General features: G+C 72.3%; 43 protein-coding genes and 1 pseudogene (2 of these 44 only partly in view). 17 read left to right on the forward strand and 27 right to left on the reverse strand.

The genetic code is table 11. From position 1 onward, the window contains the following. On the reverse strand, positions 1 to 949 hold the 5' portion of the coding sequence (locus BJ982_RS22480) for a LacI family DNA-binding transcriptional regulator (RefSeq protein ID WP_184883115.1). 41 nt of this gene lie to the left of the window's left edge; 949 of the gene's 990 nt are visible here — the first part of the coding sequence; the start codon lies at positions 947 to 949; the stop codon falls past the left edge of the window. Between the two features lie 172 nt (positions 950 to 1,121). Between BJ982_RS22480 and BJ982_RS22485 the strand changes: the two genes are divergently transcribed. The 4 genes from BJ982_RS22485 (at position 1,122) to BJ982_RS22500 (ending at position 5,828) form a co-directional block, all read left to right on the forward strand. Continuing rightward, positions 1,122 to 2,339: an ABC transporter ATP-binding protein gene (locus BJ982_RS22485; protein WP_184883117.1), complete on the forward strand. Its 1,218-nt coding sequence runs from the start codon at positions 1,122 to 1,124 to the stop codon at positions 2,337 to 2,339. Positions 2,340 to 2,607: 268 nt separating this feature from the next. Further along, positions 2,608 to 3,438: a fibronectin type III domain-containing protein gene (locus BJ982_RS22490; protein ID WP_184883119.1), complete on the forward strand. Its 831-nt coding sequence runs from the start codon at positions 2,608 to 2,610 to the stop codon at positions 3,436 to 3,438. Further along, positions 3,428 to 5,185, forward strand: coding sequence for a DUF4012 domain-containing protein (locus BJ982_RS22495; RefSeq protein WP_184883120.1), 1,758 nt, complete (start codon positions 3,428 to 3,430; stop codon positions 5,183 to 5,185). Before BJ982_RS22490 ends, BJ982_RS22495 begins: the two co-directional genes overlap by 11 nt. Further along, positions 5,169 to 5,828 (forward strand): arsenate reductase/protein-tyrosine-phosphatase family protein, encoded by a 660-nt coding sequence (locus tag BJ982_RS22500; RefSeq protein WP_184883122.1) that lies wholly within the window; start codon positions 5,169 to 5,171, stop codon positions 5,826 to 5,828. The genes BJ982_RS22495 and BJ982_RS22500 overlap by 17 nt, the downstream gene beginning before the upstream one ends. Here the strand turns inward: BJ982_RS22500 and BJ982_RS40555 are convergent. Genes BJ982_RS40555 through BJ982_RS22525 form a run of 5 tightly spaced genes read right to left on the reverse strand, consistent with a single transcriptional unit; the run spans position 5,714 to position 11,413 of the window. After that, positions 5,714 to 7,156, reverse strand: coding sequence for a tyrosine-protein kinase domain-containing protein (locus BJ982_RS40555; RefSeq protein ID WP_184883124.1), 1,443 nt, complete (start codon positions 7,154 to 7,156; stop codon positions 5,714 to 5,716). The two genes, BJ982_RS22500 and BJ982_RS40555, sit on opposite strands and share 115 nt — an antisense overlap. 3 nt (positions 7,157 to 7,159) lie before the next feature. Continuing rightward, positions 7,160 to 8,197 carry a glycosyltransferase family 4 protein gene (locus BJ982_RS22510; RefSeq protein ID WP_184883126.1) on the reverse strand — a complete coding sequence of 346 codons (1,038 nt, stop codon included), beginning with the start codon at positions 8,195 to 8,197 and terminating at the stop codon, positions 7,160 to 7,162. After that, on the reverse strand, positions 8,194 to 9,192 hold the full coding sequence (locus BJ982_RS22515; RefSeq protein ID WP_239122784.1) for a GDP-mannose 4,6-dehydratase: 999 nt from the start codon (positions 9,190 to 9,192) through the stop codon (positions 8,194 to 8,196). The genes BJ982_RS22510 and BJ982_RS22515 overlap by 4 nt, the downstream gene beginning before the upstream one ends. A gap of 59 nt (positions 9,193 to 9,251) precedes the next feature. Beyond that, positions 9,252 to 10,214 (reverse strand): NAD-dependent epimerase/dehydratase family protein, encoded by a 963-nt coding sequence (locus BJ982_RS22520; RefSeq protein ID WP_184883129.1) that lies wholly within the window; start codon positions 10,212 to 10,214, stop codon positions 9,252 to 9,254. Then, positions 10,211 to 11,413, reverse strand: coding sequence for a glycosyltransferase (locus BJ982_RS22525; protein ID WP_184883131.1), 1,203 nt, complete (start codon positions 11,411 to 11,413; stop codon positions 10,211 to 10,213). The genes BJ982_RS22520 and BJ982_RS22525 overlap by 4 nt, the downstream gene beginning before the upstream one ends. A gap of 435 nt (positions 11,414 to 11,848) precedes the next feature. Here BJ982_RS22525 and BJ982_RS22530 point away from each other — a divergent pair, with 435 nt between their 5' ends. Continuing rightward, the gene (locus BJ982_RS22530; protein WP_184883133.1) at positions 11,849 to 13,123 is read left to right on the forward strand and encodes a hypothetical protein; all 1,275 of its coding nucleotides are present in this window, start codon (positions 11,849 to 11,851) and stop codon (positions 13,121 to 13,123) included. A 16-nt stretch (positions 13,124 to 13,139) separates the two neighbouring features. Here the strand turns inward: BJ982_RS22530 and BJ982_RS22535 are convergent, their stop codons facing one another. From BJ982_RS22535 to BJ982_RS22550, 4 genes are read right to left on the reverse strand one after another with little or no spacing between them, the layout of a single operon-like run. Next, positions 13,140 to 14,234, reverse strand: a complete 1,095-nt coding sequence (locus tag BJ982_RS22535) for a glycosyltransferase (RefSeq protein ID WP_184883135.1) — start codon at positions 14,232 to 14,234, stop codon at positions 13,140 to 13,142. Further along, positions 14,216 to 15,319: a polysaccharide deacetylase family protein gene (locus BJ982_RS22540; protein ID WP_203958903.1), complete on the reverse strand. Its 1,104-nt coding sequence runs from the start codon at positions 15,317 to 15,319 to the stop codon at positions 14,216 to 14,218. Before BJ982_RS22540 ends, BJ982_RS22535 begins: the two co-directional genes overlap by 19 nt. Beyond that, on the reverse strand, positions 15,312 to 15,941 hold the full coding sequence (locus BJ982_RS22545; protein ID WP_184883137.1) for a class I SAM-dependent methyltransferase: 630 nt from the start codon (positions 15,939 to 15,941) through the stop codon (positions 15,312 to 15,314). The genes BJ982_RS22540 and BJ982_RS22545 overlap by 8 nt, the downstream gene beginning before the upstream one ends. Before the next feature lie 33 nt (positions 15,942 to 15,974). Continuing rightward, a complete protein-coding gene (locus BJ982_RS22550; protein WP_184883139.1) occupies positions 15,975 to 16,916 on the reverse strand; it encodes a sulfotransferase family protein in 942 nt (313 codons plus the stop codon). A 525-nt stretch (positions 16,917 to 17,441) separates the two neighbouring features. Between BJ982_RS22550 and BJ982_RS22555 the strand changes: the two genes are divergently transcribed. Further along, positions 17,442 to 19,772 carry a hypothetical protein gene (locus tag BJ982_RS22555; protein WP_184883141.1) on the forward strand — a complete coding sequence of 777 codons (2,331 nt, stop codon included), beginning with the start codon at positions 17,442 to 17,444 and terminating at the stop codon, positions 19,770 to 19,772. Here BJ982_RS22555 and BJ982_RS22560 read toward each other — a convergent pair. Then, positions 19,748 to 21,100: a lipopolysaccharide biosynthesis protein gene (locus BJ982_RS22560; RefSeq protein WP_184883143.1), complete on the reverse strand. Its 1,353-nt coding sequence runs from the start codon at positions 21,098 to 21,100 to the stop codon at positions 19,748 to 19,750. The two genes, BJ982_RS22555 and BJ982_RS22560, sit on opposite strands and share 25 nt — an antisense overlap. 408 nt (positions 21,101 to 21,508) lie before the next feature. Here BJ982_RS22560 and rffA point away from each other — a divergent pair, with 408 nt between their 5' ends. Continuing rightward, a complete protein-coding gene (rffA, locus tag BJ982_RS22565) occupies positions 21,509 to 22,663 on the forward strand; it encodes a dTDP-4-amino-4,6-dideoxygalactose transaminase (RefSeq protein WP_203958901.1) in 1,155 nt (384 codons plus the stop codon). Then, the gene (locus tag BJ982_RS22570; RefSeq protein WP_184883145.1) at positions 22,663 to 23,436 is read left to right on the forward strand and encodes a GNAT family N-acetyltransferase; all 774 of its coding nucleotides are present in this window, start codon (positions 22,663 to 22,665) and stop codon (positions 23,434 to 23,436) included. The genes rffA and BJ982_RS22570 overlap by 1 nt, the downstream gene beginning before the upstream one ends. Here BJ982_RS22570 and BJ982_RS22575 read toward each other — a convergent pair. After that, positions 23,393 to 24,400, reverse strand: coding sequence for a glycosyltransferase family 2 protein (locus BJ982_RS22575; RefSeq protein ID WP_184883147.1), 1,008 nt, complete (start codon positions 24,398 to 24,400; stop codon positions 23,393 to 23,395). The genes BJ982_RS22570 and BJ982_RS22575 overlap by 44 nt on opposite strands. A gap of 89 nt (positions 24,401 to 24,489) precedes the next feature. On the opposite strand from BJ982_RS22575, the gene BJ982_RS22580 reads away from it, so the two are divergent. Together BJ982_RS22580 and BJ982_RS22585 are read left to right on the forward strand one after the other, a co-directional pair. Beyond that, a complete protein-coding gene (locus BJ982_RS22580; RefSeq protein ID WP_184883149.1) occupies positions 24,490 to 24,951 on the forward strand; it encodes a GtrA family protein in 462 nt (153 codons plus the stop codon). A gap of 62 nt (positions 24,952 to 25,013) precedes the next feature. Then, complete coding sequence (locus BJ982_RS22585; RefSeq protein WP_184883151.1) at positions 25,014 to 26,081, forward strand: glucose-1-phosphate thymidylyltransferase; 1,068 nt, start codon at positions 25,014 to 25,016, stop codon at positions 26,079 to 26,081. A gap of 69 nt (positions 26,082 to 26,150) precedes the next feature. Here BJ982_RS22585 and BJ982_RS22590 read toward each other — a convergent pair whose 3' ends face one another. Continuing rightward, the gene (locus tag BJ982_RS22590) at positions 26,151 to 27,707 is read right to left on the reverse strand and encodes a DUF4082 domain-containing protein (RefSeq protein ID WP_184883153.1); all 1,557 of its coding nucleotides are present in this window, start codon (positions 27,705 to 27,707) and stop codon (positions 26,151 to 26,153) included. A gap of 364 nt (positions 27,708 to 28,071) precedes the next feature. Between BJ982_RS22590 and BJ982_RS22595 the strand changes: the two genes are divergently transcribed. Together BJ982_RS22595 and rfbB are read left to right on the forward strand one after the other, a co-directional pair. Then, positions 28,072 to 30,993 carry a N,N-dimethylformamidase beta subunit family domain-containing protein gene (locus tag BJ982_RS22595; protein ID WP_184883155.1) on the forward strand — a complete coding sequence of 974 codons (2,922 nt, stop codon included), beginning with the start codon at positions 28,072 to 28,074 and terminating at the stop codon, positions 30,991 to 30,993. 178 nt (positions 30,994 to 31,171) lie between these two features. Then, positions 31,172 to 32,158, forward strand: a complete 987-nt coding sequence (rfbB, locus tag BJ982_RS22600) for a dTDP-glucose 4,6-dehydratase (RefSeq protein WP_184883157.1) — start codon at positions 31,172 to 31,174, stop codon at positions 32,156 to 32,158. Here the strand turns inward: rfbB and BJ982_RS22605 are convergent. The 4 genes from BJ982_RS22605 to BJ982_RS22620 form a co-directional block, all read right to left on the reverse strand. Next, entirely contained in the window at positions 32,141 to 34,531 is a 2,391-nt protein-coding gene (locus BJ982_RS22605) for a hypothetical protein (protein ID WP_184883159.1), read from the reverse strand. The two genes, rfbB and BJ982_RS22605, sit on opposite strands and share 18 nt — an antisense overlap. A gap of 141 nt (positions 34,532 to 34,672) precedes the next feature. Next, on the reverse strand, positions 34,673 to 35,932 hold the full coding sequence (locus BJ982_RS22610) for a nucleotide sugar dehydrogenase (RefSeq protein WP_203958900.1): 1,260 nt from the start codon (positions 35,930 to 35,932) through the stop codon (positions 34,673 to 34,675). Between the two features lie 118 nt (positions 35,933 to 36,050). Then, entirely contained in the window at positions 36,051 to 36,800 is a 750-nt protein-coding gene (locus BJ982_RS22615; RefSeq protein ID WP_184883163.1) for an SDR family NAD(P)-dependent oxidoreductase, read from the reverse strand. A 168-nt stretch (positions 36,801 to 36,968) separates the two neighbouring features. Next, complete coding sequence (locus BJ982_RS22620; RefSeq protein WP_184883165.1) at positions 36,969 to 37,961, reverse strand: pirin family protein; 993 nt, start codon at positions 37,959 to 37,961, stop codon at positions 36,969 to 36,971. A 1,637-nt stretch (positions 37,962 to 39,598) separates the two neighbouring features. Here BJ982_RS22620 and BJ982_RS22625 point away from each other — a divergent pair. Continuing rightward, the gene (locus BJ982_RS22625) at positions 39,599 to 41,884 is read left to right on the forward strand and encodes an AAA family ATPase (protein ID WP_184883167.1); all 2,286 of its coding nucleotides are present in this window, start codon (positions 39,599 to 39,601) and stop codon (positions 41,882 to 41,884) included. On the opposite strand, the gene BJ982_RS22630 is transcribed toward BJ982_RS22625, so the two are convergent. Then, the gene (locus BJ982_RS22630) at positions 41,874 to 43,415 is read right to left on the reverse strand and encodes an aldehyde dehydrogenase family protein (RefSeq protein ID WP_184883169.1); all 1,542 of its coding nucleotides are present in this window, start codon (positions 43,413 to 43,415) and stop codon (positions 41,874 to 41,876) included. The genes BJ982_RS22625 and BJ982_RS22630 overlap by 11 nt on opposite strands. A gap of 518 nt (positions 43,416 to 43,933) precedes the next feature. Between BJ982_RS22630 and BJ982_RS22635 the strand changes: the two genes are divergently transcribed. After that, a complete protein-coding gene (locus tag BJ982_RS22635) occupies positions 43,934 to 44,707 on the forward strand; it encodes a TNT domain-containing protein (protein WP_184883171.1) in 774 nt (257 codons plus the stop codon). Between the two features lie 67 nt (positions 44,708 to 44,774). Here the strand turns inward: BJ982_RS22635 and BJ982_RS22640 are convergent, their stop codons facing one another. The 3 genes and pseudogenes from BJ982_RS22640 to BJ982_RS40975 all read right to left on the reverse strand — a co-directional run. After that, positions 44,775 to 45,371 (reverse strand): cupin domain-containing protein, encoded by a 597-nt coding sequence (locus tag BJ982_RS22640; RefSeq protein WP_184889164.1) that lies wholly within the window; start codon positions 45,369 to 45,371, stop codon positions 44,775 to 44,777. A gap of 19 nt (positions 45,372 to 45,390) precedes the next feature. Then, positions 45,391 to 45,633 (reverse strand): hypothetical protein, encoded by a 243-nt coding sequence (locus BJ982_RS39560; RefSeq protein ID WP_239122782.1) that lies wholly within the window; start codon positions 45,631 to 45,633, stop codon positions 45,391 to 45,393. 58 nt (positions 45,634 to 45,691) lie between these two features. Next, positions 45,692 to 45,859, reverse strand: a pseudogene (locus BJ982_RS40975) (MFS transporter); the annotation flags it as partial. On the opposite strand from BJ982_RS40975, the gene BJ982_RS39565 reads away from it, so the two are divergent. Next, complete coding sequence (locus BJ982_RS39565) at positions 45,777 to 46,028, forward strand: hypothetical protein (RefSeq protein ID WP_239122781.1); 252 nt, start codon at positions 45,777 to 45,779, stop codon at positions 46,026 to 46,028. The pseudogene BJ982_RS40975 and the gene BJ982_RS39565 sit on opposite strands and share 83 nt — an antisense overlap. Positions 46,029 to 46,136: 108 nt before the next feature. Here the strand turns inward: BJ982_RS39565 and BJ982_RS22650 are convergent, their stop codons facing one another. Then, positions 46,137 to 46,334 carry a hypothetical protein gene (locus BJ982_RS22650; RefSeq protein ID WP_184883175.1) on the reverse strand — a complete coding sequence of 66 codons (198 nt, stop codon included), beginning with the start codon at positions 46,332 to 46,334 and terminating at the stop codon, positions 46,137 to 46,139. 117 nt (positions 46,335 to 46,451) lie between these two features. Here BJ982_RS22650 and BJ982_RS38590 point away from each other — a divergent pair, with 117 nt between their 5' ends. Continuing rightward, a complete protein-coding gene (locus BJ982_RS38590; protein ID WP_203958899.1) occupies positions 46,452 to 47,615 on the forward strand; it encodes a site-specific integrase in 1,164 nt (387 codons plus the stop codon). Positions 47,616 to 48,141: 526 nt separating this feature from the next. Here the strand turns inward: BJ982_RS38590 and BJ982_RS22660 are convergent. The 5 genes from BJ982_RS22660 to BJ982_RS22680 all read right to left on the reverse strand — a co-directional run bounded on the left by BJ982_RS22660 (position 48,142) and on the right by BJ982_RS22680 (position 57,122). Beyond that, entirely contained in the window at positions 48,142 to 49,320 is a 1,179-nt protein-coding gene (locus tag BJ982_RS22660) for a VWA domain-containing protein (RefSeq protein ID WP_184883177.1), read from the reverse strand. 55 nt (positions 49,321 to 49,375) lie between these two features. After that, positions 49,376 to 52,015: a DUF5682 family protein gene (locus BJ982_RS22665; protein ID WP_260413828.1), complete on the reverse strand. Its 2,640-nt coding sequence runs from the start codon at positions 52,013 to 52,015 to the stop codon at positions 49,376 to 49,378. After that, positions 52,005 to 53,069: an ATP-binding protein gene (locus tag BJ982_RS22670; protein ID WP_184883179.1), complete on the reverse strand. Its 1,065-nt coding sequence runs from the start codon at positions 53,067 to 53,069 to the stop codon at positions 52,005 to 52,007. The genes BJ982_RS22665 and BJ982_RS22670 overlap by 11 nt, the downstream gene beginning before the upstream one ends. A gap of 671 nt (positions 53,070 to 53,740) precedes the next feature. Then, positions 53,741 to 55,603, reverse strand: a complete 1,863-nt coding sequence (locus tag BJ982_RS22675) for a DUF5691 domain-containing protein (protein WP_184883181.1) — start codon at positions 55,601 to 55,603, stop codon at positions 53,741 to 53,743. 64 nt (positions 55,604 to 55,667) lie between these two features. Then, on the reverse strand, positions 55,668 to 57,122 hold the full coding sequence (locus BJ982_RS22680) for an SWIM zinc finger family protein (RefSeq protein WP_184883183.1): 1,455 nt from the start codon (positions 57,120 to 57,122) through the stop codon (positions 55,668 to 55,670). A 203-nt stretch (positions 57,123 to 57,325) separates the two neighbouring features. Here BJ982_RS22680 and BJ982_RS22685 point away from each other — a divergent pair, with 203 nt between their 5' ends. Further along, positions 57,326 to 57,671, forward strand: partial view of a VOC family protein gene (locus BJ982_RS22685; protein ID WP_184883185.1) — the 5' portion only. The gene runs 17 nt beyond the window's last position; only the first 346 of its 363 coding nucleotides appear in the window; it begins with the start codon at positions 57,326 to 57,328; its stop codon lies off the right edge, out of view.

Raw genomic sequence — 57,671 nt, forward strand, 5'->3', positions numbered from 1 at the left:
TGGGCAGCGTCACGCCCCGCGTACGGCGGCCCTCGCGCAGCACCAGCTCGGCCGCGCGGTAGCCCATGTCCTGGGCCGGCTGCGAGATCACCGTGAGCGGAGGCGAGCACAGCTCCGCCCACGGCACGTCGTCGAACATGATCAGTGAGACGTCGCGCGGCACGCGCAGGTCGAGCTCGCGCGCCGCGAGGACGGCGGCCTCGCCGAGCATGTTGCCGCCCGCCAGCACCGCCGTCAGGCCGGTGCGGTGCTGCAGGAGCCCGGCCGCCGCCGCGTACGCCGAGTCGCGGGTCGCGCGCGCCCGCACGATCAGCTCCTCCTCGACCGGCAGCCCCAGCGCGGCCATCGCCTCGCCGAAGCCGCGCACCCGCTGCTCCTGGCCGTGCCGCGCGAGGAAGGCGACGCGGCGGTGGCCGAGCCCGGCCAGGTACTCGACCGCCGTGCGCATGCCGGAGCGGTCGTCGGCCACGACGGCGGGGACGTCCTCGCGCCCCCGCACCGGCCGCTCGGCGAACACGACGCTCAGCCCGGCGCGGAAGGCCGGGCCCCACATCTCGCCGTCGCCCGAGGGCACGGCGATCACGCGCTCCACGCTCTCCTCGATGAGCGAGCCGATCAGTTCGGCCTCCCGTTCGGGGTCGTCGCCGGTGGCCCCGATCATCACCGGCTCACCCGCCGCCTGCGCGCAGGTGAGCACGCCGTCGGCCAGCCGGGCGTAGAAGGTGTCGGTGATGTCCGGCACGAGCAGGCCGATGCCGCCGGTCCGCCTGCGGCGGAGGTTGCGGCCGAGCGCGCTCGGGCGGTAGTCCAGCCGCGCCGCGGCGGCCAGGACCTTCTCGCGCGTCGCCGGGCTCGCCGACCCTCCCGACAGCACCCGCGACACGGTCGCGACGCCGACCTCCGCCGCCTCGGCCACGTCCTTGATCGTCGTCCGACGCTGCCCGCTCATCCGCATGGAAACGATTCCATCATGCTTTCCATCGCCTGGCCAAGCTCGCACCGGCATCCGAGGAGGTGAAGCGCATATTTTTCTGGAGGGCTTGACAGAGATGTCCGGTTCAGATGAGATTCATGAAAACGTATCCACATCCGGCGGCACCCCGGACGCACGAAGGACTGCCATGGCATCAATCGTTCTGCGCAACGTCGACAAGATCTACGCCGGCGGTGTGAAGGCCGTGAACGGCCTCAACCTGGAGATCAGGGACGGCGAGTTCATGGTGCTCGTGGGCCCGTCGGGATGTGGCAAGTCCACCGCGCTGCGCATGATCGCCGGACTTGAGGACATCAGCGGCGGCGAGATCTCCATCGGCGACCGGGTGGTCAACCACCTGCCGCCGAAGGACCGCGACATCGCGATGGTGTTCCAGAACTACGCCCTCTACCCGCACATGACGGTGGAGGAGAACCTGGCTTTCGGCCTCAAGCTCCGCAAGATGCCCAAGGCCGAGATCGCCAAGCGCGTTCAGGAGGCCGCCAAGATGCTCGGCCTCGACCAGTACCTCAAGCGCAAGCCCGCCGCCCTGTCCGGCGGCCAGCGCCAGCGCGTCGCGATGGGCCGCGCGATCGTCCGCGAGCCGCAGGCGTTCCTCATGGACGAGCCGCTGTCCAACCTGGACGCCAAGCTCCGCGTCTCCATGCGTGCCTCCCTCAACACCCTGCACGAGCGCCTCGGCGTCACCACCGTGTACGTCACCCACGACCAGGTCGAGGCCATGACCCTCGGCGACCGGGTCTGCGTGCTGCGCGACGGCATCCTCCAGCAGGTCGACACCCCGCAGAACCTCTTCGACAGCCCGGTCAACCTGTTCGTCGCCGGCTTCATGGGCTCCCCGTCCATGAACTTCGTCAACGCCGAGCTCGTCCGGAGCGACGGCGGCGCCGCCGTGGTGTTCGGCGGCCACCGTCTCCCGGTGCCCGACTCGACGTTCGCCGAGAAGCCGGGCCTGGACCAGTACCTGGGCAAGAAGCTGATCCTCGGCATCCGCCCCTCCGACTTCGAGGACGCCGCGGCGGCCAGCGGCGGCGCCGGCGGCTGGGCGCGCTTCCCCGCCCGCGCGGAGGTCACCGAGGAGCTGGGCAGCGAGATCAACGTGCTGTTCCTCATCGACGCCCCGCCGGTCGAGCACCGCGACACCGTGGCCGCCCAGGACGCCGAGGACGACGAGGCCGCGCTGCCCCTGGTCGGCGACAAGTCGCTGTGGACCGCCCGCGTGAACTCCCGCAGCCACGTCCGCCCCGGCCAGAACATCGAGCTCGCCGTGGACGTCCACAACCTGCACTTCTTCGACACCGACAGCGGCCTCGCCGTCGGCCACCCGGCCAACGTCGGCCGCTGAGCGCCTCAGACCACTTCTCCATCCCTGCGAAGAGCCCCCGCCGTGAACCCCTCCCACGGCGGGGGCTCTTCGCGTTCAAGGAAGGGGGCACGGGAGTGCGATGGTTGCGCAAAACCGGTGCGCCGGACGCCTGACGTCCCGCTTAGGTGCATAGAACGGTTGCGTCGACATCTCGCTCGGCTTACGGGCGATGTCTCCCACAGCCGGAAACACGCCCATCGGAGAGTGCTGAATGGCGGCGAAACGCACCATACCTATGTTTGTGGCATTGATCCTGACCGGTGTGACCGGGGCGGGACCCGCGGCGGCGGCCGTCGTGACCACGTCGGCCGCCTCGGGGCCCGTCGCGCACGTGGAGCAGCGGCCCGTGTCCCGTATCCCGGCCGTGCCTCCGAACGCACCGAGGAACCTGAGACTCATCCAGATCACCGCGACCCTCATCAGGCTGCGGTGGGACCCGCCCGCGGACGACCCGTACCCGCCGCGCCCCGGCGTGGTCGCCTATGACATCTACGCCACCGGATCGCCGTTCCGGCTGATCGCCACGGTGCGCGGCACCGTCCTGACCTACCTGGACCGGCGCCGGTTCTGCGACACGGTCTCGTACTTCGTCAGGGCGCGGAACGCGGCGGGCGAGGTGTCGGCGCCGAGCAACGTCGTCACCCGTCACCGCTCGGAATGCAAGCGGCACCATGACGAGGACGCCGTGGACAACGAGCCCGACGCCAAGATCGACGACCGCGTCGACCACGTGGACGACAAGTCCCATCACGGCTCCGGGAACGACCAGGAGGTCATCAGGGCCGACAAGCTGCTCGCCCTGGAGGACTCCTCCGACGGCGGCGGCGGAGGCCACGAGTCCGACCACGATGAGGGACACGGCGGCCCCGGCGGCGCGGGCGCGGAGGCGCACGCGGCCGGCGGACCACAGGCCGGCGGCGGCCACGAGCACGCGGGCGGGCAGCAGGCCGGCAAGCAGCTCCCCTTCACCGGCGCGCCCGTGGCCGCGCTCGCGGGAGTCGGCGGGGCCCTGCTGGTCTCCGGAGCCGCCGGTGTCCTGATCTCCGTGCGGCGCCGCCGATCCACTGGTGCGCGCTAGACGGCGCCGGCGCGTCGTCGCCGCCGCGCTCCTGCCGGTTCTCGTCCTCACGTCGTACGGGGGCTGGACGGCGTATGCCGGCCTGAGCGTGCGCGACCACCTGCAGGCGACCAGGGACGCCCTGGTGCACCTGCGCGCGGTGATGAGTGCCCGTGACCTCGCCCGGATCCGCGTGACGCTGGCCGACGCCCAGCGTCACGCGGCCGAGGCGCGGCGCATCACCTCCCGCCCCGACTGGGCGCTGCTCACCCACCTGCCCGTGATCGGTGACGGCGCCACGACCGTGCGAGGGCTCGCCGAGTCGGCCGCCGAGGTCACCGGCGTGCTGGCCGGCGTCCAAGGGGTCGGCGCCTCCCTCCTCACGGCCGGTTCCGGCGCAGACGACGTCGACCGGCTCCTGAACGGTCTCAGGACGGCCGCCCCGGTCCTGCACGGTGCCACCGCCCGGCTCACCCGGGCACGCGACCGCCTGGCGGCCACTCCCGCGCGCACCCGCGTGGCCTCCGTGGACGAGGCGCGGGGCAAGGTCCTCGACGAGCTGGACCGGCTGCGCGGCTGGGTCGGCTCCGCGGCGACCGCCGCGGAACTGCTGCCGCCCATGCTGGGCGGCGACGGCCCGCGCCGCTACTTCCTGGCCTTCCAGACCAACGCCGAATCACGGGGGACCGGCGGCCTCGTCGGCGCGTTCGGCATCCTCTCCGCCGACCACGGCCGTGTCCGCGTCACGCGCCTGGCCGCCAACAACGACCTGACCCCGAGCGCCCGCCCCGTCGTCGACCACGGCCCGGCTTTCCGCGACCGGTACGGCGAGGGTGCGGCCAAGCTGCTCTCGGTCTCCAACCTCTCCCCGCACTTCCCCTACGCCGCCAGGACCTGGACCGCGCTCTGGGAGCGCCGGACCGGCCGGCGGCTGGACGGCGCCCTCGCGATCGACCCGGTCGGCCTGTCCTACGTGCTCGCCGTGATCGGGCCGGTCACCCTGCCGGGCGGGGAGCGGGTGACCACCTCCAACGTCGTCGACCTGACCGAGCGCGCGGCCTACGAGCGCTACCCCGACCCGGTGCGGCGCAAGCGCTTCCTCATCGCGATCGCCGCGGCCGTCGGCGAGGCGCTGCCCAAGGCGTTCCCCGCGCCCTCCCACCTGCTGCCCGTGCTGAAGCCCATGGCCGAGGAGCGCAGGCTCCAGATATGGAGCCGCCACGACGCCGAGCAGCGGCGCCTGTCCGCCACCGCGCTCGGCGGCGTGCTGCCGCGGCGGCCGGGGCCGTACGCCGGTCTGGTGGTCAACAACTCGGCCGGCGGCAAGCTGGACTATTACCTGAACCGCTCAGTGGATTACACGCTGGGCCCCTGCAGGAACGGCCGGCGGCCGTCGCGCGTGCGGATCCGGCTCACCAACGACGTGCCCCGCGTGGCGCTGCCGTCCTACGTCACCGGCAGGCTCGACAGCCCCGACCGGCCGCACGTGGCCGGCTCCAACCTGCTGTGGGTGTCGCTGTACGCCGGGCTCGGCAGCGAGCTCACCGGCACGCGTGTGGACGGCCGGCCCGTCTGGGCCCGCACGGAGACCGAGAGGTCCCACCCGGTGCACTCCATCCTCCTGGAGCTGGCGCCCGGCCAGTCCAGGACCTGGGAGCTCGACCTCACCGAGCCCGGCTCCGGCGCCGTTCCCGTGGTCCCGGCGCAGCCCTTGGCCCGCCCGCAGCAGACCCGGGTCGACCAGGACCGGCGTGGCTGCCCGCCCTGACCCGTGGACCCCCGCGCCGCGTGAGGAGGGCTTCCGCCTGCTGTTCGTCTGCACCGCCAACATCTGCCGCTCCCCGATCGCCGAGCGGTACGCCCGCGCCGCGCTGGGCGCGGGCTCACCCGTCGTCGTGGAGAGCGCCGGCGTCCGCGCCGTGCCCGGACGGCCGATGGCCCCCGGGGCGGCGCGCGTGCTGGAGAAGATGGGCGCCGACCCCTCGGGGTTCGCCGCGCGCCGGCTGACCTCGCGGATGCTGGAGGAGGCCGACCTGGTGCTGACCGCCACGACCGCGCATCGCGGGTCGGTGGTTCAGGAGTGCCCGCGGATCTCCCGCAGGGTCTTCACCATCACCGAGTTCGGGGCGTTGACCGGGGCCGTGCTCACGCGGCCCCGGTCGGCGGCGGACCTCGCCCGGGAGGGGGACCCGGTACGGCGGGCCCATGTCCTGCTCGCTCAGGCGCGGGCGCTGCGCGGGCTCGTCCCGGTGGACGAACCCGACGTGCCCGATCCGTACGGCAGGTGGGCCCGCGCCTACAGGTCGGCCGCCCGGCGGATCGCCGAGGGACTGTCGGCGCCGCTGGAGACGCTGACCGCCGTGGCCGCCCCGGCCTCGGCCGGCGGGCGCGGCACCTCCTCCGGCTGGTAGGAGCCGTCGTAGCCGTAGGTGTCCTTGGTCTTTGCGGGCACGAGGTTCAGTACGCTTCCCACCACGCGGGCGTTGATGGACGACAGCAGCTCGGTCGCGCGCGCGATGTGCCCCATGCGCGTCCTGCCGTGCCGGGCGATGAGCAGCGTGCTGTCGCAGACGGCGGCCAGCGAGGCGGCGTCGGTCACCGGCAGCAGCGGGGGAGTGTCGATGATGACGATGTCGTAGGTGTCGGTGAGCGTGGCCAGCAGCTTGCGCATCCCCTGCGAGTTGAGCAGCTCGCTCGGGTTCGGCGGGATCCGCCCGCTGGTCAGCACGGTGAGGGACGGCGGCCCCCAGGTCTGGGCCACGTCCTCCAGCGAGGCCGAGCCGATCAGCACGTCGGTGAGCCCCGCCGACCCTTCGAGGCCGAACTGGGCGGCGACCCGGGGACGGCGCAGGTCGGCGTCCACGATCACCACCCGCCAGTCGGCCTGGGCGAGCACGATGGCGAGGTTGACGGCGATCGAGGTCTTCCCCTCCCCGGCGAGGCAACTGGTGACCACCAGCGAACGCGGTCGCCGGTCGACGCTGATGAACTGCAGGTTCGTGCGCATCGCCCGGAACGCCTCGGCCCGGGAGGATACGCCGCGGTCGCGGATGATCAGCGGGTGCCGCTGGGCGTCACGCTCGCGCCCGATCACCCCGATGGTCGGGCTCTTCGACACGGCCTGCAGCGTCTCGGGCGTCTTGATGGTGGTGTCCACGCGATCGCGTAGCACGAGCGCGCCGATGACGGCGGCCAGGGCGATCAGCTCCGCGACGAGCAGGTTGACCAGCGGGCGTGGGCTGACCGGCCTGACCGGGACGCTCGCCTGGTCCACCACCGTCACCCTGACCGTGGACGGGCTGGACCGGCTCGGGCGCTCCAGCTTGTCGATCACCTGCGGAAAGACCACGCCCAGCTTGTCGGCCAGCCGCGCCGCGCGGACGGGGTCGCTGTCGGTGACCGTGACGCGGATCAGCGTGGTCATGGGAATGGCCTCGGCCTTGATGCCGGCCTGGACGCGACCGACCTCGTCCGGTCCGGCGATCTGGCCGACCACCCGCCGGCTGGACACGAGGCTCGCGTACGACTGCACCCGCTGCTGGGAGAGCGCGCCCGCCTGGATGGCGGTCGCGAGACTGCCCTCCTTGTCGTATCCCGTCACCAGCATGTCGATCTGTGCCTGGTAGCGGGGCGGCGTCTTGGCGGTGACGACCATGGCCGCGGCGGCGGAGGCGATCAGCGCCAGCGCGATGAGCGCCCAGTGCGCGCGGATGAGCCGGAGGTAGTAGAGGCCTTGCACGGATCAACGCCTTTCGGTGATGCTGACGGCGGGTTCGCCGGCGGGTCCGGGAACCGGGCTGTGCGCCTTCTGCAGGAGCCCGATGAGCACGATGACCGCGGCGACCGCGGCGACCGTGGTGATGAGGGGCGGGGTGAGTCGCAAGGTCATCGCCAGGTTGAGCGCGCCTGAGAGGGCCGCGGCGCCGGCCAGGACGAGGGTCGTGCCCCCGACGCTGAGGCCGAGCGCGTTGAGGCGGTGGGACAGGTGGTCGGTGGCGCCGAGCAGAAGAGGACGGCCGGCGCGCGCCCGGGACAGCAGCACCACCCCGGTGTCGATCGTGGCGACGAACGTGGGCAGGAGCAGGGTCCCGATCACCTGGTCCGGGGCCTCGTCCCTCGCCACCGCCGTGGCGGAACAGGCCACGACGAACCCGATGAAGAGCGAGCCGGAGTCGCCCATGAACACCCTGGCGGGCGCCCAGTTGTGCAGCAGGAACCCCACGCCGGCGCAGCACAGCGCGGTCAGCATCATGCCGATCATCGGCCGGCCGGCGACGAAGGCCGTGACGGCGAGCGGGGCGGCGCCGGCCGCCGTGATGGCGCCGAGCGAGCCGTCCTGGTTGTCGAGCAGGTTGAACGAGTTCGTGATCAGGACGATCCACAGGATCGTCAGCGGGACGTCCGGCCAGCCGCCCGTCACGGGGGCGTGGAGCCCGCCCAGCACGACCCCGGCCGCCGCCACCGACTCGACGCCGAGCCGGGCGATGGGGGAGAGCGGCGCGATGTCGTCGATCAGGCCGAGCAGCGCCACGGCGACGGCGGCGCAGATCACCACGGCGAGCGTGAGGTCGTTCAGGCCGACGATGACGATCACGGGGGCGACGGTGCCCAGCATGATCGCGACTCCCCCGAGATAGGGGATCGGGCGGGCGTGCGCCTTGTACCCGCCCGGGCGGTCGGTGATGCCCCAGCGGATCGCGAGCCGGCCGAGTGGCCCCGTCGCGAGCGCGGTGAGCAGGAAACCGGCCAGCCCGGTCATGAGGATCGTGGACGCGTTCATCGCGGGGACGCCACCAGTTCGCCCTGGGCCTCGACGATGGTCTCCCGCAGGATGTCGAGGAGCGAGCGCCGCGGCGTCCACCCGGTGAGGGCGTGCAGCTTCGCCGTGTCGGGGACCCGGCGGGTCATGTCCTCGAAGCCGGTCTCGTACGCCTGCGCGTACGGGATGTTCTCGATCCCGCTCGACGTCCCGGTCAGCTCGATGATCATCTTGGCCAGCTCCAGGATGGTGACCTCGTGGGAGGCGCCGACGTTGAACGTCTCGCCGATCGCCTCCTCCCGGTCCAGCAGCTCCAGCAGCGCCACCACCACGTCGGCCACGTGGGCGAAACACCGGGTCTGGGTGCCGTCGCCGAAGACGGTGAGCGGCGTGCCGCCGAGCGCCTGCCGGATCAGGCGGGGGATGACCATCCCGTAGGCGGGGCTCTGCCGGGGGCCCACCGTGTTGAACAGCCGCACGACGACGGTCGGCAGGCCGCGTTCCTTGTGGTAGGCGTTGGCGAGGATCTCGTCCACCGCCTTGGCCGTGCTGTAGGCCCACCTGACCACCGCCGGGCTGCCGAGCACGCGGTCGGAGAGCTCCGACAGCGGGCCGCTGGAGTTCTTCCCGTAGATCTCGCTCGTGCTGGTGATCAAAATCTTCCTGCGGTAGCGGTGCGCCGCCTCGATCACGATCTCCGACCCGCGGATGTTGGTCGTCAGCGACCGCAGCGGGTGGTCGACGATCAGCTTCACCCCGACGGCGGCGGCGAGGTGCACGACGACGTCGCACCGGTGCACCAGCTCGTCGACGATGAGCTCGTCCAGCACCGAGCCCTGGACGAACCGCAGGCGCGGATGGCCGAGGACGTGTTCGATGTTGGCGATGCGCCCGGTCGACAGGTTGTCCAGGACGCACACGGAGTCGCCGCGCGCGAGCAGGGAATCGGTCAGATGGGATCCGATGAACCCGCTCCCGCCGGTTATCAGGTAGGTCTTCCCTGGCGAGTCGTTCACGGCTTCTCCTGTCAGCGTGCGAGGACGTCCTTGGTGGTCGATGCGGTCGGTGTGCTCCATCAGAGGGCGGCGTCGATCTCGTGCGGGACCGGGCGCGTGAACGTCCGGAACCAGGCCACCGTCCGGCGCAGCCCCTCCTCCAGCGAGACGGGCCGCAGGTCGGGGAACAGCTCTCCGAGCAGCCGGGGGGAGGATCGCGAGTCGTGGATGTCACCGGTCCTGGGCGGCAGGAAGGACGCCTCGACGGGGCGGTCCAGCACGGTCGCGAGCGCGTGCCTCAGCTCCAGCAGGGAGACCCGCGTGCCGAACGCGAGATTGACCGGCACGGGGCTGGTCACGCCGCGGGCCGACGCCTCGGCCAGGACGTCGGCCACGGACTCGACGTAGGTGAAGTCCCGGGCCTGGGTGCCGTCCCCGTAGATCGGGACCGGCTCGCCGCGCAGCGCCGCCGACACGAACGCCGGCACGACGGCCGCGTAGGCGTGGTCGGCCGGTTGCAGCGGCCCGTAGACGTTGAAGAACCGGAACGCCAGCACCGGCAGGCCGTAGCTGTGCCCGTAGGCCAAGGTGTAGCTCTCCGCGGCGAGCTTCCCGGCGCCGTACGGGCTGAGCGGCCGGGCGGGCAGGTCCTCGTGCTTGTACGCCTCCGGGCTGTCCCCGTACACCGAGGACGACGAGGCGACGATCACGTGCGGCCCGGTCCGCCGGCACGCCTCCAGCACGTTGACGGTGCCGGTGGCGTTGACGATGTGCGAGGTCAGCGGGTCCTTCAGCGACCGCGGCACGGACGGCACGGCCGCGAGATGGATCACCGTGGTCGCGGCGGGGACCAGCTCGGCCAGCAGTTTGCGGTCCAGGACGCTGCCCATCACGAACTCGGCGTCGATCCCGGCGAGGTTGACGAGGTCCCCGCCGGTGAGATCGTCCAGGACCGTGACCCGCTCGACGTCCGGCCGGGCGGCCAGCGTGCGGCACACGTTCGCGCCGATGAAGCCGGCCCCGCCTGTCACGAGCACTCTCATCTGTCCACCTCCGTGGTTTCTGGCCGGCGGTCGCGCGCGGCCGCCCGGTAAAGGGCCTCGGTGTCGGAGACCAGGCGTTCGACGGCGAAGGCCGTGGTGGTCCAGCGGCGGGCGGCCTCACCCATGGTCCGGGCGAGCCCGGGGTCGGTGAGCAGCCGCACGACGTGGCCCGCCAGCTCGGCGGGGTCGCGCCCGGCCAGCAGCCCGGTCCGGCCGTCCAGCACCACTTCGCCGACGCTGCCCACGCGGGTCGCCACGACCGGCGCCCCTGCCATGCCGGCCTCGATGAGCGTGAGCGGCGTCCCCTCGTTGTCCGAGGTGAGCAGGACGACGTCCGCGGCCGCGTAGACCGTCTCGGTGTCGCCGCGCCAGCCGGTGAACATGACCGGCCCGGGAAGCCGCGCCGCGGCGCGCTCGGTCTCCTCGCGCAGCTCGCCGCCGCCGCAGACGACGAACCGGCAGCCGGGGACCCACTCCAGGACGGCCTCGGCCGTGGCGAGCAGCCGGTCGGGCCGCTTCACCTGGGTCAGCCGTCCCAGGAAGGCCACCACCGGCACGTCCAGGGGCAGGTCCAGGTCCTTCCTGGCCGTCTCGCGGGACGGCAGCGCGCGCAGGCCGACGCCCGGGGGGATGACGACGTACTTGCCCGGCGTGCCGATCCCGGCGGCCAGCAGGTCCTCGCGGACGCGGTCGCCGACCGTGACCAGCCGGTGTGACACCGCGGCCAGCGCGCGCTCGGCGCGCACGTACGCCGCGCGCTTGACGCCGGTGAAGTATCCGTCGAGCAGGTGACCGTGGAAGGTGTGCACCCGCGCGGAGCCGACGCCCGACAGCGCGGAGGCGAGCCGGCCCAGGGCTCCCGCCTTGGCCGTCCGGGTGTGCACGACGTGCGGCCGGAAGCGGCGCATGGCGGCGACGAGGTGGGCGAGGGCGCGAACGTCGTCGGACGGCCTGATGGCCCGGCCGAGCCCGTGCACCCGGTGCACCCGGAGGGCCGGGCCGTCCGGGCCCGGGCGCCCGGCGAGCGCGCCGAGCCGCAGGTGTTCGGTCTCGTCCTCCTCGACGTGCCCGGTGTACAGGCGGTGGTCGAATTCACGGTGGTCCAGCCGTTCGATGAGCCCGGATATCTGGGTCGCCGGCCCTCCGACGTTCAACCGGGCGATTATCTCCATGACGCGGATGCGGCTGTCCGACTTCACGCGCGCTCCTTGGCGGTGTGCCTGGGTCACGTCGAAGAAGCTAGCCCGCCATTTATTCCATTCGCCGCACCGTCGCGGTGGCCGCAAAAGTGTTTCCTCATTCGGTACCCACTCATGGCCGGTTTGTGGGGAAGGGAGTGCGAACCGCTCGGCGACGTGTCCGGTCGCGGTGTTTTCGGATTTGTCCGCCGTATGACCCGGCGAACGCACAGTTACGGATTGAAAGGGAAATGGCCGTCCGGGCCTGCGTGACCGGCCGCAACCGGCGCGGCGTGGAAAGACTCCGCACGCTGCGGGTCATCGTCGTACCAGGCCGGGGGGATGCGGTGATCTTCCGGCGCGCCACGGCATTAGCGTCGGGCGAGTTGCCTTCGTCCAGGGCGTTCCGCGACCGCCGGCCGTGCGTGTGATCTCGCGGGAGGGGAGCCGGTTCTCATGGAACTTCTCATCGTCGTGCTGATCGTCGCGGCGCTCGTCGTGGCGGTCCGCGCCGGCCTGGACGCGCCGGTGGCGAGACGGGTGCTGCCGGTGCTGCTGGCCGCCTTCGCGGCCCGCCTGGCCGCCCACGTGATGCTGAAGGGCGGCGCCCTGTTCGACTACGGCGGCGACAACGTCCTGTACGACCTGTGGGCCCAGGAGATCGCCGACCAGTGGAAGCGGGACGGCATCTCCTACGTCACGGTCAACGGCGCGGGACGGTTGTACGGGGCCGCGCTGCACTGCAACCTCCTGGCTCTGCTCCGCTACATCTGTGACGGCCCCGTCCCGCTGGCCTCGGCGGCGCTCATGGCCCTGCTGGCCTGTCTGCTGTGTGTGGTCATGTACAGGTTCGCGAGGATGCTCGGCGCGGACGACCGGGGCGCGTTCTGGCTGCTCGTCGTGGTCGCCTTCATGCCGGGCTTCCTGCTGCACACCTCCGACAGCTACAAGGACGGCGTCAACGCCCTGCTGGTGGTGGCCTCCCTGGCCGTCGGGGTCTCGCTCACGCGGCGCTGCACCCTCGGCAAGCTGCTCACGCTCGTGCCGCTGCTGTGGGCGCTGTGGAACATCCGCCCCTACATGGCCTTCATGTGCGTGCTCCCGCTGGCCCTGGGCATCAGCGGGCTGCGGCAGGTCGTCTCGCTGCGGAGCCTGGTCGTCCTCACCGCGCTGGCGATGGTCGTCCTGTTCCGGTTCGACTTCGTGATGCAGAGCGAGCCGATCGAGGCCATGCGGGACCAGCTGGAGTACGCCCAGTCGCCGGACGTCCAGAGGTCCAACGCCGGCGTCTCGGGGTGGCGGAACGGGTCGGGCGTCGGCTTCGAGGACGACGGCAGCCCGTGGGGGGCGCTCGGCGCCAAACTGGTCTACACGCTGCTCTCGCCGTTCCCGTGGACGCCCGGCAGCCTGGCGCTGCAGCTCGGCAAGATCGACACCTGCCTGTGGTACCTGCTGCTCTGCTTCGGGTTGGCCGGCGGACGCCGGCTGTGGCGCCGCGACCGCAGGACGCTGCTCATCCTGCTGCTCTTCCTCGTTCCGAGCGCCTTGGCCTACGCGACCACCATGGCCAACATCGGGCTCATCGCCCGGCAGCGGATACCCCTGGTCATGGTCACGAGCCTGCTGTGCGCGCTCGCCTGGTCGCGGACGCCCTCCGAAAGCCAGGACACGCCGGAGGGGGGCGCCGAGAGCCCGCCGGAGCCGGAGCGGACCGCGGCGGTCCGCTCCTGAGCCCGGTCCCGGGAGGTCAGCCCCCAGAGCGCGGCGGCGCCTCGTCGTACAACCGGTCGAACCACTTCGCGGTCTCCCCGATGTCGATCGTCTCCGCGCTCGCGCGCGCGCCGTCGCGCAGCCGGGCGTGGGTGTCCGGTCGCATCGCCGCCAGGATCGCCCCGGCGAACGCCTTGGCGTCGCCCGGCGGGACCAGCAGGCCGTTGCGTCCGGACTCGACGAGGTCGGGGATCCCGCCGACGCGGGTGGACACCACCGGGACGCCCGCGGCGAGCGCCTCCATCATGACGACCGGCAGCCCTTCGTAGGTCGAGCAGTGCACCAGCAGGTCGGCGGCGGCGATGAGGCGCGCGGCGTCCGGCACGTGGCCGAGCAGCCGCACGTGGGGGAGGCGCAGCCCGGCGACGCGCCGCGCGGTCTGGTCGAACAGCGGCCCCGATCCGGCGAGCAGGAACAGCGTGCGCGCCCGCTCCTCGGCCGTCAGTCTGGCCGCCGCGTCGACGAGGAAGCCGTGGTTCTTGACCGGGCGGAAGTTGCCGGCGTGCACGATCAGGAAGGCGTCGCCGGGCACGTCCCACTCCTTCCTGATCAGCGCCGCCTCCGCCGCCCAGCGGCGCTGCTCGGCCACGTCGACGCCGTGCACCCGGATCGACAGGCGCCGCGCGCCCATCGTCGTCACGCTGCGCGCCACCTCGGGGGAGACGGCCACGGTGTGATCGTCCAGCCGGCCGGTGGCCCGGTCGAGGAGCAGGGTCGGCAGCCGGAACCTCACGCTGTGCACGGTGGACACCAGCATCGGCCGGCGGCGCCACAGCCGGGACACCGGCCGGAGCGCCGCCGCCGGCAGAGGGGAGTGGACGTTGAGCACGTCCGGGCGCAGCCGCCGCACCACGGTCAGCAGCCTGGCCATCCGGAGCGGGCGGGGACAGGAGGTGAGGTCGACGACGTTCACGCCGTGCCGTCGCAGCCGCTCCACGAACAGCTCGGGGGCGGCCTCCAGGCACACGACGGTGTAGCGCTTGCCCGGGGGAGCCGCGCACAGCCGCCGGGTGAGCAGGACCTCGGCGCCGCCCACCCGGGCGAGCGACTTGATCACTTCGCAGACGTGCACGGGTTCTCCTGCCCGGTCCGAGGCGGCCCGGCCGCGGGTCCCGGCCGCCGTCCCGCGCGGGCGGCGAACCCGGCCCGGTACGCGGCCAGGGTCATCCCCTCGAACGGGCCCGCGGCGTACGCGAAGAGCGCCTCGATGTCGTCGTAGAGCGCCTCGACGCTCCGGAAGGTCCGGAAATAGGGGCTGCCGCCCGGCATCAGCTCCGAGGAGTGCAGCATGAACTCGACGTGATCGCGCCCGGAGCGCAGCGCGTGCCCGGCGAGTTCGAGCATCTCACGGCGGTTCCTGCCGTTCGGCCGCAGCCAGGACGTCCGCGGCCAGAGCCGGCCCGCCACCCGGCCCGCCGGCCCACCCCGGGACAGCAGGGCGCGCGCGCCGCCGGCCAGGGGGCCGTACCGGCGGGGCACGATGGTCATCGGCACCTCCAGCAGCGGCGACTCTCCCGCCCTGTGCAGCGCCCCCGGATCGACGAAGTACGGGTGTTCGGGGTAGCCCGTGTAGTCCCGCGGGCCGCGCCCGCCCGGCGCGCCGGAGGTGCCGCGCCAGGAGACGTGCGGCGTCACCGAGCAGTCCGCCAGGTAGCCGTGCTCGACGAGGATCCGCGCGTAGGTCTCGTCCATCATCCACCGCCCGGCCCGGTGGCTCACCGGCGCGACACGGAAGACGTCCTGCAGCGTCCGCGTCGCGGTCGTCACCTTCGCCGCCATCACCGGCTCGGGGAAGTCCGTCAGGAACGGCTTGTGCCGGTGGTCGGCGCCGGTCAGCGGCAGGATGGGCGGCGTGGTCCAGGCGTGCAGGTGCATGCCGATCTCGCCCCGGCCGCCCTCCAGCACCGCACGGCCGAACTCCTGGAACGCCGGGCTGGTCGCCATCGTCCAGTCGACCAGATAGGTGGGAGGAAGGCCGTACCGGTCGCACAACGCCTGGAACCGGGGCAGGAAGCCGGCGTTGCGCGTCCGGACCGTCGCCGAACCGCTCCAGGCGTCGTCCTCCTCGACGTCGATCGTGATGAGGAAGGCCGGGCGCGGCGCCGCGCCGTCGTCTCCGGCGCCCGCCGCGCGGACAGGTGCCGTGAGGTCAGACATCGCAGCGGTAGAGGAGCAGATGCTTGTCGTCCTGCCAGTCGTGACGCCTGTCCACCCGGACACCCAAGCCGTCGAAGAGGCGCTCGATCCGGCCCTTCTGCTCGGGGAACTCGTCGACCAGCACGTACCTGACCCGCTTGGCGGCGAGCAGCGCGCGCATCTGCTGCCCGATCCAGTCGTCGGGCATGTAGTGGAACCAGCCCAGCGTGATCAGCAGGTCGATCTCCCGCACCTCGTGCCTGATCAGCGCGTCGAAGCTCCCCACGGCGAACTCCGGCCTGGTTCCGCCGGGACGCCGCAGGAACCGGGCCCAGGCGATGACGCCGCGGTCGATGTCGAACCCGAGCCTGCGCCGGGCCCGCACCCGGCCGAGGACGTCACCGAGGCCGCATCCCACCTCGACGGCGACGTCCAGCCGCCCGGGCACGGTCCTGGCGATCTCGACCGCCATCTTCTTGTAGTTGGTGGTGTGAAATCCCCGCAGGTGCCAGCGGTCGGCGCCGAACACGAGCGACAAGGGGAACTGCAGCGCCTTTCCCGCGAGCGCCTTGGCGACGTTGTCGGCGCCGTGCCGTCGCGCGACCTCGATCTTCCTGGTGAGCCTTTTCACGGTGGTCTGCATCACGATCTCCCTGCATTGATCCGATAATCGCGGTCAGAGCGCGTAACCCCGTTCGCCGAGGTGCGGGCCGAGAGAGTGGTTCAACAGCGCGAGCTGGGCGGGGGTGAGGTCGCGGCGGAACGCGTCCGCCCGCCCGTCCTGGAACCTGTGGCGGCCGAACCCGTGGTCGAAACGGGACGTCCACGGCAGGCCGAGGAACTCCAGGATCACCGTCATCTGCCCGCGCGGATCCCCGACCAGATCCTCGTAACGCACGTCGAGCCACTGATGGGCGGGAACGCCGGCCCGGGCGCGCTCGTAGGCGTCCATGAGGATCTTCCACCCGATCCCGGCCAGATGGACCATCGACCGCCCGCCGCGGTCCCACTCCTCGGCGTAGGCGTCCGGCAGCGGCCCGAAGTGCCAGCCCCAGGGACCGAGATGGCCGCGCCACCACGGCATCCGCGTCCACGAGCTGGCGACCGCCCGCCCGTCCCGCACGATGTGCACGAAACGCGCCCCCGGGAAGACCTCACGGAGGAAGTCGGCGCGGGGCCAGCCGGTGAACTTGTGCACGTAGTGGTCCACGCCCTCGCGCGCGGCCCGGTCCTCGTAGAACCCGCTCAGCCGCCGCGCCAGCCAGGGCGTGACGTCGGCCGCCACCAGCTCGCGGAACGGGTCGACGACCAGCGGGGACACATCCCGGGCCAGCGCCGCCTGCGCCTCGCTCGGCCGCACCCGCTTCGGCGGGAAGCCCGGCCACGACCACCGGTGCATGGCCGTCCCCAGCCGCCGGACCGAGGGCGCCACCCGGGCGAACCGGTCGTCGAGGTTGGTCGGGAAACCGACGCAGGGATGGCGGGTCAGCACCTTGTACAGCAGCGTGGATCCGCAACGCCCCGTGCCGAGGATGAACGTGAGGTCCAGGGCCCCCGGCGGCTCGACCGGATTCACCGTCGCGACCCGGCTTCGCGCCATGGAGTGGGTGTCGTCCATTGTTCGGTCTCCCGGTTCCGCCGCGGCGCACGTTTGTGCGGAAACATAGGTACACCTGTGCCGTGCGATCCTCCCCGGCGCTGTGGCGGAGTTTCCGAATCGCTGCCATGTTCATAGCCGAGGTTGACCGGAGGGCCGGAGCGTCCGGCGTCCCGCCGCCGCGCCGTGCCAGGTCCTTCCATTCACCACAGGTGTTCTCGAATCCCGCCGTAACGTCGGGCCCGGCGCTTTTCCGCCGGCCGGGCGGCCGGTGACCTGACGTTTTCCGCCGCGTTCACGCGCACCGGCAAAGAACCGGCAACAAGACGGCCGGGCGCATATTCGGACCGGCCTTCCCGTGCGCCCGCCGACCAGAATTGCCGCATGGATAACACGCCGTCATCTCCCGGCTCCGGGAGCCGGTCGGAGATCGTCCTCGACACCGCGCCGGCGAAACCGGCGGTGCCACCGGGAGCGGCGAGACCGGGTCCCCGGCCGTCCCGGGGATGGCCGCCGGCCCTGTGCGGGCTCGCGGTGGCGGTGGCCGTGGCGGCGTGGTTCGGGACGCCGGCGCGGGACATGGCGCTGTTCGGCGCGTACCTGGCCCTGGCGGTGGCGCTGCCCGGGACGCTGGTGGTCCGGGCCCTGTACCGGGGACGGCGGACGGCGGCCGAGGAGGTCGCGCTCGGCCTGGCGGCCGGGTACGCCCTCGAAGTCCTCGCCTACGTGCCCGCCCGCGCCCTCGGGGCGCCGCGCCTGGTGCTGGCCTGGCCGGTCGTCACCTACCTGACCTTCCTGCTGGTGCCCGCACTGCGGCGGTTCTGGCGGAGCGGCGCGCGCGTCCGCGCGCCGCTGTGGGCGTCCTGGACGCTCGCGGCCTCCTTCGCGGGGCTCACCGTGTGGAGCGGCGTGCCGTTCTTCCGGAACAACGCGCTGGGCTGGCCCGCCATGGGGGCGGGCGACTACGACGAGCCGTTCCATCTCGCGCTGACGGCGGAGCTGCGGCATCACATGCCGCCGCGGCTGCCCATCGTGCCGGACGAGCCGCTGCTCTATCACTGGTTCACCTACGCGCACGTCGCGGCGTCGAGCTGGGTGACCGGGGTCGAGCCGGCCGTCCTGGTGCTGCGGCTGACGGTGCTGCCCATGCTGGCCGCGTTCCTGGTGCTGATCGCGATGACGGCGCGGCGGGTGGCCGGGTCGTGGCGGATCACCGGGCCGGTGCTCGCCGGCACCGTGTTCGTGGGGACGCCGAACCTGTACCTCAGCTCCACCATGGTCTTCGGCTGGGGCGGGGTCCAGTCGACCGCGTGGCGCAGCCCCACCCAGACCTTCGGCGCCCTGCTGTTCGCCGCACTGGCCGTCCTGGTGCTGGACGCGCTGACCCGTCGCTCCGTGGCCGAACCCCAGGCGCCGCCGTCGGGGCCGGTCCGGACACGGGCACCGCTGATGTGGGGCCAGGCTTGGCCGCGGGTGCGGTCAATCCCGGATCGAGCCGAGGCGCCGCTGCGGCCGGGGCATACCGGGCCGCAGGCGTCGCCGATCCGGGGGATGGCCGGGCACTGGGCGCTGGCCGCCTTGCTGACGGTGGCCGTTATGGGCGCCAAGGCGGTCTACCTGCCGTTGCTCCTGGCCGGGCTGGTCGCGGTCGTCGCCGTGGAGACGGTGCTGCGGCGGCGGCCGCTGTGGCCCGCCCTGGTCGCGGCGGCGATGACGCTGGCGTGCCTCGCCTACGCTCAGCTCGTCCTGTTCGGCAACGCCCGCCAGGGGATCCTGCTCGCGCCCGTCGCGGCCATGCGGCAGCGCTGGCAGGAACTCGCCGGGCAGTCCGGCGCCGGCCCGCTCTGGCCGCTCGGCGCGGGCGCGTTGCTGGTGCTGTGCCTGGCGTTCGCCTGGTGCGGTGTGGCCGGGCTCCTGGCCGACCGGCGGCTGTTCGCCAGGCGCCCGGTGGTGTTCCTGCTCGCCATGGCCGCCGCCGGGCACGCCGCCACCGTGCTGTTCCACCATCCCGGCTACAGCCAGTTCTTCTTCCTGTTCGCCGTCTACCCCTACCTGGTCATCGTCACCGTCTACGGCGCCCGCGTCCTGCTGCGCCGCGCGCGCGTCCCCACCCGGGCGACGGCCGGCGCGGTGGCCGCCGCCGTCCTGGCGGTCTGCGTGGCCGCCGTCGCCTGGCACGTGACGGTCCCGCTGCCTCCCGGCCGGCCCGCCGTCACCGTCTTCCTGCCCTACCTCAGCGTGCTCGCCGGCCTCGCCCTGGCCGCCGTCGCGCTGGCCGCGGCCCTCGGACGGCTCCGCGCCGCGGCGCTGCTGGCCGCCGCCGCCACCGGCGTCGGCCTTCTGGCCTGCGGGTACGGCCTGCTGCTCTGGCTTCCCGCGAAGATCGCGGCGAAGGGCCTCGGCAAGGTCGGCCACGCCGTGGCCGGGGAGTCGGCGGCGGTGCCAGAGGGCGCCCTGGCCGCGGCGCGGTGGCTGCGCGACCATTCCGCGCCCGGCGATCTGGTGGCCACCAACTCCCACTGCCACTGGGGACGGCGCGACCCGTGCGACGCCGGCCAGTTCTGGGCGGCGGCCCTCACGGAGCGGCGCGTCCTGGTCGAGGGCTGGCGCTACACCACCCGGGTCAACGACCGGTGGCGGCCCGGCCAGGACTACCGGTACCCGTCCTTCTGGGACCCCGGGCTGCTGCGCCTCAACGACGCCGCCATCAACACCGCGGACCCGGCCTCGCTCGGCGCGCTGCGCGACCGCCACCACGTTCGCTGGTTGCTGGTCGACCGGCGCCTCACCGGCCCCGGCTCCCCGCTGGACGCCGTGGTGGCCCCGCGGTTCCGCTCCGGCGACTACGCCGTCTACCGGCTGCCGGACCGGGCGTGAGCCTCCGGCTCGGGCGGACCGGGCGCGCGCCGGCCGGGCAGGACACGCCCGGCCAGAGGGGCGTCGCCCGCCGCCCGCGCCGCCGCCGACAGCGAGACGGCGATCTCCGACCAGCGCGGCAGCAGCCGCCACGCCGGCGTTCCCGTCACGCGCAGGAACCACGCGCACTGCGTGGCGGCCAGCACGGTCAGCACGACCCCGGTCACCACCGCGCACCCCGCGGCCCCGAAGCGGGGGATGAGCAGCGCGTTCAGCGTCACGTCCAGGCACAGCGCCCCGACCGACATCGAGGTGGCCACCCACGGCCGGTCCAGGCGCAGCAGGAAGACCCAGATGGGCCGCGCGACGCTCGCCGACACGATGCCGGGCGCGACGCAGAGGAAGGGGACCACGCTGCCGCGGAACGCCTCCCCGTAGACGAGCGGGACGAGCGCGGACGCCAGCGCGCACAGGCCGCCGGCCGTGACCAGCGCCATCACGAACGCCGCGCGGGCCGCGCGGAGCGTCACCTCCACCGCGCGCTCGTGGTCGCCCTCCACCTGCCGGGGCATCACGATCTTCGCCAGGGCCTCGACCGGGATGCGCGCCAGGTCGGCGAGCGTGGTGGCGACGGCGTAGAGCCCGGCCTGGCCGGTGGAGGCCAGCGCGCTCACCATCAGCACGTCGACCCGGGGCAGCAGTTGCGTGGACACCAGGCCGAGGTGGTAGCGCAGCCCGACGCCGACGGTGCGGCGGGCCAGCCCGGGGTCGAAGGCCCTCGGCCGTGGCCGCAGCGCGTGGACGAAGCAGGCGACGGTGACCAGCTCGTAGACCGCCCACAGGGCGAAGGCCACCTCGGCGGTCAGCCGTCCCGCCAGCGCCGCGGCCACCACCGAGGCGCACCACACCAGGCAGCCGATCATCGTGCCGTTGTTCAGCACGCGGGCCCTGTCCCGCAGCAGCGCGATGCCGCAGAGGTACTCCCAGGCGATCAGGATCGGCATGGACGCCGACACCAGGACCGCGCCGGAGGCGCTCCATCCCGAAAGGAGCATGAGCGCGCCGACGACCGGAGCGGCCGACATGCCCATGAGGACGCCCATCACCAGGGCGTTCGCGGTCAGGGCGGGGCGCAGGCCCGCGTCGGCCCACAGGACCGTCTGGCCCTGCTCGGCCGACAGCCCGCCCAGCACCAGACCGGCCCAGGCGATGGCGATCAGTACGGCGTACTCTCCCCGCCCCTCGGCGAGCAGGGTGCGGGCGGTGATCACGCTGATCACGGCCGAGGTGGCGGTCACCACCCCGCGGGCCGCGATGGTGTGGACCAGGGTCTTCGCCGCGCCGGTCATCCGGCGGCCGCCCCGCCGCCCATGGTGGTGCTCATGTCGACCTCCGCGTGCGCCGACCGCGATGCGGGCGTGCCGAGCCGTATATTCGGCGAGGGCATCGGGTCCGAATTCGGCCAGCATAGCGAAATGGCACTCGGACGCCTTCCCGCCGCGCGCGGGAAATCTATGTCTCCACGGCGGCGCTCTCAACGCGTTTTCCGGACCATTCATGCCGAGATAATCGAATGGACGGCGCCCTGGACGTTCTTCCCATGCGGCCTTTGCCGTAAGAACTCAGGACATGAACGCCGTGGCCGCCGCGAACATCGCGGACGCCACAGGGAAGGCGCGGTGACCGCTTCAGCAAGGACTCGCCAAAGCGCGGTCATTCGCCGCCGCCGCCCCGCGCGGCTGGTGTTCATTGTTTTCGTGAGCACAACAGATATGGCGACGATCCCGCACCACCGGGCGTTCGTCGCGGAAAACCAGCTCGCCTATGTCACGGCGGCCATGCACGCGAAATGGTCCTCCGGATACGGGCCGTTCGGCGAGAGGGCCGCGGCGCTGCTGCGGGAGATCACCGGAGCCGCGCACGTGCTCCTCACCACCTCCGCGACCACGGCCCTGGACCTGTCGACGCTCCTGCTCGACGTCGGCCCCGGCGACGAGGTGATCGTGCCGTCGTACACCTTCGTGTCCACGGCCAGCGTGTGGGTGCAGCGCGGCGCGGTCCCGGTGTTCGTGGACTGCCGCCCCGACACCCTCAACATCGACGAGGAGCGGATCGAGGCCGCCGTCACCGGGCGGACCCGCGCCATCGTGGTCACGCACTACGCCGGCGTCGGCTGTGAGATGGACCGGATCGCCAAGATCGCCGAGCGGTACGGCCTGGCGCTGGTCGAGGACAACGCCCACGGGCTGGGCGGCACCTACCGGGACCGGCCGCTCGGCACCTTCGGGCGTCTGGCCGCGCTGAGCTTCCACGCGACGAAGAACGTGCAGTGCGGCGAGGGGGGCGCGCTGATGGCCGCCGGCGACGACCTCGCCCGGCGCGCCGAGATCATCCGGGACAAGGGCACCAACCGGCGGCAGTTCTTCCGCGGCGAGGTGGACCGGTACCGCTGGGTGGACGTCGGCTCCAACTACATGCAGGCCGAGCTGCTCGCGGCGCAGCTCGTGGCCCAGCTGGAGGCGTTCGGCGAGATTCAGCGGCGGAGGCAGGAGGTGTGGCGGGCCTACCACGAGGGCCTGGCGGCGTGGGCGCGGGACAACGGGGTCGCGCGGCCGGTGGTCCCGCCGGAGTGCGTCCACCCGGCCCACATCTACTACCTGCTGCTCCCGCACGCGGCCGGCCGGACGGCGCTGATCGCCCACCTCGCCGAGCGCGGCGTGCAGGCCGTCTTCCACTACTTCCCGCTGCACGCCTCGCCGGCGGGTGAGAAGTACGGGCGCGTGGCGCCCGGCGGCTGCCCGGTCGCCGAGAGCGTCGCCGGCCGGCAGGTCCGGTTGCCGCTGTACCCGGGCCTGGACGACGGGGAACTGGGCCGCGTGCTCGACGCCGTGACCTCCTTCCGGGTCTCCTGATGGGCGAGGCGACGGCCGTCCCCACGGTGCGGACGCTGGCGTCCCCCCTCGAATCCGCGCGGATCGGGCGGCCGGTCGAGCGGCTGAGCGTGCACGGTGAGAACGGCGGGTCGTTCTCGCCGGTGCGCGCGGCCATCCGGGAGTCGGCGGCCGACGTCATCGTCCTGCGGTACCCGGCGGAGCGGGTCGAATGGTTCGCGGAGCTGCTCACCACCGGCCGCACCGTCCTGCTGGCCGACTCCCTGGTCTACTGGCGCCTCGTCGCGGGACGAGGGCGGGGCGCGGCGGGGGCGCCGGGACTGTGGACGGGGGAGCTGCGCGACGCCGACGCGGCGGGCGCGCTGGCCGCGGAGATCTTCGCCGGGTACCGCAACCACTACGCCGCCGATCCGCTGTTCGCCGCGTGCGACGCGCGCGCGGGCTACGCGGACTGGGCCCGAGGCCCGGCCGCCGCGGGGAACTGCCTGGCCCTGTACGGGCCGGGGGAGGGGGAGCCGCGCGCGATCGGTCTCGCGACCGTGGCCGACGACGGACCGGCGACGGAGATCCTCCTGGCCGGCGTGGTGCCCGGCGAGCGCGGACGCAACCGGTACGCGCACCTGCTCGCGGCCGTGGAGGAGCGGACGCGCGCCCGCGGCGGGACCGAGGTGGTCATCTCCACCCAGGGCCACAACACCGGGGTGCAGCGGGCCTGGGCCAGGTACGGATTCGAGCCCGTGCGGACCCTGCTCACGGTTCATTTGGTGCGGAAAGGGCTGATCCCGTCCGCGTGAGGCCGCCGGGCCCCGCCGGGGGCGGGACGCTCGCCACCGCGCCGGAGCCGGTCCGCTCGCGGACGACGTACGTCGGCCGTCCCATCCCGCTCGTGTGGATGCGGCCGACGTACTCCCCGAGGATGCCGATGGACATGAGCTGCGCCGACGAGAACAGCGTGATCATCGAGCAGATGCTGGTGAACCCGGCCACGGTGGTGGCGCCCACGGCGAAGCTCCACAGCACGGCGGCGCCGAGTACCAGCCCCACGAGGCCGACCAGGAAACCCAGGTAGCTCGCCACGCGCAGCGGCAGGGCGCTGTAGCCGAAGAGCATGTTGGCGGTGTGGCGGCACAGCATGCGCAGGGTGTAGGTGGAGGGCCCGTCGTCGCGCCGGTCCATGTGCACCCGGACCGACCCGACCCGCGTCGTGGCCCACGAGAGCACGACGTCGATCGAGGCGTACGGCCCGGTGAGCCCGTCGAAGCCCTGGCGCAGGTGGGTGCGGAAGGCGCGGAACGCGCTGATCACGCGGGCGGTGCGGATGTCGAGCGCGCCCGCCATGGCGGCCTTGACCGACCGCGACGCGAGGCTGCGCAGCGGCCCGTGCTCCTCCTCGTGCGGGACGCCGTAGACCAGGTCGAGGCGGTCGCCGTGCAGCGCGGCCAGCAGGAGGGGGATCTGTTCCGGCGGATGCTGCAGGTCGTCGTCCATCGTCACGATGACCTCCAGCCGCGCCTCCCGCACCCCGGCGAGCAGCGCGTTGTGCTGCCCGTAGTTGCGGGACAGGTGCAGGGCGCGCACGGGCTCGAACCGGTCGGCGAGCCGCGCCGCGACGTCCCAGGTGTCGTCCGGGCTCCCGTCCACCACGAGAATCACCTCATATGGTGCCGACATGCCCTCCAGTACGGTAATCAGCCGGTCGAGGAGTTTCGGCAGCGTGCGCGCGGAGCGATAACAGGGAACGACCACCGACACTGACATTTATTCCCCCGTTGATCGGCGTTCATGACGCGAATGGCCATTACGATGTTCTGGACGTGACCGCCCGTCATCGGTTCGGGGGAATCCGAGTGGTCGAAACCAGACAGCGGCCCGGCCGGGACGTGGGCGCCGGTCGCAAAATGGCCGGGCGCGTCCGGATACCCGGCGGCCACCTCATCACATACTTCGCGGGGGGCGCGCTCACGGCTCTGCTCTACTACGTCACCTTGGTCGCCGGATTGCGACTTCTTGGCCCCGCCGTTCCCTATCTCTACGTGGTGGTGGCCAGCCATTTCCTGACCGTGGTGATGGTGTATCCGTGGTACCGGCTGGTGGTCTTTCCCGGCGGAAAAGAATCCTGGATCGCCGGTTATCTCCGGTTCTATGTGGTGGGCATTGGATTCCTGGTGTGGTCCCTCGCGGGGCTGCCGGTGCTCGTGGAGTGCGCCGGCATGCCGATCCTCACGGCGCAGCTCGTCCTGACGGTGACGAGCGTGCCGCTGAACTACGCGATCAATCGCGGGTGGGCGTTCCGCGGCCGCCGGTCGTGACGGCGCGATCGGACAGGTGGCCCGCCGTGGCCACGATTCCCGACGTAAGGATTCGATGAGCGATGAAGGCACTCGTACTCGCCGGGGGCAAGGGGACGCGGCTGCGGCCGCTCACCCACACCTCGGCCAAGCAACTGGTCCCGGTCGCCAACAAGCCGGTCCTCTTCTACGGGCTGGAGGCCATCCGGGACGCCGGCATCACCGAGGTCGGCGTCATCGTGGGCGACACCGGCGACGAGGTGCGGGCGGCCGTGGGGGACGGATCGGACTTCGGCCTCGTGGTCACCTACATCCCGCAGGACGCGCCCCTCGGCCTGGCGCACTGCGTCCTCATCGCCCGGGAGTTCCTCGCCGACGACCCCTTCGTCATGTACCTCGGCGACAACTTCCTGGTCGGCGGCATCACCGGGCTGGTGGACGCCTTCCGGCGCGGGCGCCACGACGCGCAGATCCTGCTGACCCCGGTGGCCGAGCCGCAGTACTACGGGGTCGCCGAGCTCGGCCCGCGCGGGGAGATCGTGGCCTTGCAGGAGAAGCCCGAACACCCGCGCAGCGACCTGGCGATCGTGGGCGTGTACACGTTCTCGCCCGCCGTGCACGACGCCGTGCGGGCGATCAGGCCGTCCGCGCGCGGCGAACTGGAGATCACCGACGCGATCCAGTGGCTCGTGGACAACGGGTACGGCGTCCACTCGCACATGGTCGGCGGCTACTGGAAGGACACCGGCCGCCTCCAGGACATCCTGGAGTGCAACCGCATCGTCCTGGAGGCGGTCGAACCCGACCTCGGGGGCACGATCGACGCGCTGAGCGAGACGTCGGGGCGGGTGGTCGTGGAGCCCGGCGCGGTGGTGGAGAACTCGATCCTGCGCGGGCCCCTGGTGATCGGCGCCGACACCAAGATCGTCTCCTCGTACGTCGGCCCCTTCACCTCGATCGGCCGCGGCTGCGAGCTGCGCGACGCCGAGATCGAGTACTCGATCGTCCTGGACGGCTCCTCCGTGGACGGCGTCTCGCGGATCGCCCACTCCCTGATCGGCCGCAACGTCCAGGTCAGCCGCGCCTCCGGTGTCGCCAACACCCACGAGCTCATGGTCGGCGACCACAGCAGGATCCAGGTGAAGGTCTGAGGATCCCCCTGCCACCGGGACGGGGCCGCCCGGCCGCCTTAGCGCGAAGGTGACCGGGCGGGCCGGGGCTCATGCCGAGGAGGGCGTGAAGACCACGTCGATCCAGTAGTTGGACGCCTGGAAGGTGTTGGTCGGGAAGGCATTGCTCCCGCCGTACTGGTAGACGCCGTTGCCGCCGTCCGCGCCGTCCGCGGGCGCGAGCAGCGGGGCATTGTCATATTGGACGGTGAAGTACGGGCGGGTGACCGAATAGAAGCCCACGTTGGTCAGGCAGCTCGCCACATAGGTGGTGTTCGCGCTGATCGCGACGGGGGACGCGAAGTTCGCCTGCTGCCAGCCGCTGGCGGTCTCACCGGTGAAGGTCGCGCTGGCCAGCGACGTCCCGTTGCCCGTCCACAGGGTCCCGACATGGGCGCCGGTGTTCTGCGCCCCCTTGTAGAACCGGATGCCGCTGACGGTCCCGGCCGTGGTGGCCCGGAACTTCACCCCGACCACGACCGCCCGGTTGTCCTGGTAGGACGCCACCGCCGGTGTCGTCGTGCTGCTCCACAGGCTCGCGGAGACGTTCTGGGCCAGGACGCTCGACTTGCTCGGGGCGAAATGCACGAGCGCCTCGTGGTCGAAGGTGTCGCCGCCCAGGTAGACGGCCTGGACCTGGTGGGTTCCCACGGACAGGGAGGAGGTGCTGAAGGTGGCCACGCCGGAGGCGTCGAGGAAGCCGGAGCCGAGGGTCGTCGTCCCCTCCTTGAACAGCACCTGGCCCTGCGGGACCAGCGAGCCGCTGACCGCGCTCACCGTGGCCGTGAACGTCACCACCTGGTTGCGCGCGACGGGGTTGGCCGACGAGCTGAGGGTCGTCGTGGTCGCCGGCTCGACGGGCACGGCGATGCGGGTCGCCGGGCCGTTGGTGGTGCCGGCCAGGATGACGTTGGCGTTGATGGTGAACAGCCGGCCGAAGACCGACGCGCCCGAGAGCGCCTGCGCGGTGTTGGCCGCCATGACGGTGCCGCGGAACGTGGAGTTGACGCCGAGCGTCGCCGAGTCGGTCGCCTGCCAGAACACGTTCTTGGCCTGCGCGCCGTTGATGAGCGCGATGTTGCTCACCGTCGCCGTGGTGAGCGTGGATGACGTGAAGATGAACTCCGCGTCCGGCTCGCCCTGGGCGTCGAGGGTGAGCGTCCCGGTGATGGTGAACGCGCCGCCGGTCGGCGTGTAGATGCCCGGCCCCTTGGTCGTCCCGCCGAGTTCGGCGGCCACCGTGGTGACCGGCGTCCGGCCGGCGATGTCGTTGTAGGCGGCGAGCATGGCGGTCCTGGCCGTGGCGGCGGTGGCGTCACCGGCGTGCGTCGTGCCGGTCACCGTGCCCGGCGGGAAGCCGGTCACCGTGCTGCCGGGACTCACGCCGAGGTCGCCGGTGACGGCGGTGAAGTTGTTGTTGTTGACCGCGCTTCCGCCGAGGACGGCGAACGAGGCGGCCGAGCCGAGGTTCACCGGCGCCCGCCGCGCCGCGTTCGCGGTCAGCGGTGTCGCGAGGAGCACGGCGGTCGTGAAGACGGCCGTGAGCGCCGTCACCCAGGCGCGACCGGCGCCCGGCCGCGCGGCCCGAAAAGGAGTTCTGTATTTCATCAAGTGTCCTTCATCCCCGATATGGAGTGATGCGGCATATGAATGCGTAGCCGCTGCCACCGATTCTGGTGACGTCTCGGGGGGGCGATATGCGGGGCGCGCCCGGTGCTCCGGTAAAGGGCGGTGCATTTCTTTTGCCGAAAACTCGGATGTCGTGCTAAAGGGCCGCAGGGGTACGGGCAAACATCGGTCGGTCTGTCGCGACACGGAAATTATGTCGCCGTTCCTGCGGGCGCCGCGCCGTTACGATCCTGCCGAAGCCTGAGCTTTTGGGCCCGTCCCGCACGCTCACGGGGCTTCGCGTGGCCTGCGGGGGCGGTCACGGATCGTGGCAAGGGGAGCGCTCGTGGCGGATCGTGTGGGAATGTCGAGGCCATGGTGGTGGGCGTTTCGGGGGGTGTCGGCCGCCTTCCTGGCGGTGGTGCTCGCCACGTCGGGCCCGTTCGGAGCGGCGTGGGCCGGGACGCGGCCCTCGCACGGGGGACACGGCCGGATGGCGGCCGCCTGCCCGCCGACCTCGGTCATCTGCCTGGAGAACAGCCTTCCCGGCAATCCCGCCAGCGAGTGGGACATCGTCGGCGGCGCGGGCGACCCCTCGATCCAGGGGTACGCCACCCAGATGAGCGTCACCCCGGGCGAGACGGTGGACTTCAAGGTGGCCACCAACGCGACGAGCTACCGCCTGGACATCTACCGCATCGGCTACTACGGCGGCATGGGCGCCCGGAAGATGGCGACGGTCAACCCGTCCGTCCCGCTGCCGCAGACCCAGCCGACCTGCGCGAGCGACTCCACCACCGGGCTGGTCGACTGCGGCAACTGGGCGGTCTCGGCCTCGTGGGCGGTGCCGGCCGACGCCGTCTCCGGGGTCTACACCGCCAAACTGGTGGGGACGGACGGCAGCACGGGGGCCAGCCAGATCATGTTCGTCGTCCGGGACGACACGCGAGGCTCCACCCTGCTCATGCAGACCTCCGACGCGACCTGGCAGGCGTACAACACCTACGGCGGCAACAGCCTGTACGCCGGCCAGCCCGCCGGCCGCGCCTACAAGGTCAGCTACAACCGGCCGGTCCTCACCCGCAACGCCAACCTCTCGCCGCAGAGCTTCTTCTTCAACTCCGAGTACCCGATGGTCCGCTGGCTGGAGGCCAACGGCTACGACGTCAGCTACACCACCAACGTCGACACCGCCTCGCGCCCGGCCGAACTGCTGGAGCACAAGACGTTCCTGTCGGTGGGCCACGACGAGTACTGGTCCAACGACATGCGCGCCAACGTGGAGAACGCCCGGAACAACGGGGTCAACCTCGCCTTCTTCTCCGGCAACGAGATCTTCTGGAAGACGCGGTGGGAGCCCAGCATCGACGGGACGACGACGCCGTTCCGCACGCTGGTCTGCTACAAGGAGACGATCGCCAACGCCAAGATCGACCCCAGCCCGCAGTGGACCGGCACCTGGCGCGACCCCCGCTTCTCCCCGCCGTCGGACGGCGGCCGGCCGGAGAACGCCCTGACCGGCACCCTTTTCATGGTCAACGGCATCGCCAGCGACGCGACCGTCGTCCCGGCCGAGTTCGCGAGCATGCGGGAGTGGAAGAACACCAGTATCGCCGGCCTGCAACCCGGGCAGACGGTCGTGTTCCCCACGGGGGTGCTCGGCTACGAATGGGACGAGGCGCCGGACAACCCCACCCGGCCTCCGGGGCTCGTGAACATGTCCAAGACCACGGTCATCCTCACGAGCAGGTACCTGCTGAACGAGGGCAACGTCTACGGCGCCGGGGTGGCGACGAACAAGGTCACCCTCTACAAGCACACCAGCGGCGCGCTCGTGCTGGGCACCGGCACCACCCAGTGGTCCTGGGGCCTGGACGCCAACCACGACCGGCCCGGCACCCCCACCGACATCGCGATGCAGCAGTTCACGGTCAACGTCCTGGCCGACATGGCGGCGCAGCCCGCGAGCATCCAGACGGGCCTCGTCCCCGCGACCCCTTCGACGGACACCTCGCCTCCCACGGCGGCGATCACGAGCCCGGCGGGCGGCGCGTCCCTGACGAGCGGCACGGCCACCGTCATCCAGGGAACCGCCGCCGACACCGGAGGCGGTGTCGTGTCCGCCATCGAGGTCTCGCTGGACGGCGGCGCGACCTGGAAGCAGGCCACCGGGCGTGACACCTGGCAGTACACCTGGACGCCCACCCAGGCCGGACCGGCGACGATCATGGCGCGGGCCGTCGACGACATCGGCAACATCCAGCCGGTTCCGGCCTCGGTGAACGTGAACGTGACCGCCACCACCACCCTCACCATCTGGCCCGCCACCCAGGTGCCCGCCATCGTGACGCACCCCGACCCCAACTCCGTGGAGCTCGGGGTGAAGTTCCGCACCACCACCGCGGGCACCATCAACGGCATCCGGTTCTACAAGGGCCCGTTCAACACCGGCACGCACATCGGCAACCTGTGGAGCTCGACCGGGCAGCTCCTGGCACGGGCGACGTTCACCAACGAGACCGACAGCGGCTGGCAGTCGGTGACCTTCTCCACCCCCGTGCAGGTGACCCCCAACACCACCTATGTGGCGTCGTACTTCGACCCGCAGGGCATGTACTCCAAGAACACGCCGTACTTCACCCAGGCGGTGGTGAGCGGGCCGCTCACCGCCCTCGCGGACGGCACCGACGGCGGCAACGGGGTGTACACGTACTCCGGGAGCACGACCTTCCCGGTGAACACCTACCAGGCGAGCAACTACTGGACGGACATCATCTTCGCGCCGGCCGCGCCGGCCACGACGGTCAGCCTGTGGAACGACGCGACGATCCCGGCGAACCCGGCCTGGGGCGACCCCAACTCGGTGGTGCTCGGCGTGAAGTTCCGGGCCTCGGCCGACGGAGTGATCAAGGGCGTCCGGTTCTACAAGGGCCCGGGGAACACCGGGACGCACATCGGGAGCCTGTGGAGCAACACCGGCCAGCTGCTCGCCAGCGCCACCTTCACCGGCGAGACCGCGTCCGGCTGGCAGCAGGTGACTTTCCAGAACCCGGTCTCGATCACCGCCGGCACGACCTACGTCGCCTCCTACCTCGCCCCGGCGGGCAACTACGCGACGAACCGGCCCTACTTCACCACGTCGTACGTGAACGGGCCGCTGACCGCGCTCGCGAGCGGCACGGACGGGCCGAACGGCGTCTACGCCTACAGTTCGGTGAACACGTTCCCCAGCCAGACCTTCCAGATGACCAACTACTGGGTCGACGTGCTCTTCACCGCCTCGTGACGGCCGCGACGCCGCCCGCCTCCCGGCCCGGCAAGGTGTCCCGCGCGTTTCGGCAAAGGCGCGAGCGGGCGCGGGCCCGCGGTTCCGCCCCCGCCGTAGGTTGAGCCCGTCATGATCGGGACGGACGGCCCGCCGCCGCTTCGGCGGCGGGCCGCCGGGCGAGACGAAAGGCGAGCGTGTGAAGATCCTCGTCACCGGCGGGGCCGGGTTCATCGGCTCCCACTTTGTGCGCGCCCTGCTGAATGGCGCCTACCCCGGCTACGAGGACGCGCGGGTGACCGTCCTCGACAAGCTCACCTACGCCGGCAACCCGGCGAACCTCGCCCCCGTGGCCGCGAACCCGCGTTTCACGTTCGTCCGCGGCGACATCGCCGACCCGCGCGTCACCGCCGGCGTCGTCCCGGGCCACGACGTGGTGGTCAACTTCGCCGCCGAGACCCACGTCGACCGCTCCATCGCCGGGGCGGCCGACTTCGTCCTGTCCAACGTGCTCGGCACGCAGACGCTGCTGCAGGCCGCCCTGGACGCCGGGGTGCGCACCGTCGTGCAGGTCTCCACCGACGAGGTGTACGGCTCGATCGACCAGGGCGCGTGGGACGAGGACGAGCCGCTGCTGCCGAACTCCCCCTACTCCGCCGCCAAGGCCGGCGCCGACCTGCTGTGCCGCGCCTACCACCGCACCTACGGCCTGGACGTCCGGGTGACGCGCTGCTCCAACAACTACGGCCCCTACCAGTACCCCGAGAAGCTCATCCCGCTCGTCGTCACCAACCTGCTCGACGGCGACCGCGTGCCGCTGTACGGCGACGGGCTCAACGTCCGTGAGTGGCTGCACGTCGACGACCACTGCCGGGCGGTCCGGCTCGTGCTGGAGAAGGGCTCGCCCGGCGAGGTGTACAACGTCGGCGGCGGCGTCGAGCTGACCAACCGCGCGCTGGTCGCCATGCTGCTGGAGGCGTTCGACGCCGGCTGGGAGGTGGTCGACCACGTGACCGACCGTCCCGGGCACGACCGCCGGTACTCCGTCGACAGCGGGAAGATCCGGGCCGTCGGGTACGAGCCCCTGGTCCGGTTCGACCAGGGGCTCGACGAGGTGGTGCGCTGGTACACGGCCAACCAGGCGTGGTGGCGGCCGCTGAAGCGCCGCTCAGGAGGGCTCGCCTGAGGCCATCGGGCCCCGGGCCGGGTCCGGCAGCCGGTAGACCGCGTAGTCGCCGTACCGCGCCTGGAAGGACGCGAAGCGCCCCACCATCTCCGGACGGCCGAGGAGCCGCTCGTCGGCGACCAGCCAGCGCACCCCGTACCGCTCCCGCAGCGCCTCCACCCCCCGCGCCGAGGGCGCCTCGAAGACGGCGTCGTTGGCGCGCAGGCGCGCCGCGTCCCAGAAGGGCCGCTCGGTGAACGGCAGGTCGCGCCCGCTCCGGTCCAGGTTGGCGGCGGTGTAGGCCCAGCCCTCCACCAGCACGCGCCGCTCGGTCATGGCCGACACCCAGAAGTGGCGGCTGTCGCACGGCCGCTCGTGCCCCCACAGGCAGTGGGCGTTCGTGGCGACCACATCGCCGGGACCGGCGTGCCCGCGCAGCCACCGCGCGGCCGCCATCGCGCCGCGCGGGATCTGCTCGGGCACGGGATGGTCGCCGGCGTTCAGGTTGCTGTCGGCGCCGTGCCCCAGATGGTCCAGCACACGCGCCTGCCAGGCCGCGGGCACACCGGCGGCCGACACCGCCACGATCAGCAGCGCCCGGGCGGCCGCACGCCTCGGGCCCGACATCGACGCCGCCACCAGCGACGCGGCGCCGATGAACAGGAGAAGGACGGCGAACGGCAGGAACGGGCCCACGCTCCTCTCCCCGGGCGGCAGCGGCACCTGGACGCCGCAGGCCACCCGCACCAGGGTCGCCGCCGCGACTCCCGCCAGGCACGCGACGATGATCGCCCTCATCCCCGGCCGGCCCGCCCGCACGGCGGTGACCAGGCCGTACACCGCCAGCACCGCCAGGTACGGGTAGCACGACTGCAGGAAGTACCCCTGGTTCAGGTCGCCCTCGCTGCCGAGCAGCAGCATCAGCCCGGCGCCCGCCGCCGACAGACCGGCCATCAGCGTCACGCCCGGGCGCAGCAGCAGCGGCGGCCGGGCGAGCAGCCCGAGCGCCCCGCACCACGTCACCCCCCAGCACGTCAGGAACACCAGCGCGAACCCGGCCACCAGTCCGGTCGCGGCGGGCCGTCCCGCCAGCTCCGCCCACGTCGCGCGCACCACCGACAGCGGCTCGACCGTCATGCCCAGCCGGGCCCCGCCGAACAGCACGACCTGTGCGAAGGCCAGCGTGCCCGCCGTCATGCCGAGCGCCGCGAGCGCGGCCCGCGGGAGACGGCGCAGCCGCACCGCCTCCACGGCCGTCACCAGCGCCAGGGCCGCCGCGAGCAGCGGAAGGTAGGGCGCCTTGGCCCCCATCACCGCCACCAGCAGCAGGGCCAGCAGCGCCCACCGGGCACGGCCGCCGCCCGGCCGCACGAGCAGGTCGGCGAGCAGCAGCATCACGGGGGCGAAAAGCAGGGCGCCGAACGTCTGCGTCGGGCTGTTCCACGGCACGTGCAGCACGCCGGTCCAGCGCAGCAGGCCGTTGGCGTTGGCGTACAGGCTCGGCGCCGCCACCAGCAGCGTCCCGGCGACGGCCATGGCGCCCGCCGCCGCCGAGCCGGCGACCCGGCGCCCCGTCAGGCCCACCAGGACCGCGAAGGCCACCAGCATGGGCAGCACGGACAGGCGCGTGAGCAGCGTCAGCGGCTCCACCCCGGTGATCCAGCTCGACGCCGCCAGGTGCGCGTAGGCGAACCAGTGGTAGTTCAGCGGCTCCCCGGCCACGAACGGCACCTGCGGCGGCACGTGGTGGCGCAGCTCGCCTGCCAGCGACAGGTGGAACGGCAGGTCGGCGTGCGCCCAGCCCGCCTCCGGCCAGGCCGGCGCGACCACCCGGAAACAGATGAAGGCGCTCCACGCGGTCAGGTACACCACCGTCCCCGCCGCGAACCACCGCTCCCAGGCGGCGACGGCCGGGCGCGGGCGTGCCCTCCAGAACGGCCGCAGCCGGGGGACCAGCAGGAACGCGGCGTAGACCGCGGCCGGCCATGCCAGGACGAGCAGGGGCGCGCCGGCGGCCCGCGCGGCGATGTAGGCGAGCACCTCGGCCGCGTAGCCGATCGTCAGCCCGAGCGCGAGGTCCTCGGGCAGGGAGCGTCGGGCGCGGTAGGCGGCCCGCGCCAGCAGCGTCCCCGGCACCGCGACGCACACGGCCAGGTAGGCGCAGAAGGACGCCAGGTCCCTGGCCGAGACCCCGTAGTGGGCCAGCACCGCGACAGGGAAGCCGCCCGCCACCACGCCGGGCGCCCACCGCGAGGCCGCCGCGCCCCATCCCCGTGAGCCGGCCGTGCGGCCCCGGGGCGCCGGAGCGGCGGCGCCGGGGGAGGGACTGCCGGTCGGCGCGACCGGCGCGATCCGGCCGCGCGCGGTGGCGCCGGCCGGCGGATTCGTCGTCATGGGCGAAAGCTAGGGGCCCTGACCTGCCGGAACGTGTGCGGACGCCCTCAGGCGACGATCTTCTTACCGGCCTTTTATCCCCGTCTCGCCCGCCACGCGGCCCGGGGCGCCCCCCAATGCCGCCCCGGGTGCGGCGTCAGGTCACAGGCGCTCGACGTTCGGGCCCCTGCATCGGTTGCGCGCGTCGAACACGAAATCCGACGCCCGCCGCACCAGGTCGTAGTCGAAGCGGTCATGGTCGGTGAGGATCACCACGAGGTCCGCCTGCGCCAGCTCCCACGCCGTGGCCTCGACCAGCACGAGCCCGCCCTCCAGCGGGTGGGCGCCCACGTGCGGGTCGGCCACCCGCACCTCCGCGCCCAGCTTGAGCAGCGCCTTGACCACCTCGATCGCCGGAGACTCGCGGATGTCCCCGGTGTTCTTCTTGTAGGCGAGGCCGAGGGCCAGCACCCGGCTGCCGAGCACCGGCTTGCCGCGCCGGTTCAGCGCCAGCGCCAGCCGGTGCACCACGTAGTCCGGCATGTGGTCGTTGATGTCGTTGGCCAGCTCCACGAACCGGAAGTTGTGCCCGAGGCTGTGCTTGACCTTCCACGACAGATACGAGGGGTCGATCGGCAGGCAGTGCCCGCCCACGCCCGGCCCCGGCGTGAACCGCATGTAGCCGAAGGGCTTGGTGGAGGCGGCGTCGATGGCCTCCCACACGTCGATGCCGAGCTGCCCCGCGAAGATCGACAGCTCGTTCACCAGTGCCACGTTGACGTGCCTGAACGTGTTCTCCAGCAGCTTGCACAGCTCGGCCACCCGCGTGGAGGACACCGGGACGGCCTGCTCCACGATGCGCTCGTAGAACGCCCGCACCTTGCGCAGCGACTCCGCGTCCACCCCCGAGACCACCTTCGGCGTGTTCTCCAGGCGCCAGCGCGCGTTGCCCGGGTCGATGCGCTCGGGACTGTAGCCGAGCGAGAAGTCCTCCGGCGTGCGCAGCTCCGAGCCCTCCTCCAGCACGGCCCGCAGGTGCTCCTCGGTCGTGCCCGGATAGGTCGTCGACTCCAGCACCACCGTCGCGCCCGGCCGCACGTACGGCGCGATCGAGCGCCCGGACTCGGTGATGTGCCGCAGGTCCGGGACCCCCTCGCGCAGCGGCGTCGGCACCGTGATCACGCAGACGTCGAACCCCTCGGCGTCGGCGTAGTCGGTGGAGGGCAGGTAGCGGCCCGACCGGCGCGCCTCCGCCAGCACGTCGTCCCCGACGTCCTCGATATAGGACTCCGCGGCGTCGAGCCGCTTGACACGCCAGGCGTCGACGTCGATCCCCACGACGTCGAACCCGGCCTCCACCGCCCGCATGGCCAGCGGCAGGCCGACGTAGCCCTGCCCGACCACCACCAGTTTGTCGCCCACGTCACGACCCCCCGTCGCTCCCCACCACGTCGAAGCCGACTGTAGGCCGCCCGGACGCGCCGCGACGATCATTCCGCCACCGGCGCGCGTGTCGTCCTGGGGGTGGTAACGCCGCAGGTCAGCGGCCGAGGAGCGCCGACGCCCGCGCGACCAGCCCCGGGGGGACGTACCTGGCCACCGCCGCGATCGCCTTGTACCGCGGGTCCGGCACGCTGATCCGCACGCCGCGCGCCAGGTCGCGCATGGCGGCGTCCACCACCTTGCCGGCCTGCAGCCACAGGAAGTCCGGAATGCCGGAGGTGTCGATGGACGCCCGCTCGTGGAACTCGGTCCGCACGAAACCCGGGCACAGCGCCATGACGTGCACCCGCGGCTCGGGCACCCGGGCCGCCAGGCCCGCGCTGAAGTTCACCACCCACGCCTTGGACGCGCTGTAGGTGCCGTCGGCGAGGAACGCGGCCACCGACGCCACGTTGATCACGCCGCCGCGTCCCCGCACCCGCATGCCCGGCAGCGCGGCGAGCGTGAGCCGCAGCACCGCCTCGCAGTGCACGCGCAGCATCGTCACCTCATCCGCCACCGGGACGTCCAGGGCGTCGCCCGGGTGACCGAACCCCGCGTTGTTCACCAGCAGGTCGACGCCCTCGGCCAGGCGGTCCTCCACCGCCGCGACGCCCTTCTCCGTGGCCAGGTCGGCGGGCAGCACCTCCACCCGCACCCCGTACCTGCGGTGCAGCGTGCCGGCCGTCGCGTCGAGGCGCCGCTCGTCGCGGGCCACCAGCACCAGCGAGAATCCGTCAGCGGCCAGCCTGCGGGCGAAGGCGGCGCCGAGCCCGGCGGTCGCTCCCGTGATGAGTGCGGTAGGCATGCCGGAAGACTAGCCCGTCCCACCCGCCCCCCGTTCCCGGCGCACGCCCTCAGACGATCACCGAACGGTCACACCGCATCGCTCCCCGCCGGGCCCGTGGCCGGGACGCCCGGCCCCAGGTTCTTCCCTGGGACGGCCGTCCCGGCCCTCGATGCGACGTGGCCGTTCTCAGATGGTCTCGTCCTCGGTGGAGCGGTGGGGCACCCTCTCGGGCGGGACCACGCCCATGCGGCCCGCCTCGAAGTCCTGGAACGCCTGCACGATCTCGTCGCGCGTGTTCATCACGAACGGCCCGTAGCGGGCGACCGGCTCGCGGATCGGCAGGCCGCCGAGCACCAGGATCTCCCACCCCGCGGCGGACGCCGACGGCTGCGTCTCCGCGGCCCGCACGGTCAGGGCCTCGCCGCGCGCCCCGAACACCGCGAGCCGTCCCTCGTCCAGCGGGACCTGGTTCTGCCCCGCCGTGCCACGGCCGCTGAGCACGTACACCAGCGCGTTGAAGTCCGTGGGCCAGGGCAGGTCGAGGCGCGCGCCGGGGGCGACGGTGGCGTGCAGGTAGTTGATCGGCGTGTACGTGACGCCCGGACCGTCGTACCCGGCCACCGATCCGGCGATCACCCGGACCAGCGACGAGCCGTCCGCGCTGGAGAGCAGCTTCACGTCGTTCCGGCTGATGTCCTGGTAGCGCGGCGCCACCCACTTCTGCGCCCGCGGCAGGTTCACCCAGAGCTGCACGCCGTGGAACAGCCCGCCCGCGGCGACCAGCTCCGGCGGAGGCTGCTCGATGTGCTGCAACCCGCTCGCGGCGGTCATCCACTGCGTGTCACCGTCCGAGATCAGGCCGCCCCCGCCCGTGGTGTCCCGGTGCTGGAAGGCGCCGTCGATGATGTAGGTCACGGTCTCGAAACCGCGGTGCGGATGCCACGGCGTGCCCTTGGCCTCGCCCGGCGCGTACTCCACCGCGCCCATGTGGTCGAGGAGCAGGAACGGGTCGGCCAGCGACAGGTCCACGGTGGGGAAGGGACGGCGTACCGCGAACCCCTCGCCCTCCAGGTGGCGCTCGGCGGTGATGACCCGGCTCACCGGCCGCCACGCCGTGGTGGCCTCGGGCAGGCGCGGAAGCCGCGGCAGGGTCAGGGTGTCAGCGGTAACGGCCGGCATGGCCCCTCCTTCTCGTCACGGCGCCCGTCCGGCAAGGCCCAGCCTCCCGATCCCGCGCCGCAGCACATCAGATAGTCCGCACAACAGCAGTTGACATTTCAACTATTCCATCATGCCTCGAACCGTCACTCAGCCCAACCTCCTCCTGGGTCCGTCTGCATCAGCGGGCGGCGTCGTCCTGGGCGTTTGAGCTTCGGCGGATGAGCGTGGTCTCTCGCAAGCTGGCGCGACTGGGGTCCTCTGCGGGTGAGGATGCCAACAAGAAAACCCTGTCCGCCCGGCTTGCATCCGACTCGGCTCCATCTTGGCCGCCCGCCTGTCGTCTCCGCCTGTCGGGTTGTGCTGTCGGGTTGTGCTGTCGAGTCGGCCGGTCGGGTCCCGCTGCGGGCCTGGTCTTCCTGTCGGTCCGTGGTGATCCCTCATGGCGCCAAGGCATCCGAGTGGAAGTCCGCCTTCCGAGACGGCTACACCATCAAGAACGACGAAACCGCCCCCATGGGCAGGAGGGTGGTCGCCGACATCGCTCCACCCGGACTGCCCAGCACATCCCGGGCCGGCCGGTCTATGTAACAAGTCGAGTGGACTTTCCGCCAAGATTTGGTCAAGATCCCTCCGCTCGTCACGGTAGAGGGCTGCCAGAAAAGGGGACAACCATCCTGTTATCCCGCAATAGAAGCAACCCTCGTGCCCCTCCCCGTTCGCGCCGCACCCCTCGACAACACCCGTCCCCGCCGCTTCCCGATCGGTGCCGCGCTCCTGCGACCGGTCGTGGCACCCGCCGCCGTGCCGGATGTCGCCGCTGCCCGGGGTCCGGCGGTCGGCGGATGGGCGTGGTCCTTCGCGGTCGAGCGGCCACCCGGCCGGCCCGGTCCGCCTGTCCGAGGAGAGACATGTCGTCCATTCCTCCCGAAGGCAGCCCCTTCGGCCGTTCACCGCGCCCATCCTTCCTCCCCGCCGGCGCGACCCCACCCGGCGGCGCCACGTCGCCCATCACGGACGGCCAACCGGGGCGCGAAGATCCAGGGCGAGAAGGCGGCAGCGGGACACAGACGCACGCCCACGACTGGTTCTTCGGCACCGGCGGTGCCGACGGTCCGCACAGTGAGGCCGGGGGAGAGCGCCCCGGGGCGGTCGAACACGGCCACAACGCAGCCGATCTCGGACACGGCGGCGCCGCACATGCCAACGGCGAGCCAGGAGCAGAGGGCGACGGGTCAGACGCACACCGCCGTAACGGTCGTCGCCGTAGTTCGTCCGACCTGGGGTACGGCGGGGCCGAGGGTACGTACGGTCGGGCAGGGGGGCCGGGTGGCGGGACAGGTGGGCGCCGTCACGACCAACCCCATGGACCGGCCGACGGTGGCAACGGTCGTGACGGCGGTTCCCGTGGTCGGTGGGACGGTTCCCGGGGTCGTGGGGAGGCCGCTTATGGGGACCTGACTCATGAAGGTGCGGAGTCACTGGGGTACGGGCGTCCAGGTCCGCGTGTTCCGCTCGGGCGTGGTCCGACATCGGGACGTGGGTGGAATCAGGAAAGGGCGGAGACGGCCGCGTCCTCTGAGGTGGACGCTGTAGGGCAGGCACCGACGCCGATCAGGACATTCGCGGGCATCTGGGACCAGGGCAAAATCCTCCTAGTGCTCGTGGTCGCTTTTCTCGTCATGGCCTTGCGGCACGTGGTCGTCCTTGAAGGAACGGCCGGCTTCGGTGAGGCGCTTGGCGCGGTCGCGAGCGGCTACGTGGGCCCGGTCGTCCTCGTACTGATCGTCATCGAGACTCTGCGGCAGGTTCACATCCTGACCGCTGAACGCTCGGCCACTTACCGGCGTCGGCGGGACGCGAGGCTGGCCCGTCTCGACCGTTGGGCGCACACAAGCCTTGACGACCGCAGCCGTCACCTCCTCGCCACGACCGCCAAGTCACTGTTCTGGCTGGTAGTGGCCGCGCTCATCCTCGCCGAGATCGTCGGCGCCCCGCCGCTCAACGCCCTGCTCCGCGCGCCTGATCTGCTGGGCGAACTCATCGCCTACGCGCCGCAGCTCGCCCTCGGTGTCCTCTTCGTCGGGATCATCGCCGGCGCGCTCCTCTGGCGCTTCCTCCGCGCCGGGATCGACACCTGCCTCCCAGGGGAGATCGCGACCCGGCTCTCCGACATCTGGGGACAGGACCACATCGTCGATCGGCTCAGGGACCACGTCGTTCTGCTCCGAGACCCCACGCCGTTCGAGGCGAGGGGCGGCCACGTGTCCAGGGGACTGCTCCTGTCGGGCCCGCCCGGCACCGGCAAAACCCTCATGGCCGAGTCCCTCGCCGGCGAGTCCGCCAAGCCGTACGTCCATGTGCGCCCCGACGCCTTCACTGGTCCACTCCCAGCACTTCGCGCCCTGAAAATGAAGACCCTGTTCCGGAGACTCCGCAGACTCGCTCTCCGTCATAACGGCGTGATCGTCCACTTCCCCAACGCAGAGACCTGGTCAAGCCCCCCACGTTCCCCCCACCCCACACCGCATGGAAACGCTCGCCTGAGCAGCCGTACCCCTCCGTCGGACGCGATGCCCACCAACGGCACCACCGCCCCGACCCGCGCCATGACGGAAAACGGCTCGGCATCCCCGGAAAGATGGCTGGAGAACGGCCCATTTCCCCCCAGCAAGCCAATCCTCGACGCCCCCCTGGCGCCGCCGAACGCACCTTCCCCCGCCAGTGGCACAGCAGCATCCGTCAGTGCCGCGACACCTCGAAACGCGCACGCCGGAGTTCTGCCGGCCAGTGACGATCACCTGTCGGCGACCGGCCGCCCACCCGCCCTGATGAGCCTGCTGGCAGAACTGTCAGGACTTACGAGACCACACGGTTTCTTCAACGTCCACGTACGGCGATTGCTCGGCATGCGGCCCTTACCGCCCCCCAAGCACCGAATCCTCGTCGTGTTGTCCAGTGACAGTCCCAAATCGCTCGACGATTCGCTGGTACGTCCAGGCCTCATCGACCGCGTCTACGAAGTCGCCTTCCCATCTAAGGCCGGACGTCTCCGCATCTATCAGGCGCACTTCGCGCAGGTCCGCCACCAGCTCACGCCGGACCAACTCGACACCCTCGCGGCGACCACTCCAGGTTTCACCGGCCCCGCGATCAGAACTCTGGTCAACGAGTCACTGATCACCGCCCTCCGAGCCGAACGCGAGCACATCACCTGGCCCGACATCATGACCGCCCACCGACTAACCCTGTCCAACGCCACCAAAGCCCCCCAACCCCTCACACCCACCCAAAGCGAACCCGGACCTGCCGCCGTGAACGGAGCGCCCACGAGAACCGGCACCCGGAGCGGAACCGGTCCTGGGATGGGAATTGGGATACGACCGGAAGCCGAGACCGCGCCCCGGAACGGAATGCCGAACGGAACCGGAATCGACACTGGGACATGGACGGGAACCGAGGCTGGATCCGGGGTCGGTGACACGAACGGGACTGCGCCTTTGAGCGGGAGGCGAGCTCGATACGGCTATGGGGCTGCTCCTGGCCGGAGACGGTTTATCGGTCCGGTAGGGATGGTGGTGGCCGCCGTCATTGGGCTTGTCGTGTTCGTGTTGATTGGGGTGGCGCTCTTCGGTGGAGATCAGATTTCTGCCGATGGGGGCGGGAGTACGGGGCTGTCCCTGCGCGCGGTGGCGGCCATGCTCGCCGGCTTGGTGGTGCTGGGCGCCGGTGCTGTGGTCGCTGTCATGGCCGTCCGTGCTCAGCAGGCGGCACGTGCCAGAGCCGAGGAGAACCGGGCACGGGCCGTCGAACGCACGCAGCTCCTCGCCGCGGCCCTGGACCCCGAAACCGCAATGCGCCTCCTCGGCTACCCCTCTGAGCAGCCCGCTTCCCCCACCCCGCTGCACACCACCACCGGCCAGCCCCTCGACTTCAAAGTTTGAAGTCGAGGTCGGGGATTATCTCGGCGACGTCCATCTGAGCCTTTTGTAGGCGGCCGGAGTAGTCCCAGTTGAGGGACTGCCAGCGGGTGAACTGGTCCAGTACCCATTGTCCGGACTGGCGGCTGCCGTTGCCGGACTTGCCGTTTCCGCCGAACGGGAGGTGGGCCTCGGCGCCGGACGTGGAGTTGTTGACGCTCACCATCCCGGCGCCGATGCCCGAGCGGAACCGGAAGGCCGCCCGCGGATCGGTGGTGTAGATGGAGGAGGACAGGCCGTACCCGGGCCGGTTGGCGAGTTCGACCGCCTCGTCCAGGCTGTCGAACGACGCGACGCCGACGATCGGCCCGAAGGTCTCCTCCAGGAACAGCCGGTCGTGGGGACGGACGCCGTCGACCACCACCGGGTGGTAGTAGAGCCCGTCCGCGCCGTCGAAGTCCCCGCGAGGGTTGCCCGCGGTGATACGGCCGGTGGGACCGGTGACGACCGCGTGGTGCGGCTCGATCCAGCCGAGGTACTGCTCGAAGCGCTCGGCGAACCGCTGGTCGAGCATCGGACCGTAGAGGACCTCCCCGGCGGGGTCGCCGACGCTCGCCCCGGCCACGGCCCGCGCGTACCTGCCGACGAACTCGTTGTGCACGGACTCGTGCACCAGGACCGTGCCGAGGGAGGTGCACCGCTGCCCGGCCGTGCCGAACCCCGAGAACAGTGCTCCCTCGACGGCGAGGTCGAGGTCGGCGTCCGGCATGATCACCATGGGGTTCTTGCCGCCCAGCTCCAGGCACGGCGACTGGAGGTGACGCCCGCACAGCTCGCCGATCTGGCGTCCGACCGCGGTGGAGCCGGTGAAGCCGACCTTCTGGACGGTGCCCTCGCCGAGGGCGGCGTCCAGCCCCGCGAACGTCGTGGGGCCGTCGGCGAAGACGATGTTCAGCACCCCGTCGGGCAGCCCGGCCGCGGCGAAGAGGCGGTAGAGCGCGTGGGCCGAGGCGGCGGCGTACTCCGCGGGCTTCCACACCACGGCGTTGCCGCACAGCAGGGCCGGGACGAGATACCAGCTCGGCACGGCCACGGGGAAGTTGCCCGCGGTGATGACGGCGGCGACGCCCACGGGCACGCGGAAGGTGAACAGGCTCTTGTCGGGCATCTCTGACGGCACGGTCTGGCCGTAGAGGCGCCGGCCTTCGCCGAGGAAGAAGTCGCAGGTGTCGACGATCTCTCTGACCTCGCCGAGCGCCTCGGCGTACGGCTTGCCGATCTCGGCGGTGACGAGCCGGGCCAGGGTTTCGGTATTGGCCTCGACCAGCCGCCCGATCGAGGCGATCACCCGGCCGCGCACGGGCGCGGGGACCGCCGCCCACTCGCGCTGCGCGGCCGACGCCACGCCGCAGGCCCAGGCGAACGTCGCCTCGCCCGCGAGCCGGACGCCGGCCACGACCTCGGACGTCCTCGCCGGGTTGATCGACTCGTAGGTCGTGCCGCTGGCGTCGTCGGCAGGCTTGCCGCCGATGACGGAGCTGATCTGGCGGGTCACCGTTGACCTCCTCGCATGGGCGCTTGCCTGTCATTCTTCCGCCTGCGACGGCTTCCCCCAACACACCGTCCGGCGATTGTGGACAACTTCCCGTCGTCCACAGCAACCGGTCCGGATGATCACCGGCGGACGGCTCCGCGACCGAGACGGTCGCCGTCCTGGACCCCGGAAAACGGTGGCATAAGTGACCGGCCTGCGGGGTGTGGTGGGAAATATGCGGCTCAATCTACATTTCCCGGCCAGGGGGGCAATCAGCAGCCGACGACAGGATTGTCCGTCGTTTTTTGTCCTTCCATTGCCGCGCTCGAAGCACTCCTGATCGCGTGCCGGGTACGCAGGAGATCGATTGTCGCCCGTCTCGTCTAACGGCCCACATCGCGGTGCCGCCGGTTCGACTGACCCTGACGCCCGAACCGGACGAGATAGGCCTGTCAATCGTCCATTTTCCGTGATTCGTCGTGTGCGGCGAATCCGATGAGACGTGCCCGAATTCGCCGCACACGGAGCAGGAGGACCCATTGCGAACCCTTCGCCGACGCACGTCGCTGGCCGCCGCCATCGGCATCACCGCCCTGTCCCTCGCCGGAATCCCGGCCCAGGCGGGCACCGGCCCGAGCCTCGCCCCGACGGCCCGCACCTCCGCCTGGACGCCCTCCCATGCCGTACCGGTCACCGCTACGGCCCCGGCCCACGGGGGAGTACGGCCCGCCACGCCGGGCGAGCCCGTCTGTACCGCGCCGTACGTCAACGAGGATCCGAGGCTCGGCCCGAAGAACCTGCCGCGGAAAGGGGTCCTGGGCCGGATATTGCAGACTTACGTCCCCCTCGGGGGTCTTCCTCCGCAGAAGTTCCTCAACCGCTACTGGGATTGGTCGGCCGGCTTCTACCGATTCCCGCCGGACTTCGGGTTCGCGCACTCAGGCGGCTATCCGAACGGCAGGCCGCTGATCGCCTCGAAAACCCTGCGCGTCAGCGAACGAGTGGACCGGTTCGGCAGTGAGAACGGCGCCTTCCTCGCCCCCTACGGAACTCCCTACGAGCAGCGCGGCATTCCCCCCACCAATCTCGACACCTTCCCCGAATCTCCCGAATATCCATGCAACTACCATGCATACCGGGTGATCAGGGAGTTCGCCGTCGATTTCGGGCCCATCGCCTCCGCGTTCCAGCAGCCGGGGGGAGGCTCGCAGTACCACCTGGTGAGCAGGCTGATCGCCGACGCGCCCCAGAACCGGGACGAGGTCTCCGTCGGCTGGCTCGTCCAGAACGGGTACCTGGTGCGGCTCAACTGAACGGCCGGGCGGGGGAGCGGCACCCCGCCCGCGCGCTCCCACCGGACGACCCGGCGGCGCGGCGGCGTCAGAGGGCCGTGAAGTCCGCGAAGTCGAATCCCGGGGACACCACGCAGCTGACCAGCACGCCTTCGGCCCCCGCCGGTCGGGCAGCCTGCCACGTCCCCGCCGGCACCAGCGCCTGGGGCTCCTGGCCCGCCTCCACGTCGGGGCCGAGCCGGACCGTCCGCGCCTCGCCCGGGCGTGCGCCGGAGCCGCCCAGTACCAGGTCGAGCGGCCCGCCCCTGTGCCAGAACCACACCTCGTCGGAGCGCACGACGTGCCACACCGACTCCTCACCCGGCTGAAGCAGGAAGTAGATGCCCGTCGCGCTCTGCCGGGGCCCGCCGTGACCGGGGGGCTCGAAGGACACAGCGGTCCGCCAGGTCTCCCGGAACCACCCGCCCTCGGGGTGGGGGAGCAGGTCGAGCGCCTCCGCCACCGCGGGACGCTCCTGGACGGCGACGAACGCGCCGGTAACGTCACGGCGCAGGAAGAGCCTGCGTCCCTGGTCGACGAGGATGACCGGGTCGGGGCCGGTGAAGGTCTCGCCCGCCACGCGCAGGGCCTCAGCCTCGCCGGACACCTGGACCGAGGGGCCGTCGGGGTACGCGCCCAGCGTCATGAGCAGCACACCGTAGATCCTATTCGACCGGCGCCGCCGCGGGTGGGCCGGCCGCGCGCGCCGGGGTGGTGAGGCGCCGCACGTCCGGTACGGCCAGGACCACCGCGCCGGCGACGAGCTGCCACACCGCGCCGAAGGCCAGCACGGTGGTGACGCCCGTGACGGCGGCCAAGGGACCGGCGGCGGCCAGCCCGACCGGCCCGAGGGCGAAGGCGCCCACGCCGGTGAGCGAGGTGATCCGCGCCAGGACCTCCGGCGGCACACGTCCAGATCGACGGGCGGCCGGCGAACAACGCGGCGGCGAGGACGGCCTGGCTCGCGCCGCGCAGGACGTCCGCCGCGAGCATGACGCGGCGGGGGCCCATTCGGTCGGCGACGACGCCGCCGAGCGGGAGGAGCACCACCATGGGGACGATCCGCGCCGCCATGATGACGCCGAGCTCGGTCTGCGTTCCGCCGGTGTCCAGGACGGCGAAGGTGACCGCCAGCGCCGCCATCGACGAGCCGAGCAGCGAGGTCGCCTCGCCCGCGAAGAAGAGCCGCAGATCTCTGTACGCCAGAGCGGCCAGGCGTCCGCGCGCCCATTTCCCGAGTGATTTCCGCGCCATGACCGTCCACCTTGCGGTGCCGCGCGACGGCTTTCAAGCGGGCGACTGAGGATAGTTGAGTCTCTTTACTGCAGGATCCTCACAGCGAAGGTTCCTTGCCATCGGCCTGATAAGAGTGCATATATTGAATCGGACGGCGGCCCTGGGGGTTGCGTTTTTACTGCGGCAGGAGGGTGACGACGATGGCATCTCCCCATTCCGCCACGGCCACCTCGCCACGCTCAGCCGCAACCAGCGCACGATCGCGCGCCACGAGCATCGCTGCCGAGGGCGGCTGTCCCGTCTTCTCCGGCGCGTCGAAGAACACCTCGATATGGCCAGTCGTGTCCGGCACGTCGGGTTCGATGTCCTGCACGACTCCCGTGGGGACCTCGATGTCCTACGCGACTTCCCCCGGGACCTCGATGTCTTACGCGACTTCCCCGGAGACATGGTGGCGCTCAGGAAGATCGTCGACCGAGGAGGATGCGCGGTGACGCTCGCGCCCGTCGAGTACGCCGTGGCGGTCGAGCACTACCTCGGCACGCTGCGCTTGGCCGAGGCGTCCCGGCGCGTGTACCGCATCGCCCTCGCCACCTGGGCGTGGTCCCTCGTCGACCGGCCTCCTCCCGAGGGCAGGGCCCGCCGTGGCGCGGCACCGCCCATCGTGCCCCTGGCCCTGCTCGACGCCCCCGACGCGCCGCACCGCCTGAGCGCCGCCCTCGCCCACCGGGCCGCCGTCGCCGACCCGCGGACGATCGGCCGTGAACTGTCCATCCTGCGCGGGGCGATCGCCTGGTGGCGCACGCGCGGGTGGATCACCGGCGACCCGCTCCGCGGGCTGCGTCCTCCGCCAGGCCAGGCTTCCGAATCCATGGCGCTCACCCCTGAGCAGGTCGAAGCGATCTTCGCGCTGCCGGTGCCGCTGCGCGAGAAGGTCTGCTGGCGGCTGCTGTACGAGACCGCCGCCCCGATCGAGCGACTCCTAGCCCTGAACGTGGACGACCTGGACCTCGGCCGCATGCGGGTGCGCACACCTCACGAGAGCCACCGGCACGGCACGGCTCCCCGCGACCGGTCACGGGCCGCCACGGCGGCCCAGACCCGTCGGCAAGCCGGTACGGCCTCCGGTGGCCGTTCGCAGGCAGGCACGTCGGCTCCGACCGGCCCGCAGATGGGTACGGCGTCCCGCACCGGCGCGCGGGCGGGTATGGCGGCGGGAGCCGGTCCCCAGATGGATACGGCGGCGGGAGTCGATCCCCAGATGGGTACGGCGGCTCGAACCGATCCCCAGATGGGTACGGCAGCCGGAACCGATCCCCAGACGGGTACGGCGTCCCGGACCGGTCCCCAGGCGGGTACGGCGGCCGGAACCGGCCAGGAGGCGGGTGCGATCTCCGAGATCCGGTGGAGACCGGGCACGGCGCGGCTCCTGTCGTTGCTTCTCGTTGGACGTGCCGGCGGCCCGGTCTTCCTCACCGAACGCCGGGCCCCGTCCGGCACCGCACCCCGCGACCGGTGCCCGGTGACCGGCCGTGGCCGCCTGTCCTACCGTCGCGCCGCCGAACTCTTCACGACCGCGACTCGCGACCTCGACCCCGAAGGCCACGGCTGGACGCTCCGCCACCTCCGCTCCGCCGGCCCCGCCCGCCCGTGAGCCAGCGCACGTGCCCGCGCGAAGCCGGGCGCCCCATATGCCCGGTCGAAAGCGGCGCGCCGTGCTGAACGGGGTCAGACCGGCCGGTCGCCCCTTTTATCCCAAAAATCTACGTTGTAAAGGAGCGCGGCTAGGTCATCGCCCGGCACACCGGCGACGGCATGCCGCAGGCGACGGCAGTGTGTCCGACCTCCGGAGAAGTAGATAGATCGCTCGGACGGAAAGGGCTCACGGGGAGGGACGCTCGGACGGAAAGGGCTCACGGGGAGGGACGCTCGGACGGAAAGGGCTTGCGGGGGCAGGTCGCTAGGGAAGAAAGGCTCAGGGCCGGCGGGCGAGGCGAAGAGCTGTAGGCCGGTGATCCGCATGAGGCGGTGCCCGAACACCTCGGCGACGGGGGGCGTGCGTCACCGTCCCGCCCGCCGCGCGGGTCGCTCGGAAAGTCGTCGAAAAGTCGTCGAAGAGTGCACTTCCCCGCCCCGGCGCCGTACGTGGCCTTCCGCGCTACCCTGGCCGACTCTCGGGGTCAGGTCGCTCGGACGGCGAGGGTGCGTTCGGCCCACTGGGCGATGTCGCGGCGTTCGATCGCGGCGGCCATGAGGTCGGGGAAGGCGTCCGGCGTGCAGGCGAAGGCCGGCACCCCGAGCGCGGCCAGGGCCTCGGCGTTGTCGCGATCGTAGTGGGGCTGGCCCTCGTCCGAGAGCGCGAGCAGGACGATGACCTGGACCCCGGCCGCCGTCATGGCCGCGACCCTGCGCAGCATCTCCTCCCGCACCCCGCCCTCGTACAGGTCGCTGATCAAGATGAAGATCGAGTTCGTCGGACGGGTGATCAGCCCCTGGCAGTAGGCGATGGCGCGGTTGATGTCGGTGCCGCCGCCGAGCTGGGTGCCGAACAGCAGCTCGACCGGGTCGTGCAACTGGTCGGTCAGGTCGACGACGCTGGTGTCGAAGACCACCAGGGACGTCCGCAGCGCGCGCATCGAGGCCAGCACGGCCCCGAAGACGCTCGAATACACCACCGACGCCGCCATCGAGCCGCTCTGGTCGATGCAGAGCGTGACCTCGCGGATCACCGCGCGCTGCTTGCGCGCGTACCCGACCAGCCGCGACGGGACGATGGTGTTCTTCTCGGGCAGGTAGTTCTTCAGGTTGGCCCTGATCGTGCGGTCCCAGTCGATGTCGGAGACCCGGCGCGGCCGGTGGGTGCGGGCGGACCGGTCGAGCGCGCCGGTGATGGCCGTCCGCGTACGCTGCGCCAGCCGGCGCTCCAGGTCGGCGACGACCTTCGCCACCACCGCGCGGGCCGACCGGCGGGCGGTCTCGGGCATCACGCGGTTGAGCGAGAGCAGCGTGCCGACGAGGTGGACGTCGGGTTCGACGGCCTCCAGCATCTCCGGTTCCAGCAGCAGGCGGGTGAGGTTGAGGCGTTCGATGGCGTCCTTCTGCATGACCTGGACGACCGTGGAGGGGAAGTAGCTGCGGATGTCTCCGAGCCATCGCGCGACCCGGGGGGCGGAGGCGCCGAGGCCCGCGCCGCGCTGCGCGTCCGCGCGCCCGCCGCCGTCCTGTCCGGTGCCGCGCCCGCCGTTGTAGAGGGCGGCGAGTGCCGCGTCCATCTGGGCGTCGGCGCCGCCCAGCGCGCAGCCGGTTCCGTCGGCGTCGCCGCCGAGCACCAGCCGCCATCTGCGCAACCGCTCGTCCATCACGCGCTCCTTCTCGTGTCGTGCCGGCTTCTGGTCCGCGCGCGGGGCTCGAAAGTCATGACGTCTCTCCCAGGATCGTGAGGACGGTGGCGACGGCGGGGCCCGCGCGTTCGGCGTCCGCCTCGGGCGCCGAGACCGGGGCCGCGTCGCCCGAGGCCACCCGCCCGCCGATGGCGCGGCGCTCCGGCGGGGGGAACGCGCCGAACGTGCGGCGCAGCAGCGGCAGGACGTCCACGAACGCCTCGCCGGGCAGGCTCGTCAACCACGTGTCGATCAGGCCGAGCAGGCCGGCGTCATGGACCAGGAGAAGGCCGCTGCCGGCCAGGAAGCCCTCGACCCAGGAGGCGGCCTGCGCGGGCGGGGTGCCCGCCGACATCGCCCGGGACATGCGCAGGGCGACCTCGTCGGCCGGGATCGTGCCGGCGTCGAGCAGGATGCGGGTCAGCCGACCGCTGATCAGCCCGTGCAGGTCGCGGCGCTCCGCGATCCCGCGCAGCGTGGCCAGCCAGCCGTCCCTGCGCGACTCCAGCAGGCCGACCGAGGTGTGCACGGCGTCGACGTGCGCGAGCATCTCGCGGGCGGAGTCGTCGTCGAGCCCGGTGACGGCGGCGGGGAGCCCGGCGCGGATGCGGCCGAGCAGGGAGTCCACGATGACCGACAGGCCCGCCGCCGGGGTGCCGCGCACGTCGCCGTAGCGCTGCGTGCGGACCAGCGCGGGCAGGGCCGCCATCAGGTGCGTGACGTCGTTGTCGAGCGCCGCCCGGGTGGAGATCGACGCCAGGACGTGGGGGAGCGCGTCCGGCAGGTCGGCCAGCAGGCAGCGCTCGGCCACCGCCGTGAGTTCCGCGAGCGTCCTCGGCGAGGACCCGGCGGCAGGCCGCGGCCCGGCGTGCCGGGCCGTCCGCGCCGACCCGACGTCCACGAGCTCGCGCACCCGGGCGGTGGCCGCGGTGGGGACCGTGGTGCCGTACGCGCCGGCCTCGATCAGGTCGACGTCGAACTCCGGGCGCCAGGCGAGCGTCCACGACTCGCGGAAGGTGCCCTTGCCGCGGGCCTCGCGCGCGGTTCCCCACGCCACGCCGAGCAGCTTGAGACGGTGCAGCAGGCGGCTGCGCTCCAGGTCGAGGGGTTTGCGGAGGTCCAGGTCGAGCTCGCGCTCCAGCGCCTCGGGGCGCAGTTTGAGCCGGCGCTGCCGGTCGCGCAGGTCGCGCTGCAGGGGGACCATGGGCGTGTCGTCCGGCACGCGGCCGAGCCGTTCGCCGACGACCATGCGGCGCTGGATCAGCTCCACCGGCAGCTCGTCGCCTTCGCAGAGCACCGCGCGGACCGCCTCGGTCACCTCGCCGAGCCCCGCGAGGGGGCGTCCGCGGACGAGGGCGAGGCTGTTCGCCAGGCGGACGGCCTCGATGACGTGGGCAGAGGAGACCGGGAGGTCCTCCTCGCGCAGCACGGCGGCGGCCGCGGCGAGCCAGCGCTCGATCGGCTTGTCCGGCGAGGCGAACAGGTGGTCGTACCAGCCGGGCGAGGTGATGCCCGCGCCGTAGCCGCTCCAGGACGCCAGCCGCCCGTGCGTCCACGGCACCCAGGTCATCTCGACCTTGACCTTGGGAAGGCCCTTCAGCAGGCGCTCGTCGGGTGCGGCCGGGCCCGGCTCGCGCAGCGCGGGAACGTGCCAGGCGCCGCAGACCACGGCGACGTGACGGTGGCCCTCCTTGACGGCGGCGCGCATGGTCTTGCGCATGTGCGCCTCGCGGCGGGCCTCCTGCTCGTGAGGGGTATAGCCCTCACGCACGGCGGCCATGGCGTCGGCGATCACCTCGAACGGGGTGTCGCCCCGATGCTCGACGGCGTCCTCCCACCAGCGTTCCGGGTCGTCATACCCGGCCGCACCGGCGAGCTCGCCGATCGGGTCGCGGTGCATGACGGGCCCCCGCGGGCCGTCCGCCTCGGCGTCCGGGGCGATCAGCACTTCCCCGGGACGCGCCTCTGCCTGCCCGCGGTGCGCTTCCGGCTCCCCAGGCCGCCCATTCGGCTCTCCCGGCTGCTCGCGGTGCGCTTCCGGCTCCCCAGGCCGCCCATTCGGCTCTCCCGGCTGCTCGCGGTGCGCTTCCGGCTTCCCGGGAGGCCCACTCGGCTTCCCGGGATGTGCTTCCGGGTGCCCTGGACCCGCCAGAGTGGTCGGGGGAGTGGGGGGCGTGGTGCCGGGGTCGGCGTCCACGGACGGTGACACCGGCTCGGGACCCGGTTCGGCGGGAGGGCCGGCCAGGCCGTGCGTCGCGGGCAGGTCGCAGAAGCGGACGGGGATGCCCGCGCGGATGGCGTACTGGATGGCCTGCCACTCGGGGGAGAACGTCGCGAACGGCCAGAACGCGGCCCGGGACGGCTCTCCTGGCACGTGGGCCAGCAGCGCGACCGGCGGCTCCATGTCGGGGTCGGCGGCCAGCGCCACCAGGGCGTCGGCCTCCGGCGGGCCCTCGATGAGGATGATGTCCGGGCGCAGCCGCTCCAGCTCGGCGACCACCGCGCGCGCCGACCCGGGCCCGTGGTGCCGCACGCCGAGCACGCTGAACACCGGCGCGCTCCCGGCGTCCCTGCGGTGCTGCCCGGGCCGTGCGGCGCGCCCGGCCACGGCGGGCGACCGGTCAGGAGACATCGCGGCGTGTCCGGCCACGGCGGGGGACCGGTCAGGAGACATCGCGACACGCCCGGTAGAAGTCACGCCAGTCGGGGCGCTCGCGGACCACGGTCTCCAGGTACTCCTGCCAGATCACGCGGTCGGACACCGGGTCCTGCACGACGGCGCCGATGATGCCCGCAGCCACGTCGCCGGGGCGCAGCACGCCGTCCCCGAAGTGCGCCGCCAGGGCGATGCCGCTGGTCACGACCGAGATGGCCTCGGCGGTGCTCAGGGTGCCGCTCGGCGACTTGACGGTCGTGCGGCCGTCGGAGGTGACCCCGGACCGCAGCTCGCGGAAGACCGTGACGACGCGCCTGATCTCTTCCAGGCCGGTGGGCGTGGGAGGCAGCTCCAAGGAACGGCCGAGCTGGGCGACACGGCGCGCCACGATGTCGACCTCCTCCTCGGCGCTGGCCGGCACCGGCAGGACGACGGTGTTGAATCGCCGCCGCAGCGCGCTGGACAGCTCGTTGACACCCCGGTCACGATCGTTGGCCGTGGCGATCACGTTGAACCCGCGGGCCGCCTGGACCTCCTCGTTCAGCTCAGGGATGGGCAGCGTCTTCTCCGACAGGACGGTGATGAGGGCGTCCTGGACGTCGGACGGCATGCGGGTGAGCTCCTCGACGCGGGCCAGGCGGCCCTCGGCCATGGCGCGCATCACCGGGCTCGGCGTCAGCGCCTCGCGCGACGGCCCCTCGGCGAGCAGCCGGGCGTAGTTCCAGCCGTAGCGGATGGCCTCCTCCGCGGTGCCGGCCGTGCCCTGGACGAGCAGCGTGGAGTCGCCGCTGATCGCCGCGGCCAGGTGCTCCGACAGCCACGTCTTGGCGGTGCCCGGCACGCCGAGCAGCAGCAGCGCCCTGTCGGTCGCCAGGGTGGCCACGGCGACCTCGACGATACGGCGCGGGCCGATGTACTTGGGGGTGATCTGGGCGCCGTCGCCGAGCAGGTAGGTGGTCACGGCCCAGGGCGAGAGCCGCCACCCCGGCGGCCTCGGCCGGTCGTCCGCCTTGGCGAGGATCTCCAGCTCGTCGGCGTACTGGTCTTCCGCGTGGGGCCGCAGAACGGTCATATCTATTCAGCTCACTTTCTCGAAGTCATCCTGGCGAACCACACCCGCAAGGCAAGGACACGACGACCCGTCACCCTGCACCACTCCGGGTACGTACCGCCGGAAAAGGGAAAGGCCGGCGATGCGTGGAACTCGCCGGGAAAGGGGAAGGCCGGCGGCATGCCGAGCTCGCCGGGGAGGGCACCCCAGGAACGGCGACCCGGCCGGCGCCAAGGGCAGGCCCGCCGCCGACGGCGCACGACCGCGGCGGCTGTTCACGATGGTGGCCGTGTCGACGGTGGTCATGCCCGTCGCGCCGTACGTGAAGGGTGACCGCATGCGCGGGGCTTTGCGGGAAAGGGGAAGGCCGGCGGCATGCCGATCTTGCTGGGACGGACCCCCGAGGGACGGCGACCCGGCCGGCGGGGCCGCCGCCGACGGCGCAGGATCGCGGCGGATCCGACCGCGGTGGGTGTTCACGATTGTGGCCGTGCCGACGGCGGTCACGTCCGTCGCGCCGTACGCGAACGGTGACCGCATGGGTGTGGAGGGCGTATGGCCATGGGGTCCTTGGGGGTGGTGGCAGGGGATGGTGATAGCTGTGCCGGATCGCGTGCGGGGGGAGGTGGATGGTGGTCGCGTGGGGGTGCAGGGTGCTTCGAAGCTCGAAGGTGCTCTGGGGGCGTCGTGGGTCATGGGCGTAGCTCGGCGTGCATCTGGTGGCGGAAGTGGAGCGTGGCGGCGACCTCTTGGACGGGCCGCTCGTCCGAGAGCCGGGCGGCCATCTCGTACATGGCCGGGTCGACGCGCTCGCCCGCCAGGCGGACCAGCTCTTCGAGGTTCCAGGGCTGATGCCCCGCCGTCGCGATGATCTTCTCCAGCACGGCCTGGGCCAGGGCGGCTCCCCACGGCGCGGGCAGGCCGCCGAGCATCATGATCAGCTGGCCGTCGACCGGCTGGTCGTGGACCAGCTCGGCCGCCTTGTCGGCGCGCTCGGCGGGCGGCAGCACGGCGAGCAGGTCGCTCAGCGGTTCCACCGCGAACAACGCGCGCGCCCACTCCGCGTCGTTCTGCAGGACGGCGGCGCGCTCCCAGCCGAGCCTGATCTCGCGGGCCCACTCGCCGATGTTCAGCGCGACGAGCTGCTTGGCGGGCAGCCCGAAGTGGCCGGTCCAGAAGGACAGCGGTGTGTGGGCGATGACCTGCTGGAGCCACCAGCTCCGCTGCCCGGTGCCGGCCGGGGCGCGGGACCGGATGCCGTCGCGCTCCATGGCGGCGTCGCAGGCCGCCGGAGGCTCGGCGTGCAGCCGGTCGCCGGTGACGCGCAGGCACAGCGCCGCGCGCGCGGTCATCCTCAGGCCCAAACGCGACTGCGGGAGCCGGGTGAGCAGGTCGGCGGCCTGGGCTCTGACCTCACGGCGCCGGTCGTCCAGCGCGGCCTCCAGGAACGGCTCGTCGGCCATCGTCAGCCCGTCGGCCAGGGCGTGGACGAACGCCGCACGGTCCTCCGGGGTCTCCTTGTCCCAGCCGCGCAGCAGCAACGCCCGCGCCTTCACCGGGTCGTCGGCCCGAAGTTCACGGAAGAAGGAGAGCCGATCACCCCGCGTCCCGAATTCCCACAGAGGATGCCCGACCACGACTTCATCACCCTCTACCGCGGCCTCGTGTCCCTCTGCCCTGGTCTCGTGTCCCTCTGCCCTGGTCTCGTGCTGCTCTGCCCTGGTCTCGTGCTGCTCTGCCCTGGTCTCGTGGTGCTCTGGCGTGGCCTTGCGCTCCTGGGGCGCGGATTCTCCGGCTGCGGCCACGGCCTCCCGGTCTGCGGCCTCCCCGTCCATGGTCACGGCCTCACCGCTGCTCGTCCCGGCCTCGCCACCTTCGGTATCGGTGCCGCCTGTCAGGGCACCTCCGGCATCGGCGGAGGCTCTGGCGGCTCCGGGGGCGTCTTCGGCTCCGGAGGCTGGTGTGCCGTTCGCTGCGGACGTGGGTGTGTCGCCCGGCTCGGCGAGGGCTCTGCCGGGCGTCGGTGTGGTGTCCGTGGTGGTGGACGTGGGGCGGTCCGTGACTGGAGTCGGGGATTGCGGGCCCTGAGGGTGTGCCATGCCGGGGCGGGTGGGGGTGCCGGCGTGGCGGGTGGCCTCTTCCAGGACGTACTTCCAGGTGTCGTTGAGGGTGGCGAGCCATCGGCCACGGGCGCCCGCCAGGACGCCGATCGACGGCCGCAGGGACCGGTCGCGCGCGCCGTGGTCGAGCACTGGGGGCAACAGCTTCGCCGGCAGCCGGTAGCCCAGCGCGCCGGCGGCCTCCAGCCACTCGGGCAGCAGGCGCGACTGCTCGCCGCCGAGGATGCGCGCCAGCCGGTCGGCCGCCGCGCGCGGCACCGGCGGCTGCTCCTCGGCGGGCGCGGCGGGCAGCGGCTCCCCCCTCTGGAGACGCTGCCCGGCCCGCGCCCCGACCGTGCGGGCCGCCGCCTGGCCGAGCAGGCCGGGCTGGGGGCGCCGGTCGGTGCCGACCAGCGCGGCCGACACCAGCCGCTCCCAATCGTCGGTCGTGATCACCAGGACTCCTCTGTCGCGTGAGGTGCGCTGCCGTCGCGGCGCGCGGACGGGCCGGGACGGGAGGTCACAGCACCACCACCTGGCCGTCCTCGTCCCATGTGGTGAGGGGACGCAGCCCTCGCGGCGTCCATTCGGCGGCGACCGTCATCGGATGCCCCCCGGACACGGCCAGCAGCCGCCAGGGAGGACCCGCGGACGCCTGCAAGGGCATGCCCGCCGCTTGCTCATCCGGCACCTCCTGCGGCGGTCCGCCCGGCATGCCCTCCGCCGGTGCGCCAGTTATGCCGGGGCCCTGTTTGGCCGGCGTGCCGGTGGGGTCGGCGAGGAGCCAGCGGCCGCCTCGGGACGCGGGGACGACGTCGCTCAGGAGGACGGGCCAGGAATCGACCCAGGGGTCACCAGCGATGGCGGCGGCGACCAGGCCGAGGGCCTCGCGCACGCCGGAGCCGCGGGGCGGTGTGGACGGCAGCGCGCCGTGCCGCGCGGCCACCAGGGCTCGCAGCGGGGACGCGCCGGGGTAGAAGGCCAGCTCCGCGTCGATGACGGTGCCGGTGACCAGGGAGGCGTCCATGGCCTGGCCGACCGGCGCGAAGGTGAGCACCAGGGCGTACCGGCCGGTGGTCTGCCCTTTCAGCCAGACCCTGCGTGAGACCAGACGATCCTGCTCGTCGTCTCGCTGCCCGAGGACGTGCCATCGGTCGCGCACGGGGGGCGAGGCCAGGACCTCTTCGCGGGAGATGGGAAAGCCGACGCGCGAGCGGACGGTGTCGCGCAGCGGCGCGGGCAGGGACGCGGCGCGGCGGTAGCCGATGGCGAGGAGGTTCAGCAGGCCGTACTCGCCGAGCAGGCGGGCGGGCCAGTCTTCCTCGGTGAGGACGCGGTGCAGCCGGGAGACCGCCGCCGCGACGCCGGGCGCCTGGGCGTCGACCAGCCGTCGCGTCAGCTCGTCCCACTGGGCCGGGGAGTTCTGCCGGGCTCCGGACAGCCCCTGCCCGATCTGGTCGGTCAGCCAGCGCTCCAGCTCGGCGAGCCCGGCCGCCACCCGTTCCTCACGCTGGGCGGCGCGGCGTTCGGCAGCGGGGTCGGGAGCGGCGTCGTGCCCGGCGGACGCCTGCCCGTCGGCCGTCCCCTCGGGCCCCTGACCGGTGGAGGGACCTTCGGACGCCCGTCCGGCGGTCTTGGTGGCGCGGGCGCGCCGCTGCTCCAGCCACTCGGCCACCCAGTCGGGGGTGGTCTCGGCGGCGGGCACGTCACCGGCCGACCAGAGCAGCAGCAGGCCGAGGGCGTGCTTGCAGGGGAACTTCCTGCTGGGGCAACTGCACCGGTAGGCGGGTTCGCCGAAGTCGACGCAGGCGCGGTACGGCGAGGCGCCGCTGCCCTTGCACTCCCCCCACAGCGCCCCGGCCCCGACGCCCGTCGCGGACCACTTGGCCGCAGTGCCGACGCTCTGCGCGCCCCTCTGGGAAGAGGCGTCGGGGGCGAGCGCGAGCACTTGATCACGGCTCCAACGTTCGATCACGAGCGGCACACTAGCGGCGGCCTCTGACAAAATCGGGGCCCGCGCGAGCCCGTCGCCCGGTCATCTATACCTATGGCGAAACCCCAGGTCAGCGCGCGGGTCGCATCCGTATTGCCGGACTTGCGCCTACCTGGCCGTCCGCGGAGGGGACGTGGGACGCCGGGTTCAGGGAATACCGGCCCTCGCTGGGGTACGACACGCTCATGAGCCTCATATGGGAACAAGTCGTCATCGACGCCGCCGATCCGGTGGCGCTCGGCCAGTGGTGGACCAAGGCCCTCGGCTGGGTGGTGGTCAACGACGCCGAGGACGAGTACGAGATCAGGGTCGCCCCCGACCTTCTCCCCGGACTGCTCTTCACACCCGTGCCGGAGGGCAAACAGGGGAAGAACCGCCTCCACCTGGACTTCCGCCCGAAAGATCAGAAGGCGGAGGTGGAACGCCTGCTCGCGCTCGGCGCCCGCCCGGCCGACGTGGGCCAGGGCGACGAGCGGTGGGTCGTGCTCGCCGACCCCGAGGGCAACGAGTTCTGTGTGCTCTCCGACCGCC

This window comes from Sphaerisporangium siamense (assembly GCF_014205275.1).
Classification (GTDB): domain Bacteria; phylum Actinomycetota; class Actinomycetes; order Streptosporangiales; family Streptosporangiaceae; genus Sphaerisporangium; species Sphaerisporangium siamense.

Bases quoted from the DNA above. Each gene is read 5' to 3' on its own strand.
- BJ982_RS22670 (WP_184883179.1), bottom strand. From the start codon at position 53,069: ATGACCGTTCTGCGGCCCCACGCGGAAGACCAGTACGCCGACGAGCTG.
- BJ982_RS22615 (WP_184883163.1), bottom strand. From the start codon at position 36,800: ATGCCTACCGCACTCATCACGGGAGCGACCGCCGGGCTCGGCGCCGCC.
- BJ982_RS22485 (WP_184883117.1), top strand. From the start codon at position 1,122: ATGGCATCAATCGTTCTGCGCAACGTCGACAAGATCTACGCCGGCGGT.
- BJ982_RS22510 (WP_184883126.1), bottom strand. From the start codon at position 8,197: ATGAACGCGTCCACGATCCTCATGACCGGGCTGGCCGGTTTCCTGCTC.
- BJ982_RS22590 (WP_184883153.1), bottom strand. From the start codon at position 27,707: ATGAAATACAGAACTCCTTTTCGGGCCGCGCGGCCGGGCGCCGGTCGC.
- BJ982_RS22620 (WP_184883165.1), bottom strand. From the start codon at position 37,961: ATGCCGGCCGTTACCGCTGACACCCTGACCCTGCCGCGGCTTCCGCGC.
- BJ982_RS22595 (WP_184883155.1), top strand. From the start codon at position 28,072: ATGTCGAGGCCATGGTGGTGGGCGTTTCGGGGGGTGTCGGCCGCCTTC.
- BJ982_RS22640 (WP_184889164.1), bottom strand. From the start codon at position 45,371: ATGACGCTGGGCGCGTACCCCGACGGCCCCTCGGTCCAGGTGTCCGGC.
- BJ982_RS22585 (WP_184883151.1), top strand. From the start codon at position 25,014: ATGAAGGCACTCGTACTCGCCGGGGGCAAGGGGACGCGGCTGCGGCCG.
- BJ982_RS22545 (WP_184883137.1), bottom strand. From the start codon at position 15,941: ATGCAGACCACCGTGAAAAGGCTCACCAGGAAGATCGAGGTCGCGCGA.
- BJ982_RS22605 (WP_184883159.1), bottom strand. From the start codon at position 34,531: ATGACGACGAATCCGCCGGCCGGCGCCACCGCGCGCGGCCGGATCGCG.
- BJ982_RS22570 (WP_184883145.1), top strand. From the start codon at position 22,663: ATGGGCGAGGCGACGGCCGTCCCCACGGTGCGGACGCTGGCGTCCCCC.
- BJ982_RS22660 (WP_184883177.1), bottom strand. From the start codon at position 49,320: ATGGACGAGCGGTTGCGCAGATGGCGGCTGGTGCTCGGCGGCGACGCC.
- BJ982_RS22530 (WP_184883133.1), top strand. From the start codon at position 11,849: ATGGAACTTCTCATCGTCGTGCTGATCGTCGCGGCGCTCGTCGTGGCG.
- BJ982_RS22665 (WP_260413828.1), bottom strand. From the start codon at position 52,015: ATGTCTCCTGACCGGTCCCCCGCCGTGGCCGGACACGCCGCGATGTCT.
- BJ982_RS39565 (WP_239122781.1), top strand. From the start codon at position 45,777: ATGGGGACGATCCGCGCCGCCATGATGACGCCGAGCTCGGTCTGCGTT.
- BJ982_RS22520 (WP_184883129.1), bottom strand. From the start codon at position 10,214: ATGAGAGTGCTCGTGACAGGCGGGGCCGGCTTCATCGGCGCGAACGTG.
- BJ982_RS22540 (WP_203958903.1), bottom strand. From the start codon at position 15,319: ATGTCTGACCTCACGGCACCTGTCCGCGCGGCGGGCGCCGGAGACGAC.
- BJ982_RS22550 (WP_184883139.1), bottom strand. From the start codon at position 16,916: ATGGACGACACCCACTCCATGGCGCGAAGCCGGGTCGCGACGGTGAAT.
- BJ982_RS22575 (WP_184883147.1), bottom strand. From the start codon at position 24,400: ATGTCAGTGTCGGTGGTCGTTCCCTGTTATCGCTCCGCGCGCACGCTG.
- BJ982_RS22560 (WP_184883143.1), bottom strand. From the start codon at position 21,100: ATGACCGGCGCGGCGAAGACCCTGGTCCACACCATCGCGGCCCGCGGG.